This is a genomic window from Streptomyces sp. 2A115, from assembly GCF_052245575.1.
Taxonomy (GTDB): Bacteria; Actinomycetota; Actinomycetes; order Streptomycetales; family Streptomycetaceae; genus Streptomyces.
In genome coordinates this window covers 1-57671 of record NZ_JBQQCG010000072.1, presented here as the reverse complement: position 1 = coordinate 57671, position 57671 = coordinate 1, and the positions used below count along the sequence as shown (strand labels likewise).

At 69.7% G+C, this 57671-nt stretch carries 50 protein-coding genes and 1 pseudogene (1 of these 51 running past the window's edge); 28 read left to right on the top strand and 23 right to left on the bottom strand.

Annotation, left to right across the window (positions count from 1 at the left end):
• Together ACTWQR_RS41835 and meaB are read left to right on the top strand one after the other, a co-directional pair.
• Positions 1-7, top strand: the 3' end of a protein-coding gene (locus tag ACTWQR_RS41835) for an acetyl-CoA C-acetyltransferase (protein WP_443232502.1). The gene continues 1196 nt to the left of window position 1, outside the view; the window shows 7 of its 1203 coding nt (coding positions 1197-1203); the start codon falls outside the window, past its left edge; its stop codon occupies positions 5-7.
• A gap of 57 nt (positions 8-64) precedes the next feature.
• A complete protein-coding gene (meaB, locus tag ACTWQR_RS41830; protein ID WP_443232501.1) occupies positions 65-1021 on the top strand; it encodes a methylmalonyl Co-A mutase-associated GTPase MeaB in 957 nt (318 codons plus the stop codon).
• A 207-nt stretch (positions 1022-1228) separates the two neighbouring features.
• On the opposite strand, the gene ACTWQR_RS41825 is transcribed toward meaB, so the two are convergent.
• Positions 1229-1921, bottom strand: coding sequence for a PepSY domain-containing protein (locus ACTWQR_RS41825; protein ID WP_443232500.1), 693 nt, complete (start codon positions 1919-1921; stop codon positions 1229-1231).
• A gap of 172 nt (positions 1922-2093) precedes the next feature.
• Between ACTWQR_RS41825 and ACTWQR_RS41820 the strand changes: the two genes are divergently transcribed.
• Together ACTWQR_RS41820 and ACTWQR_RS41815 are read left to right on the top strand one after the other, a co-directional pair.
• Positions 2094-2762 carry a response regulator transcription factor gene (locus tag ACTWQR_RS41820; RefSeq protein ID WP_443232499.1) on the top strand — a complete coding sequence of 223 codons (669 nt, stop codon included), beginning with the start codon at positions 2094-2096 and terminating at the stop codon, positions 2760-2762.
• On the top strand, positions 2759-4213 hold the full coding sequence (locus tag ACTWQR_RS41815) for an ATP-binding protein (protein WP_443232498.1): 1455 nt from the start codon (positions 2759-2761) through the stop codon (positions 4211-4213). Before ACTWQR_RS41820 ends, ACTWQR_RS41815 begins: the two co-directional genes overlap by 4 nt.
• Positions 4214-4229: 16 nt before the next feature.
• Here ACTWQR_RS41815 and ACTWQR_RS41810 read toward each other — a convergent pair whose 3' ends face one another.
• From ACTWQR_RS41810 to ACTWQR_RS41795, 4 genes are all read right to left on the bottom strand, one after another.
• Entirely contained in the window at positions 4230-4706 is a 477-nt protein-coding gene (locus ACTWQR_RS41810; protein WP_443232497.1) for a MarR family winged helix-turn-helix transcriptional regulator, read from the bottom strand.
• A gap of 92 nt (positions 4707-4798) precedes the next feature.
• Positions 4799-5596, bottom strand: a complete 798-nt coding sequence (locus ACTWQR_RS41805; RefSeq protein ID WP_443232496.1) for an AIM24 family protein — start codon at positions 5594-5596, stop codon at positions 4799-4801.
• The gene (locus ACTWQR_RS41800) at positions 5593-6243 is read right to left on the bottom strand and encodes an AIM24 family protein (protein WP_443232495.1); all 651 of its coding nucleotides are present in this window, start codon (positions 6241-6243) and stop codon (positions 5593-5595) included. Before ACTWQR_RS41800 ends, ACTWQR_RS41805 begins: the two co-directional genes overlap by 4 nt.
• 1 nt (position 6244) lies before the next feature.
• Positions 6245-6877 carry an AIM24 family protein gene (locus tag ACTWQR_RS41795; RefSeq protein WP_443232508.1) on the bottom strand — a complete coding sequence of 211 codons (633 nt, stop codon included), beginning with the start codon at positions 6875-6877 and terminating at the stop codon, positions 6245-6247.
• A 287-nt stretch (positions 6878-7164) separates the two neighbouring features.
• Here ACTWQR_RS41795 and ACTWQR_RS41790 point away from each other — a divergent pair, with 287 nt between their 5' ends.
• The 4 genes from ACTWQR_RS41790 to ACTWQR_RS41775 all read left to right on the top strand — a co-directional run bounded on the left by ACTWQR_RS41790 (position 7165) and on the right by ACTWQR_RS41775 (position 12281).
• Positions 7165-7509 carry a DUF3817 domain-containing protein gene (locus ACTWQR_RS41790; RefSeq protein ID WP_443232494.1) on the top strand — a complete coding sequence of 115 codons (345 nt, stop codon included), beginning with the start codon at positions 7165-7167 and terminating at the stop codon, positions 7507-7509.
• Positions 7506-7799: an MTH1187 family thiamine-binding protein gene (locus tag ACTWQR_RS41785; RefSeq protein WP_443232493.1), complete on the top strand. Its 294-nt coding sequence runs from the start codon at positions 7506-7508 to the stop codon at positions 7797-7799. Before ACTWQR_RS41790 ends, ACTWQR_RS41785 begins: the two co-directional genes overlap by 4 nt.
• 501 nt (positions 7800-8300) lie before the next feature.
• On the top strand, positions 8301-10298 hold the full coding sequence (locus ACTWQR_RS41780; RefSeq protein WP_443232492.1) for a glycosyltransferase family 2 protein: 1998 nt from the start codon (positions 8301-8303) through the stop codon (positions 10296-10298).
• Positions 10299-10301: 3 nt separating this feature from the next.
• Positions 10302-12281, top strand: coding sequence for a galactose oxidase-like domain-containing protein (locus ACTWQR_RS41775; protein ID WP_443232491.1), 1980 nt, complete (start codon positions 10302-10304; stop codon positions 12279-12281).
• Between the two features lie 154 nt (positions 12282-12435).
• Here the strand turns inward: ACTWQR_RS41775 and ACTWQR_RS41770 are convergent, their stop codons facing one another.
• Together ACTWQR_RS41770 and ACTWQR_RS41765 are read right to left on the bottom strand one after the other, a co-directional pair.
• Entirely contained in the window at positions 12436-13452 is a 1017-nt protein-coding gene (locus ACTWQR_RS41770; RefSeq protein ID WP_443232490.1) for a glycoside hydrolase family 6 protein, read from the bottom strand.
• A gap of 177 nt (positions 13453-13629) precedes the next feature.
• The gene (locus ACTWQR_RS41765) at positions 13630-14613 is read right to left on the bottom strand and encodes a DUF5937 family protein (protein ID WP_443232489.1); all 984 of its coding nucleotides are present in this window, start codon (positions 14611-14613) and stop codon (positions 13630-13632) included.
• An 88-nt stretch (positions 14614-14701) separates the two neighbouring features.
• On the opposite strand from ACTWQR_RS41765, the gene ACTWQR_RS41760 reads away from it, so the two are divergent.
• From ACTWQR_RS41760 to ACTWQR_RS41745, 4 genes are all read left to right on the top strand, one after another.
• On the top strand, positions 14702-16081 hold the full coding sequence (locus ACTWQR_RS41760; RefSeq protein ID WP_443232488.1) for an MFS transporter: 1380 nt from the start codon (positions 14702-14704) through the stop codon (positions 16079-16081).
• Positions 16082-16137: 56 nt separating this feature from the next.
• The gene (locus ACTWQR_RS41755; protein ID WP_443232487.1) at positions 16138-16647 is read left to right on the top strand and encodes a MarR family winged helix-turn-helix transcriptional regulator; all 510 of its coding nucleotides are present in this window, start codon (positions 16138-16140) and stop codon (positions 16645-16647) included.
• Between the two features lie 103 nt (positions 16648-16750).
• On the top strand, positions 16751-17089 hold the full coding sequence (locus ACTWQR_RS41750) for a DUF3817 domain-containing protein (protein WP_443232486.1): 339 nt from the start codon (positions 16751-16753) through the stop codon (positions 17087-17089).
• 108 nt (positions 17090-17197) lie between these two features.
• The gene (locus ACTWQR_RS41745; protein WP_443232485.1) at positions 17198-18898 is read left to right on the top strand and encodes an acyl-CoA mutase large subunit family protein; all 1701 of its coding nucleotides are present in this window, start codon (positions 17198-17200) and stop codon (positions 18896-18898) included.
• 286 nt (positions 18899-19184) lie between these two features.
• Here the strand turns inward: ACTWQR_RS41745 and ACTWQR_RS41740 are convergent, their stop codons facing one another.
• A complete protein-coding gene (locus ACTWQR_RS41740; RefSeq protein ID WP_443232484.1) occupies positions 19185-19808 on the bottom strand; it encodes a TetR/AcrR family transcriptional regulator in 624 nt (207 codons plus the stop codon).
• Positions 19809-20030: 222 nt separating this feature from the next.
• On the opposite strand from ACTWQR_RS41740, the gene ACTWQR_RS41735 reads away from it, so the two are divergent.
• From ACTWQR_RS41735 to ACTWQR_RS41720, 4 genes are all read left to right on the top strand, one after another.
• Complete coding sequence (locus tag ACTWQR_RS41735; protein ID WP_443232483.1) at positions 20031-21017, top strand: tetratricopeptide repeat protein; 987 nt, start codon at positions 20031-20033, stop codon at positions 21015-21017.
• A gap of 622 nt (positions 21018-21639) precedes the next feature.
• Entirely contained in the window at positions 21640-22281 is a 642-nt protein-coding gene (locus ACTWQR_RS41730; protein WP_443232482.1) for a DUF6230 family protein, read from the top strand.
• A gap of 106 nt (positions 22282-22387) precedes the next feature.
• Positions 22388-22939 carry a DUF6114 domain-containing protein gene (locus ACTWQR_RS41725; protein WP_443232481.1) on the top strand — a complete coding sequence of 184 codons (552 nt, stop codon included), beginning with the start codon at positions 22388-22390 and terminating at the stop codon, positions 22937-22939.
• On the top strand, positions 22929-24269 hold the full coding sequence (locus ACTWQR_RS41720) for a hypothetical protein (RefSeq protein ID WP_443232480.1): 1341 nt from the start codon (positions 22929-22931) through the stop codon (positions 24267-24269). Before ACTWQR_RS41725 ends, ACTWQR_RS41720 begins: the two co-directional genes overlap by 11 nt.
• Before the next feature lie 105 nt (positions 24270-24374).
• Here the strand turns inward: ACTWQR_RS41720 and pyk are convergent, their stop codons facing one another.
• From pyk to pta, 3 genes are all read right to left on the bottom strand, one after another.
• Complete coding sequence (pyk, locus tag ACTWQR_RS41715; protein WP_443232479.1) at positions 24375-25793, bottom strand: pyruvate kinase; 1419 nt, start codon at positions 25791-25793, stop codon at positions 24375-24377.
• A gap of 73 nt (positions 25794-25866) precedes the next feature.
• Positions 25867-27153 (bottom strand): acetate kinase, encoded by a 1287-nt coding sequence (locus ACTWQR_RS41710; RefSeq protein ID WP_443232507.1) that lies wholly within the window; start codon positions 27151-27153, stop codon positions 25867-25869.
• Positions 27154-27191: 38 nt separating this feature from the next.
• Positions 27192-29306 carry a phosphate acetyltransferase gene (gene pta / locus ACTWQR_RS41705; RefSeq protein ID WP_443232478.1) on the bottom strand — a complete coding sequence of 705 codons (2115 nt, stop codon included), beginning with the start codon at positions 29304-29306 and terminating at the stop codon, positions 27192-27194.
• Between the two features lie 283 nt (positions 29307-29589).
• On the opposite strand from pta, the gene ACTWQR_RS41700 reads away from it, so the two are divergent.
• Positions 29590-30615 (top strand): ATP-dependent 6-phosphofructokinase, encoded by a 1026-nt coding sequence (locus ACTWQR_RS41700; protein WP_443232477.1) that lies wholly within the window; start codon positions 29590-29592, stop codon positions 30613-30615.
• A gap of 219 nt (positions 30616-30834) precedes the next feature.
• On the opposite strand, the gene ACTWQR_RS41695 is transcribed toward ACTWQR_RS41700, so the two are convergent.
• Positions 30835-31560, bottom strand: a complete 726-nt coding sequence (locus ACTWQR_RS41695) for a helix-turn-helix domain-containing protein (protein WP_443232476.1) — start codon at positions 31558-31560, stop codon at positions 30835-30837.
• A gap of 220 nt (positions 31561-31780) precedes the next feature.
• On the opposite strand from ACTWQR_RS41695, the gene ACTWQR_RS41690 reads away from it, so the two are divergent.
• Positions 31781-32227, top strand: coding sequence for a PPOX class F420-dependent oxidoreductase (locus ACTWQR_RS41690; protein WP_443232506.1), 447 nt, complete (start codon positions 31781-31783; stop codon positions 32225-32227).
• Positions 32228-32381: 154 nt separating this feature from the next.
• On the opposite strand, the gene ACTWQR_RS41685 is transcribed toward ACTWQR_RS41690, so the two are convergent.
• From ACTWQR_RS41685 to ACTWQR_RS41665, 5 genes are all read right to left on the bottom strand, one after another.
• A complete protein-coding gene (locus ACTWQR_RS41685) occupies positions 32382-32870 on the bottom strand; it encodes a hypothetical protein (RefSeq protein ID WP_443232475.1) in 489 nt (162 codons plus the stop codon).
• Between the two features lie 168 nt (positions 32871-33038).
• The gene (locus ACTWQR_RS41680) at positions 33039-33170 is read right to left on the bottom strand and encodes a hypothetical protein (protein WP_443232474.1); all 132 of its coding nucleotides are present in this window, start codon (positions 33168-33170) and stop codon (positions 33039-33041) included.
• A gap of 52 nt (positions 33171-33222) precedes the next feature.
• Entirely contained in the window at positions 33223-37971 is a 4749-nt protein-coding gene (locus ACTWQR_RS41675; RefSeq protein WP_443232473.1) for a cation-translocating P-type ATPase, read from the bottom strand.
• A gap of 228 nt (positions 37972-38199) precedes the next feature.
• Positions 38200-38391 carry a hypothetical protein gene (locus ACTWQR_RS41670; RefSeq protein WP_443232472.1) on the bottom strand — a complete coding sequence of 64 codons (192 nt, stop codon included), beginning with the start codon at positions 38389-38391 and terminating at the stop codon, positions 38200-38202.
• An 8-nt stretch (positions 38392-38399) separates the two neighbouring features.
• Positions 38400-39251 (bottom strand): helix-turn-helix domain-containing protein, encoded by an 852-nt coding sequence (locus ACTWQR_RS41665; protein ID WP_443232471.1) that lies wholly within the window; start codon positions 39249-39251, stop codon positions 38400-38402.
• A 278-nt stretch (positions 39252-39529) separates the two neighbouring features.
• Here ACTWQR_RS41665 and ACTWQR_RS41660 point away from each other — a divergent pair, with 278 nt between their 5' ends.
• Positions 39530-40030: an ATP-binding protein gene (locus tag ACTWQR_RS41660; protein WP_443232470.1), complete on the top strand. Its 501-nt coding sequence runs from the start codon at positions 39530-39532 to the stop codon at positions 40028-40030.
• Between the two features lie 408 nt (positions 40031-40438).
• Positions 40439-40750 (top strand): annotated as a pseudogene (locus tag ACTWQR_RS41655) (LysE family translocator); the annotation flags it as partial.
• A gap of 26 nt (positions 40751-40776) precedes the next feature.
• On the opposite strand, the gene ACTWQR_RS41650 reads toward ACTWQR_RS41655, so the two are convergent.
• Positions 40777-41736 carry an alpha/beta hydrolase family protein gene (locus tag ACTWQR_RS41650; protein WP_443232469.1) on the bottom strand — a complete coding sequence of 320 codons (960 nt, stop codon included), beginning with the start codon at positions 41734-41736 and terminating at the stop codon, positions 40777-40779.
• A 165-nt stretch (positions 41737-41901) separates the two neighbouring features.
• On the opposite strand from ACTWQR_RS41650, the gene ACTWQR_RS41645 reads away from it, so the two are divergent.
• On the top strand, positions 41902-42147 hold the full coding sequence (locus ACTWQR_RS41645; protein ID WP_443232509.1) for a hypothetical protein: 246 nt from the start codon (positions 41902-41904) through the stop codon (positions 42145-42147).
• A 77-nt stretch (positions 42148-42224) separates the two neighbouring features.
• On the opposite strand, the gene ACTWQR_RS41640 is transcribed toward ACTWQR_RS41645, so the two are convergent.
• From ACTWQR_RS41640 to ACTWQR_RS41620, 5 genes are all read right to left on the bottom strand, one after another.
• Complete coding sequence (locus ACTWQR_RS41640) at positions 42225-43094, bottom strand: carbohydrate ABC transporter permease (RefSeq protein WP_443232468.1); 870 nt, start codon at positions 43092-43094, stop codon at positions 42225-42227.
• Positions 43095-43102: 8 nt separating this feature from the next.
• Complete coding sequence (locus ACTWQR_RS41635) at positions 43103-44056, bottom strand: carbohydrate ABC transporter permease (protein ID WP_443232467.1); 954 nt, start codon at positions 44054-44056, stop codon at positions 43103-43105.
• Between the two features lie 61 nt (positions 44057-44117).
• Positions 44118-45485, bottom strand: a complete 1368-nt coding sequence (locus tag ACTWQR_RS41630; RefSeq protein ID WP_443232466.1) for an extracellular solute-binding protein — start codon at positions 45483-45485, stop codon at positions 44118-44120.
• Between the two features lie 379 nt (positions 45486-45864).
• Positions 45865-46560 (bottom strand): response regulator, encoded by a 696-nt coding sequence (locus ACTWQR_RS41625; RefSeq protein ID WP_443232465.1) that lies wholly within the window; start codon positions 46558-46560, stop codon positions 45865-45867.
• Positions 46557-48335, bottom strand: a complete 1779-nt coding sequence (locus ACTWQR_RS41620) for an ATP-binding protein (protein WP_443232464.1) — start codon at positions 48333-48335, stop codon at positions 46557-46559. Before ACTWQR_RS41620 ends, ACTWQR_RS41625 begins: the two co-directional genes overlap by 4 nt.
• Positions 48336-48475: 140 nt before the next feature.
• On the opposite strand from ACTWQR_RS41620, the gene ACTWQR_RS41615 reads away from it, so the two are divergent.
• From ACTWQR_RS41615 to ACTWQR_RS41585, 7 genes are all read left to right on the top strand, one after another.
• The gene (locus ACTWQR_RS41615; protein ID WP_443232463.1) at positions 48476-49879 is read left to right on the top strand and encodes a cation:dicarboxylate symporter family transporter; all 1404 of its coding nucleotides are present in this window, start codon (positions 48476-48478) and stop codon (positions 49877-49879) included.
• 510 nt (positions 49880-50389) lie between these two features.
• On the top strand, positions 50390-51271 hold the full coding sequence (locus tag ACTWQR_RS41610) for an NAD(P)-dependent oxidoreductase (RefSeq protein WP_443232462.1): 882 nt from the start codon (positions 50390-50392) through the stop codon (positions 51269-51271).
• Positions 51272-51387: 116 nt separating this feature from the next.
• Positions 51388-52950, top strand: a complete 1563-nt coding sequence (locus ACTWQR_RS41605) for an AAA family ATPase (RefSeq protein WP_443232461.1) — start codon at positions 51388-51390, stop codon at positions 52948-52950.
• A 42-nt stretch (positions 52951-52992) separates the two neighbouring features.
• A complete protein-coding gene (locus tag ACTWQR_RS41600; RefSeq protein ID WP_443232460.1) occupies positions 52993-53421 on the top strand; it encodes a MerR family transcriptional regulator in 429 nt (142 codons plus the stop codon).
• Positions 53418-53750: a thioredoxin family protein gene (locus ACTWQR_RS41595; RefSeq protein WP_443232459.1), complete on the top strand. Its 333-nt coding sequence runs from the start codon at positions 53418-53420 to the stop codon at positions 53748-53750. The genes ACTWQR_RS41600 and ACTWQR_RS41595 overlap by 4 nt, the downstream gene beginning before the upstream one ends.
• 133 nt (positions 53751-53883) lie before the next feature.
• Positions 53884-56205 (top strand): HelD family protein, encoded by a 2322-nt coding sequence (locus ACTWQR_RS41590; protein WP_443232505.1) that lies wholly within the window; start codon positions 53884-53886, stop codon positions 56203-56205.
• 53 nt (positions 56206-56258) lie between these two features.
• Positions 56259-57671, top strand: coding sequence for a cytochrome (locus ACTWQR_RS41585; protein ID WP_443232458.1), 1413 nt, complete (start codon positions 56259-56261; stop codon positions 57669-57671).

Below are 57671 nucleotides of genomic sequence, written 5' to 3'. Positions count from 1 at the left end.
GGCCTGACGGGGGTTCTTTGTCGCCTTGTCAGCTTGTCGCCGACCTCGACTGAACGGAGCTGTGATGCAGGACGTCTCCACGCTTGTGGCCCAAGCCAGGGAAGGCCGGCCGCGGGCCGTGGCACGGCTGATCTCCCTGGTGGAGGGGGCGTCCCCGCAGCTCCGTGAGGTCATGGCCGCGCTGGCGCCCCTCGCGGGGAACGCGTACGTCGTGGGGCTCACGGGGTCGCCTGGTGTCGGTAAGTCGACATCCACGTCGGCCCTCGTGAGTGCGTACCGGCGACAGGGGAAGCGGGTCGCGGTGCTCGCCGTCGACCCGTCCTCGCCGTTCTCGGGCGGGGCGCTGCTCGGGGATCGTGTGCGGATGTCCGAGCACGCGTCGGATCCCGGGGTGTACATCCGCTCGATGGCCACACGCGGGCATCTCGGCGGGCTCGCGTGGGCCGCGCCTCAGGCGATCCGGGTGCTGGACGCGGCGGGTTGTGACGTGATCCTGGTAGAGACGGTGGGCGTCGGGCAGTCCGAGGTCGAGATCGCCTCGCAGGCCGACACGTCCGTGGTGCTGCTCGCGCCGGGTATGGGTGACGGCATCCAGGCGGCGAAGGCGGGAATCCTGGAGATCGGCGACGTGTACGTCGTCAACAAGGCCGACCGGGACGGTGCGGACGCGACGGCTCGCGAGCTCAACCACATGCTGGGTCTCGGCGAGTCCCGTGGGCCCGGCGACTGGCGGCCGCCGATCGTGAAGACGGTCGCGGCGCGTGGCGAGGGCATCGACGAGGTCGTCGAGGCCCTCGAGAAGCACCGGGCGTGGATGGAGGAGCACGGGGTGCTCGCCGAACGGCGGCTCACCCGTGCCTCGCGAGAGGTCGAGACGATCGCCGTCACGGCGCTGCGGGAGCGGATCGGGGACCTGCACGGGGATCGGCGGCTGAGCCGCCTGGCCGAGCGGATCGTGGCGGGGGAGCTGGATCCTTACCGGGCGGCGGACGAACTGGTGGCCGGGCTCACGGAGGGCTGACCGCCGGCGGTCTCGCCCCCGCCGCGTGAGAGCTCGGGTGGTGCGGTTGGCTCAGTTTGGCTCGGTGGGTGCGGGTGGGCGGGGCCCGGTCGCTCCCCCCATCGCGGCGGAGCCGCAAATGTCACAGCCCCGCGCACCTGAAGCAAGGGGCGGGCGCAGGTAAGGGCACCCGGTGCCGGGTGCCCTTACCTGTGTGTGGGGGAAACGTCAGTCGTTCGAGCGGTCCGCCGTGACCTTGCCGGAGTCGAGGTTGACCCGCCAGTCGCTGCCGGTGCCGTCGGCGGCGGTGGTGTCGGCCTCCCAGGCCTGGTCCGTGCTCTCCTCGTCGAGGTCGACGGAGGTCACCGTGCCCTTGGCGGCGGCGGCCTTCGCGGCCTCGGCGGCGGTGACGGAGCTGCCCTTCAGAGCGGCCCGGATCTGCGCGGTCTCGGCGGCATCGTCACCGTCGTCGTCCCGGTCGACGTGGGAGCCCACGACCTTGCCGTTGGCGGGGTCGACCTGGACGCTGTGCCAGGCGCCGCCGTTGGTGAGGACGTCCACGTCCCACACGTGCTTCGTGCCCTCGTCGTCCAGGTCGGCCGAGACCGCCGTACCGCCCTTGTGCTTCAGCGCCGCCCCGATCGCGTCGGCGGCCGTGACCTTCGCGACCTTGGCGTCGGTCGCGTTCTCGGCCTTGTCCTCGGCGTCCTCGCCGGTGTCCCTCGCCGCTTTGTCGTCCGCGTCGTTGTCGTCCGTGTCGTTCACATCGTCGTCGTCGCGGCCGTTGTCGTCGTTCGACACCTGCACGCTGGACTTGTTCGCCGGCGCCGCTTCGTCACCCGAGACCGCGATGGCGGTCGCGGTGCCGCCGCCGATCAGGGCCGCGGCCGCGATGGTGGCGATGACGATGTTGCGCTTCATGGGATTCCTCCGGAATACGACTGGTCGCAACCAGTAACGGATGTTGTCGCCGGTTGCAGCTGGCTTGTGTGCCTCGTCTGCTGTCGACGGGAACCAATCTGGCCGACCGACGCTGAAGCCGACCTGAAGCCCCCTGAAGCTGTCTTCAGGTTCGGTTTGCCAAGCTGGACGCATGCGCCTGTTGATCGTGGAAGATGAGAAGCGGCTCGCGGTGTCGCTGGCCAAGGGGCTGACGGCCGAGGGCTATGCCGTGGACGTCGTCCACGACGGCGCCGAGGGTCTGCACCGGGCGAGCGAGGGGACGTACGACCTCGTGATCCTCGACATCATGCTGCCCGGCATGAACGGCTACCGCGTGTGCGGCGCCCTGCGCGCCGCGGGACACGACGTGCCGATCCTGATGCTCACCGCCAAGGACGGCGAGTACGACGAGGCCGAGGGCCTCGACACGGGCGCCGACGACTATCTGACCAAGCCGTTCTCGTACGTCGTCCTCGTCGCCCGGGTGAAGGCGCTGCTGCGGCGGCGCGGCCCGTCGGGCGGGGCCTCGCCCGTGCACGAGGTCGGGAACCTGAAGGTCGACACCGCCGCCCAGCGCGTTTTCCTCGCGGACGGCGAGATCGCCCTGACCGCCAAGGAGTTCTCCGTCCTTGAGCAGCTCGTCGTGCGGGCCGGGGAGGTCGTGTCGAAGGCCGACATCCTGGAGCACGTCTGGGACTTCGCGTACGAGGGTGACCCGAACATCGTCGAGGTCTACATCAGCACCCTGCGCCGCAAGCTCGGCTCCGAGCTCATCAAGACCGTACGCGGGGCCGGATACAGACTGGAGGCACGGGCATGAGGCGGCGTCTGGGATCGGTACGGGCCCGCGCCACGCTCGCCGCGACCCTCGTCGTCGCCATAGCCCTGGTCGCCGCGGGCGCCGCCGTGCTGCTCGCGCTGCGGTCCAGCCTCATCGACCAGGCCGACACCGAGGCCGACGCCGTGGCCCGCAACGCCGCCTCGGCGCTGGCGAACGGGTTCGCGTACAACGATCTCGACCTGCCGGACGGCGACGAGAACCCCGTCGAGGTCCTGGACCGGAAAGGGAAGGCCGTCGCCGTCGGCGAAGACGTCGAGGGCATGAGCGTGAGCGCCAGGGACTCGGCCCGGCTGAACTCCGTCGCCAACGACGACGCCGGCGACACGGACGAGGGGGTGGCGGACGAGGAGGACCCCCTCGGCGCCGGCGACATCGCCGACGAGACCTGGTACGGCCAGGGCACCGCGACCGTAGAGGGGGAGAAGGACGACTATCGGTTCGCCGGGGTCGACGTGGTCACGAAGGGGGGTGTCCCGCTCACGGTCTACGCGGGCGCTCCGCTCTCCGCCGAACACGACGCCGTCGGCACGGCGTTGACGACCATGCTGATCGGTCTGCCCCTGCTGCTGGTGACTGTCAGCGGGGTGACGTACTTCGTCACCAGGCGGGCCCTGCGCCCCGTGGAGGGGATCCGTGCCGAGATGGCCGCCATCACGGCCTCCGAGGACCTCTCGCGGCGCGTCCCCGAGCCCGCCACCCACGACGAGATCGCCCGCCTCGCCCGTACGACGAACGAGACGCTCGCCGCCCTGGAGTCCTCGGTCGAGCGGCAGCGCGCGTTCGTCGCCGACGCCTCCCACGAGCTGCGCAGCCCCATCGCCTCGCTGCGCACCCAGCTCGAAGTGGGCGCCGCACACCCGGAGTTGCTCGATGTCGAGGGGGCCGTCGAGGACACCGTACGACTCCAGCGGCTCGCCGCCGACCTGCTGATGCTCGCCCGCCTCGACGCGGGGGAGCGGCCGGCGGACGCGCGCTTCGATCTGGCGGCGTTCGTCCGCGAGGAGGTGGCCCAGCGGGGCGGGGACCGGATCGCCGCGTCCGTGACCGCGGAGCCCGTCGAAGTGACCGGTTCCCGTGGGCAGTTGGCGAGGGTGCTGGGCAACCTGCTGGACAACGCCCAGCGGCACACCCGGTCCAAGGTCACGGTGACCGTGCGGCGCGCGGGGGAGGGGGCGGTCGTCGAGGTCGCCGACGACGGCGCCGGTGTGCCCGACGGCGAGCGCGAGCGGGTCTTCGAGCGTTTCGTACGGCTGGACGAGGCCCGCACACGCGACGACGGCGGAGCCGGTCTCGGCCTCGCCATCGCCCGCGACGTGTCCGTACGGCACGGTGGATCGCTCACCGTCCGCGGAGCGCCGACAGGCGGAGCCCTGTTCGAACTCCGCCTGCCTCTGGCTCAGCCGATCCGTACTCAGCCGATCCGGTCGTAGTCGACCTGGTCGTCCGCTACGGACGCCCCCGCTGACCTCGCAGGTGCTCCGCGACCGGTGTCAGGGATTTGTGGAGCTCTTCCAGTGCCTCCGGCGGGAGGAGGTCGATGAAGTGCCGCCGCACAGACGCCACATGATGAGGCGCGACCTTCTTCATCGTCTCCATGCCGTGGTCCGTGAGCACGGCGTACAGCCCACGGCGGTCGGACTCGCAGTTCTCACGTCGTACCAGGTCCGCGTTCTCCATGCGCGTGATCTGGTGCGAGAGGCGGCTCTTGGACTGGAGGGTGGCGGATGCGAGGTCGCTCATCCGCATCCGTACGCCCTCCGACTCGGAGAGGTTCACCAGGATCTCGTAGTCGTTCATAGTCAGGCCGAACGGCTGGAGGTCCCTCTCGAGCTGATACGTCAACAGCCTGTTGACCTCCAGGTGGGTGCGCCAGGCGCACTGCTCCGCATCGGTCAGCCAGCGCGTGGCCGTCTCGGTCTCCATGAATGGATTCTACCTAAGAAGTTGAAAGGCGAACTAGTGAGGGTGGTGTGACGGCGTGCACACGTTCGACGTCACACTCCGCAGACTACCGCTCACAGCCCGAAGCGACGCTGGAGGTCTCCCAGCTGTCCGGGAAGACGCGGTGTGCCTGCCTGCTGTCCCGGGTGACCGGGTACCCCGCCGCCACCGGGTACGCCGGGCTCGTGCGGGACCGCGCCCGCGGACTGCTCGGCCATCAGTACCTCGGTGGACTGCAGCAATACCGTGCCGGCGCCCACGAACTCGAACTGGTGCTCCTCTCCGGAGGCCCCGCCAAGACCCGAAAGCGCACGTAGACCGCCCATCAGGCCTGTCATGTACGCGTGGTCGTAATGGTGGCACGGCGAGGGGCAGTCGGCCCAGCCGACCAGGGCCTGCGGGTCGACCCGGATCGGAGGTTCCATGAACACCACCGGACCGTTCGAAGCGGCCACGAACTTGCCCGTCCCGATCAGCGTCAGGAAGCCCGGCACGATCGACTGCTTCAGTGCGAGAGTTGGCTGAAAAGCGAGGAGGTTGCCCGAGCGAATGGTCAGGTTGCCCTCCTCCAGATCGTACGAATTCACATCGAAGGCCCGGTCGGCGAGGAGCATCTTGCCCGAGCCGGAGGCGACGACCCAGTCGCTCGCGTGCAACGGCGAATGAAACGACGTCCGCACGAGCCGGTCCAGCCGCCCGTGCCCGATGCCGTTGAACTCCATCGAGCCGTAATAGGCGATCATCTTGCCCTTCTGCAGGAACCACTCGCTCCCCTTGAGCTCCACGCAGAAGGTGTACGCGTTGACGTTGTCGTCGACGGGCAGCGTCAACGGGTCGTGGATCACGGGGCCGGTGCCCGGATAGGTGGTCACAGCTTCTCCTCCGAGGCCTGCACGTACACCGCTCCGTTGCCGCTCAGCTCCAGCTGGAACGCCTCGCCCGAGCCGCGGCCCACCAGGTCCCGCACGCCGAGCGCGGCGGACAGCTTGTTGCGTACGTCCCCGTGATGGGCGACGTACGCCTGCGGGTCGACGTGGACCGGCCGCTGCGGACTGATCGGCACCTCGATGACCCCGCCGTGCGCCATGACGGCCACAGCGCCATGCCCCTTGAGGGTCGTGGTGAACAGCCCCTGACCCGTCATCTGGCCCCGCACCATGCCCATGACCCCGCCCTGCGAGCCCATGAACATCGTGCCCTGTTCCAGCGTCCCGTCGAAGGCGAGCAGCCGGTCCGCCTCCACGAACAAGGTGTCGCCTGTGAGGTTGATCACCTGGATGTGGTGGCCGCCGTGCCCGAACAGCACCGTGCCGGAGCCCTCGACGGTCATGAGCGGAGCGGCCTCGCCCGCCGCCCGCCGCCCGATCATCGACATGACCCCGCCCTGGCCGCCCTGCATGTTGGGGGTGAACGAGACCTCGCCCTTGTAGGCGAGCATCGCGCCGCGCTGGCTGAACAGCCGCCGGCCCGGCATCACCGTGGCCTCGACCATCTTCGAGTTGACCTCACGGAAGGGCATGTCACACCTCCCCGGCGATCGTGTTGCGCTCGCTGGGCTGCACGTAGACGACCCCGTCGCCCTCGAAGCGGATCTGGAAGGCCTCACCGCCGCCTTCGCCCATGAACGTGCGGAACGTCACACCGGACTGGAAGGACTGCCGCAGATTGCCCTGGTGCGCGATGTACGCCCCCGGGTCGACGGTCAGCGGATACTGCGCACTCACCCGCAGCACCACCGCGGGACCGTCCGACATGATCGCGGCCTGGCCGTGACCCTCGATGGTCGTCGTGAATAACCCGTTGCCCTGTGAGGCCCCGCGGACCCCCGTGAAGGCCGTGCCCGTACGCAGCCCCGAGTCCGTCGCCAGCAGGTTGCTCGACTCGACGAAGAGCTTGTCGCCCTGGAGCCCTACCAGGTTGATCTCGCTGGCCCGGTCGGCGAACCAACAGGTCCCGTGCCCCTTCACCTCCATCAGGGTCATCTGCTCACCGGTGATCCGGCGCGTCACCATGCCGCGGATCCCCTCGCCGCCACCGCTGAGCTTCTTGAACGCCATCTGTCCGTCGTACGCCACCATCGAGCCGTTCTTCGCCTTCACGGCGTCGCCGGTCATGTCGACGGCCAGCACCTTGCTGCCTTGGAGTCGGAACATCGCCACGATGTGAAGGTAGCCGCCGGGCGCGGTCACCGACAGATCCTCCGGGATGATCCGACCCTGACCGCACCCCGAGACCCGCACCCGAAGACCCAGACCCCGGGCCGGGGCGGCCGGATCCCGGATGCTTCAATGGGAAACGCTTGTGCTCGCGTTCACAAAGCGTCGACTCAACTGTCGACTCAACTGTCGACTCAACCGTCGACCCGACTGTGGACCGCACGGCCGACCGCATGGCCGCCCCCCAACTCCACCCCCGAACTCCTCTCCACCGAAGGTGACTCGTGGACATCAAGACCGCCTCCGCCCTCCGCCGCCTCCGCCTGGTCTCCGCCCCCGAGGCCGTCTCGTTCCTGCTGCTGCTCGTGTCCTCGGTGCTGAAGCGGACCACGGACTTCAATGCGGTGCCGGTGATGGGCATGGTCCACGGAATCCTCTTCATCCTGTACGTGATCTTCTGGGCCGACGCCTGGAACCGCACCAAGTGGGGCCTGAAGACCGCGGCCCTCTACTTCATCCTCTCCGTGCTCCCGACCGGCGGCTTCTTCGCCGAGCGCAAGCTCAAGCGCGAGGCCGAGGACGCCGTCATCGCGTCGCGCGCCCGCAAGGAAGGGATCGTCAGCGCATGATCGTCGCCTTCTCCGTGACGCCGCTGGGCGTCGGCGAGGACGTAGGGGAGTACGTGGCCGACGCCGTCCGGGTCGTCCGCGAGTCCGGGCTGCCGAACCGCACCGACGCGATGTTCACGTCCATCGAGGGCGAGTGGGACGAGGTCATGGACGTCGTCAAGCGCGCCGTCGCCGTGGTGGAGGAGCGGACGCCGCGCGTCTCCCTCGTCCTCAAGGCGGACATCCGCCCCGGTGTGACGGACGGGCTGACGTCCAAGGTGGAGACGGTGGAGCGACACCTGGCCGACTGAGCCGATCGCGCCGCTGTCGAGAAAGCCCCGGTCTACTACAGCTTCGGGAGTCTCGCCCCCAGACCCCCCAGACCCCCAGGTCGGAAGGGGTTCTTGGGGTGGTGTGTTTGCTGCGGGTGGGTGGGGGTTGGTCGCGCAGTTCCCCGCGCCCCTAAAAGATGGGGTGGCTCAGGTCGGTTCTCACACTGCCGGACCTCGTGGGCTGAGCGCGCAGTTCCTCGCGCCCCTGAAAAACCTCAGCCCCCACCGGCCGGCACCCGGCCCTCGGCGTGAGGGGACGTGCCGGGATGTCCGAGCGCCACGCTTCCCGGCCGACCCGACTACCTCAGAGTGGCGCTCGGATGTCCCGGTGCGTCCCCGCCCCACATCCAATCCAGGGGCGCGGGGAACTGCGCGACCAGCCCCCACCCACCAGCACCCAAAAAACCACCCCCCGCCCAACCGCCGGAGGCAACCCGCCTGGACCCCCTCAGTTCGACACGCCACCCAAAAGCACCTTTTGTGAGGGTATCGGCAGTTCGACATCTGGAGGGCGCTGTGCGGCCGGAGGGCTACGACTACGACACCCACAGCCGACTGGCCGGACCGCTCACGGAGCCGTCCGGTACCGCGTACCGGGTGCAGTACACCAAGCTCCTCTCCCGAGAGCCGCACCGAATACGGGCCGTGCTCCTGATGACCTTCGCCCCGGTGCTCACCGGCCTGCTCCTCGTCTACCTGGTGTGGCCCACTCACTGGGTGGCCAGAGAGGGGGGCGCCCGCTGGCTGGTCGGTTTCGACGTCACGATGCTGATATCCATCGGGCTGATCGAGCTGTTCATGGTCGTCAACGTGGTGTCCATCGCCCACGCGACCATGGTCGCCAGGGACCCGATCCCCGTCACCCCGGAGCAGGGGACCAAGGTCGCCTTCCTGACCACCTACGTTCCGGGCAAAGAACCCCTCGCCATGGTCCGCGCCACCCTGGAGGGCGCGACCCGCGTCACCCACACGGGCCCCCTCGACGTCTGGCTCCTCGACGAAGGCAACGACGACCAGGTCAAGGCACTCTGCGCCGAACTCGGCGTACGGCACTTCACCCGCCACGGTGTCCCCGAGTGGAACCGGGCCAAGGGCGTCCACAAGGCCCGTACGAAACACGGCAACTACAACGCGTGGATCGCGATGCACGGCAGCGACTACGAGTTCTTCGCCTCCGTGGACACCGATCACGTCCCGCTCCCCGACTTCCTGGAACGGATGATGGGCTTCTTCCGGGACCCGGACGTCGCCTTCGTCGTCGGCCCCCAGGTGTACGGCAACTACACCGCCCCCGTCACCAAGGCCGCCGAGTCGCAGCAGTTCCTCTTCCACGCGCTGATCCAGCGCGCCGGCAACCGCTACCGCGCCCCCATGTTCGTCGGCACCAACAACGTCGTACGCACCGCCGCCGTGAAACAGGTCGGCGGCCTCTACGACTCCATCACCGAGGACATGGCGACCGGCTTCGAGCTCCACCGGCACAAGAACCCGAAGACCGGCCATCACTGGCAGTCCGTCTACACCCCGGACGTGTTGGCCGTCGGCGAGGGCCCCGCTTCCTGGACCGACTTCTTCACCCAGCAGATGCGCTGGTCACGCGGCACGTACGAGACGCTGTTCAAGCAGTACTGGAAGGCTCCGTTCACGATGCCCCCCGGGCGGCTCTTCTCGTACACCCTGATGCTCGTCTACTACCCGATGACGGCCGTCAACTGGCTGCTGGGCATCCTGAGCTGCTTCCTGTTCCTCTGGTTCGGGGCCTCCGGCACCCAGGTCGCCGCCTCCGTGTGGCTCATGCTCTACAGCGACGCCGCCGCGCTCCAGATCGGGCTCTACCTCTGGAACCGGCGACACAACGTCTCCCCGCACGAACCCGAGGGATCGGGCGGCATCGCCGGCATGGCGATGTCGGCCCTGTCCGCACCCATCTACCTCAAGTCCCTGGGCGCGGCCGTGATCCGCCGCCCCAGCCGCTTCGTCGTCACGCCGAAGGGCGGCGACACCAGCCCGGACCGGCTGCTGACGTTCCGTATCCACCTCTTCTGGGCGGCGGTCCTGACGACCTCGCTGGTCGCGTCGTTCGTGCTCGGTCACACGCACGCGGCCATGCGCACCTGGGCGGTTCTCGCCCTGGGCATCTCCCTCGCCCCGGTCGGGGTGTGGCTGGGCAGCAGCCTCAGGGAACGCGGGGCGGCCCCGCAGCGGATCGCCCCCGCCGCCCGGATCCCGGACAGCGAGCCGGCGCCCGAGCCGGCGCCCGAGCCGGCGCTCGCGGGCAGCACGAGCGGCACGAGCGGAACGAGCGGCACGGTCCCCAGCGGTCCGCTGCCCAGCGGGTCGCTTGCCACCGGTTCGCTCTCCACCGGTTCGCTCCCCAGCGGGACGGTCTCCGCCGGGACGGTCTCCAGCAGTACGACCGGGGCGGTCTCCAGCAGGACGACAGGGACGGTCTCCAGCAGGACGACAGGAGGTAACTAGGCCATGGCCTATCGGTCCTCGAAGACGCACCCGACGAAACTCTCGAAGAAGACCAAGAAGACGCTGTTCGGCATCGGCGGCATCGCGGTGCTCGCCGGACTCAACGCCCCGGCCGCGATCGGCTTCGCCTCGGAGAAGTACTACGAGTACAAGATCGCCCAGCCCGGCTACCAGGCGAAGTACGGCTCCTGGAAACGGCTCGACATCCCCAAGGAGTACCGCACCAACGCCATCCACGCGGCCCTCCTGCACACCGGCAAGGTGCTGATCGTCGCGGGGTCCGGCAACGAGCAGAAGAAGTTCGACGAGGGCTCCTTCGACACCGTCCTGTGGGACCCGAGGACCGACACGTTCAAGAAGATCCCCACCCCGGTCGACTTCTTCTGCGCCGGCCACGCCCAACTCCCCAGCGGCAGAATGCTCGTGGCCGGCGGCACCGCCCGCTACGAGCTGCTCGACGGCGAGGTCGAGCGGGCCGGCGGCGGCATGCGCGTGAAGAACGAGAACCCGGACAAGCCGATCGTCCTCAAGAAGGGCACCCGCTTCCGCTCGCCGTCCGGAGTCGAGTACGTCAGCCGCTTCGACGTCACCGTCCCCAAGGCCAAGCGCACACAGGAGATCACGTACAACAGGACGGGCGTCATGCAGCCCTGGAAGACGAAGGTCACCGCGAGCGAGGCCCGCGTCTTCGTCGAGGCCACCAAGGCCGGCCCGCGGTCGGTCACGGACAAGCAGGCCCAGTACGAGATCGTCGGCCTGAAGGGCGAGAAGGCGAAGAACACATACGGCCTGTCCGAGAAGATCACCATGGACAAGCAGGACTTCCAGGGGATCAGGGCCGCCTACGAGTTCGACCCGGCGGCGGAGAAGTACATCCCCGTCGACCCGATGGACAAGGCCCGCTGGTACCCGACCCTCGTCGGTCTGCAGGACGGCCGCGTCCTCGCCGTCTCCGGGCTCGACGACGTCGGCGTGATCGACCCCGGCGACAACGAGATCTACGACCCGAAGACCAAGAAATGGACGCCCGGCCCCAAGCGCTACTTCCCGACCTACCCAGCCCTGTTCCTCACCAAGGGCGGCAAACTCTTCTACCCCGCCTCGAACGCCGGTTACGGGCCCGCCGGACTCGGCCGCGAACCCGGCCTGTGGGACCTGAAGACCAACAAGTTCGACAAGGTGCCCGGACTGACGGACCAGGACGCGACAGAGACCTCCGCGTCCCTGCTGCTGCCCCCGGCACAGGACCAGAAGGTGATGATCCTGGGCGGCGGAGGCGTCGGTGAGTCCAAGAAGTCGACCTCGCGCACGGCCGTCATCGACCTCAAGAAGGACAACCCCGTCTTCAAGGACGGCCCCGACCTCCCCCAGGGCACCCGCTACCTGAACAGCGTGATCATGCCGGACGACTCGGTGTTCACGTCCAACGGTTCGGAGGACTACCGCGGGCGCAGCGCCAGCAACGTCCTCAAGGCGCAGTTCTACGACCCCAGGTCCAACTCCTTCCGCGCGGCCGCCTCGCCCAAGGTCGGCCGCAACTACCACTCCGAGGCGCTGCTGCTGCCCGACGGCCGGGTCGCCACCTTCGGCTCCGACCCGCTCTTCGACGACCAGCAGAACACCAAGCTCGGCCACTTCGAGCAGCGCATGGAGATCTTCACCCCGCCCGTCCTGCACAAGAACGGCAAGAACCGCCCGGTGCTCGGCGACGGCCCGCAGGAGATCGACGGCGAGGGCCGAGCGACCTTCGCCACCCGCCACCCGGACCGGGTCGTGAAGGCTCGCCTGATGCGCCCCAGCGCCGTTACGCACACGACGGACGTGGAGCAGCGGTCCATCGCACTCGGGCTCACCAAGACGAAGGACTCGGTGACCGTGGACGTACCGAAGGACCCGACGCTGGTGCCGCCCGGCTGGTACATGCTGTTCGTGACGGACACGGAGGGTACGCCGTCGGAGGCGAAGTGGATCCAGGTCAAGTGACGGCAGACAGCCAGCTGACGGCAGAACAGCTGACGGATGACGACTGGCAGCTGACGGGTGACCGGCTCTGAAAACCGCCAGTTGTCATCCGTCATCCGTCATCCGTCATCTGTCAGCGGCCACGAGCCGTGCCGCCCTCATCCCAAGTCCTTGTCTACGCCCTGGAGTTGCGCGCCAACCCCAACGCATAGTCCGCCCACCACTGTCCCGCCGCCGGGCCTCCCCTGCACTGCCCGTCCGACTCCCCGGGCCGCTTGATCCACAGGTACGCGTCCACGAGCGGGTCGCCGGTGTCCGTGGTGGGCGGCGTGCCGAGGGCCCGGCCAGGCGGGTTGCACCAGACCTGGGAGGGGTCGCCGTTCAGGGGGCCGTTGCCGTTGCGGCTGGTGTCGACGACGAAGTGCTTGCCGCCGAGGTCCTGCGAGAGCCGGCGGCCGTACTTCTTCGTGGTCTCGTCCGGCTGGAAGTTGGCCACGTTCAGGGCGAAGCCGTCGGCGTTCGCGATGCCGGCGCGCTTGAGACGCTCGACGAGCTTCCCCGACTCCAAGACCCACGCCGGGTTGCCCGCGTCCAGGTAGACCTTGGTGTGCGGCTGCCGCTTCAGCCGCACGATCGCCTCGGCGAGCAGCTGCTCGCGCTCCCCGTGGTACTCGCCCGGTGTGCAGCCGTCCACGATGTGCGCGACCGCGTCGGGCTCCAGGACGACCAGGGCCTTGCTGTCCCCGATGGCCTGCGCGAACCGCTCGATCCACTGCTGGTAGGCGTCCGCGTCGCGGGCCCCGCCCGCCGAGTGCTGCCCGCAGTCGCGGTGCGGGATGTTGTACGCCACGAACACGGCCGTACGCCCCTCCCGGGCCGCCGCCGTGGCCGCCGCCTCGATGTCCGGCTCGGGGTTGTCGCCCGCGGGCCACAGCGCGGCCGGACGGTCCGCGATGCGCTTCAGCAGCCGGGCTTCGTCCGCGCGGCCCTGCCGCTCCCACTGCTGGACCTGCCGGGCGGCGGGGCTCGCCGGATCGACCCAGAACGGGGAGCCGGCCGCCGGGCTCGCCTGTCCGGACGCCTCGCGGACGACGGGGGTGCTGGTGTCGACCTCGGGCGCGGACGAGCAGCCCGCCGCGAGTCCGAGCGCGGCGAGCACCGCGAAGGTACGGGTACGGGTCAGCCGGGACATCCTGCCCCCTTGGGCGAAGGTGACGGTCAGTGACGGTATCCGGCCATCGTTACATAACGGACTTAACCGGCACGGGTGCGACACTGTGGCGGCCGTGAGGGGCATGCAGAGAGGGCGGGAGCAGGAGAGAGGGGAAGGGGGAGAGGGGGCGGAGGGGAGGAGAGGCCTGGCGGTTCGTCAGCCGCCGCCCGACACCAGCGCGATGCCCAGCGGAGTCCGCTCGTACAGCACCTGGTGCCCGTATCGGCGTGAGACGAGCAGGCCCGCCCCGCGCAGCGCCGACAGGTGCGCGGACACGGACGAGGGCGCGAGGCTCAGGCGGTGGGCGAGCGCCGTCGTGGTGGCGGGTTCGTCGAGCGCGGCGAGTACGGTGGCCCGGCCGCGGCCCAGGATCCGTACGAGGGCTTCGGGCGTACGGTCGGACGGTTCGGCCCACAACTCGCCGATGCCCCGCGCCGGATAGGCCAGCGTCGGCTGCCACGGCGGGTCGAAGCCGCTCACCACGTCCGGCCAGGAGAAGACGCTCGGCATCAACACCAGGCCTTGGCCGCCGAGTTCGCGTATGTGCTCGCCCTTCCACTCGACCGTGAGTGTCCCCGCGTCCCACGTGAACCGCGGGTCCAGCTCGGGCAGCAGGCCGCCGAGGCCGACCTCGGCGAGACGGCGCGAGTGGAAGGAGACGTCGGCCTCCAGAAGGTCGCGCAGCCTCGGCCAGTCGGGCTCGATGAGCCTGTGCCAGGCCGTCTCCAACAGGTCGGCCAGCTCCCGGACCGCACGCGCCGGGTCCGCCAGGAGGGCGCGGCCGCGCGGCGACTCGGCGGCGCCCGGAGTGTCCGCGAGCGCCTCCGCCATGTCATCGAGCGCCGCCTCCGGGTCCGCCGCGCGCACCCTCGCGATCTCCTCCTCGAAGGTGGCCGCCGGACCGATCGGCGGCGGGCCGACCCAGTCCGGGGTGTGCCCCCGCTGAGGCATCAGCAGCCACAGCGAGGTGAGGTCCAGTTCGGCGGCCGCCGCGCCGATGCGGCGCAGCCAGCGCGGGTGATAGCCCTGCCGCTTGGGCCGATTGAGGGTGCGTACGGCTTCCTGCGTCTCCCACAGCGGCGAGATCGCGAAGCGGCAGCGGAGGAGATCGTCCTCGCCGAAGTGCATCCGGAACGGCACGACGCCCCTCTCACCCTTCCCGCGGTGAAGATTCGGCTGTCCCCGAAACTCTACGCCGAGCGCCACGCGCGCGTGCACGCTGCCGGACATGCCGGAAGAGAAGAAGGGCACAACGACGGTGCCCGTATCCGAAGAACAGGAACTACCGGAACCGGAAGGACCAGAACCACCGGAACTGGAAGGACCAGAGCCACCGGAACTGGAAGGACCAGAGCCACCGGAACTGGAACCAGAGCTACCCGAGCTGTCCGAAGAGCTGTCCGACGAACCGCGCGAAGCAGCCGTCGGCTACCGGCCCGTCTTCGCCGTACGAGAGTTCCGTGCCGTCTTCCTCGCGCACGCCCTCTCCCTGCTCGGCGTCGTCGTCAGCGAGATCGCGCTGACCGTGCTCGTGTACGGGCTGACGGGGTCGCCGCTGCTCAGCGCGCTGGCGTTCGCGCTGGGCTTTCTGCCCTACATCGCCGGCGGGACCCTGCTGGCCGGGGTCGCGGACCGGTTCCCGGCGCGGCGGGTGCTAGTCGTGTGCGACCTGGTGTGCGCCGGGTGCGCGGCGCTGATGGCGCTGCCGTCGACTCCGGTCGTCGCGCTGCTCGCGCTGCGGTGCGTCATCGCCGCCGTGTCGCCGGTGTTCAGCGGGACGCGGATGGCCACGCTGACCGAGATCCTCGGGGACGGCGACCTGTTCGTGCTCGGGCGCTCACTGTTGCGGATCGTGTCGCAGAGCGCCGTACTCGTGGGCTTCGGGCTCGGCGGCGTCCTGCTCACGTTCGTGTCGCCGCGCGGGGCGCTCGTCGTCACACTGGGCACCTTTCTCGCCTCGGCGCTGCTCCTGCGGTTCGGAACGCGGCGCAGGCCCGCGCGGGCCGGAGGCGGCTCGCTCGTGCGGTACTCGCTCTCCGGCACCCGTGAGGTCCTCGGCGACCGCCGGATCCGGGCGCTGCTGCTGCTTCTGTGGGCGCCGCCGATGTTCGTCGTCGCACCCGAGGCGCTGGCCGCCGCGTACGCGGACGAGATCGGGGTCGGCACGGCCGGGGTCGGGCTGCTGATGTGCGCGATGCCGGTCGGCACCATCGCGGGGGAGCTGTACGCCGGTGCCGCCCTGTCGCCCGCCGCCCGCTCCCGGATCGTGCTGCCCCTCGCCGCCGGCGGCCTGCTGCCGCTTCTCGTCTACCCGCTCCACCCGGGCCTCGGCTGGATCCTGCTCACCCTGCTCCTCGCCGGGTCGACGGGCGCGTACACCCTCGGCCTCGACCGCTGGTTCGTGGACGCCGTTCCCGAGGAGCTGCGCGGGCGGGCCATGACCGTGCACACGGCCGGACTGATGACGATCCAGGGGGTGGGCATGGCGCTGGCCGGGGCCGCCGCGGAGTTCTGGGCGGTCAGCACGGTCGTGGGCGGGGTCGGCGTGCTCGGAACCGTGTGCTGCGTACTCCTGGCGCTGGAGGTGCGGCGTACGGGAAGGGCCTGATACCGAAAGGCGAGACGGGGCTGACCACGATATGACCGGCCGGTAGGGTCTTTGCCGTGCCGAAGCCGCTCAGTCTTCCCTTCGATCCCATCGCCCGCGCCGACGAACTCTGGAAGCGGCGCTGGGGGTCCGTGCCGTCCATGAGCGCGATCACCTCCATCATGCGCGCGCACCAGATCCTGCTCGCGGAGGTCGACGCGGTCGTCAAGCCGTACGAGCTGACGTTCGCGCGTTACGAGGCCCTGGTGCTGCTCACCTTCTCCAAGTCCGGCGAGCTGCCGATGTCCAAGATCGGGGAGCGGCTCATGGTGCACCCGACGTCCGTGACGAACACCGTGGACCGGCTCGTACGGTCCGGGCTGGTCGACAAGCGCCCCAACCCCAACGACGGGCGCGGCACCCTCGCCTCCATCACCGACAAGGGCCGCGAGGTCTGCGACGCCGCCACCCGCGACCTGATGGCCATGGACTTCGGGCTCGGGGCGTACGACGCGGAGGAGTGCCGGGAGATCTTCGCGATGCTGCGGCCGCTGAGAGTGGCCGCGCACGACTTCGACGAGGAGTAGGGCCGGTCGTACGAGTTCGGGCTGGATCGACGCGTTCGGGCCGGGTCGTACCGGCTCGGGGGCGCCCGAAGATCGCCCCAAACCGGCGGTTACGCTCGTAGCCATGAAAAAGAGCGTGCTGACCCGCTACCGCGTCATGGCCTACGTCACCGGTGTACTGCTGATCCTGCTGGTCCTCGGGATGATCGGCAAGTACGTGCTCGACCTGGACGGCGCCGCGGACTTCACGCGTGTCGTCAGCGTCGCGCACGGGTGGCTGTACGTCGTCTACCTGGTCTTCGCCTTCGATCTGGGCTCCAAGGCCAAGTGGCCGATCCCCAAGCTGCTGTGGGTGCTGCTCGCGGGCACCGTCCCCACCGCCGCCTTCTTCGTGGAGCGCAAGGTCAGCCGCGAGCTGGAGGCCAAGGTCACGGACGGCTCGGCCGCGGTCGCCAAGGCGTGAAGCCTTAGGCAGCGCTTCTTGCTTTCTTAGCACCACATACCGCCACAGATGTGATCTGTGGCGGTCTGCCATCGACACTTACTAGGACGTCCTAGTAAATTTGAAGGTATGGACGCTGACGCCATCGAGGAAGGCCGCCAACGCTGGCAGGCACGCTACGACGCCTCACGCAAGCGTGAGGCCGACTTCACCACGCTCTCCGGGGATCCGGTGGAGCCGGTGTACGGACCGCGGCCCGGAGACACGTACGACGGGTTCGAGCGGATCGGCTGGCCAGGGGAGTACCCGTACACGCGGGGGCTCTACGCGACCGGCTACCGAGGGCGGACGTGGACCATCCGGCAGTTCGCCGGCTTCGGGAACGCCGAGCAGACCAACGAGCGCTACAAGTCGATCCTCGCCAACGGCGGGGGCGGGCTCTCCGTGGCCTTCGACATGCCCACGCTCATGGGGCGCGACTCCGACGACGGGCGCGCGCTCGGCGAGGTCGGGCACTGCGGGGTCGCGATCGACTCGGCGGCCGACATGGAGGTCCTGTTCAAGGGCATCCCGCTGGGCGATGTGACGACGTCCATGACGATCTCGGGGCCCGCGGTCCCGGTGTTCTGCATGTACATCGTCGCGGCCGAGCGGCAGGGCATCGACGCGGGCGTGCTGAACGGCACGCTCCAGACCGACATCTTCAAGGAGTACATCGCGCAGAAGGAGTGGCTCTTCCAGCCCGAGCCGCACCTTCGCCTCATCGGGGACCTGATGGAGCACTGCGCGACGAAGATCCCCGCGTACAAGCCGCTGTCCGTGTCCGGCTACCACATCCGCGAGGCGGGTTCGACGGCCGCGCAGGAACTGGCGTACACGCTGGCGGACGGTTTCGGGTACGTGGAGCTGGGTCTCTCGCGCGGGCTCGACGTGGATGTCTTCGCGCCGGGTCTGAGTTTCTTCTTCGACGCGCACCTCGACTTCTTCGAGGAGATCGCCAAGTTCCGTGCCGCGCGCAGGATCTGGGCGCGCTGGATGCGGGACGTGTACGGGGCGAAGTCCGAGAAGGCCCAGTGGCTGCGCTTCCACACGCAGACGGCGGGTGTCTCGCTGACGGCCCAGCAGCCCTACAACAACGTCGTCCGTACGGCCGTGGAGGCCCTGGCGGCGGTGCTCGGCGGTACCAATTCCCTGCACACCAACGCCCTCGACGAGACCCTCGCGCTCCCCTCCGAGCAGGCCGCGGAGATCGCCCTGCGCACCCAGCAGGTGCTGATGGAGGAGACGGGCGTCGCCAACGTGGCCGACCCGCTGGGCGGTTCCTGGTACGTCGAGCAGCTGACGGACCGGATCGAGGCGGACGCGGAGCGGATCTTCGACCAGATCAGGGAGCGGGGTCTGCGGGCCCACCCGGACGGGCAGCACCCCATCGGTCCGATCACCTCCGGCATCCTGCGCGGCATCGAGGACGGCTGGTTCACCGGCGAGATCGCCGAGTCCGCGTTCCAGTACCAGCAGTCACTGGAGAAGGGCGACAAGCGGGTCGTGGGGGTCAATGTCCATCACGGGTCGGTGACCGGGGACCTGGAGATCCTGCGGGTCAGCCATGAGGTGGAGCGGGAGCAGGTACGGGAGCTCGGTTCGCGCAAGGCGGGACGCGATGACGCGCGGGTGCGGGCCTCGTTGGACGCGATGCTCGCCGCCGCGCGGGACGGCTCCAACATGATCGAGCCGATGCTGGAGGCCGCTCGGGCCGAGGCCACGTTGGGGGAGATCTGCGGTGTGCTGCGGGACGAGTGGGGGGTTTACACGGAGCCGGCGGGGTTCTAGGGCCTGTGTGGGGTTGTGATCTGGATCAGGGAGCGGGGCGTGGTGCGTGCGATCGCAAGGCGCCGGGAGGCCCTCGCAGCGGAGCTACCAGGGCATTTCGGCAACGCGGCGAGCGTGCGTGCCACGCCCCGCGAGCCCAGATCACAACCCCACACAGGCCTGGGCGTGCGGCGGCGTTTCTGGATCACTGGGGCCTGATCGGTGGGGTGGATCAGTGGGCGGACAGCGCTGATTTCCGCGCATCGCTGACGGCCGTACGTGGTCTCCGTGCCATGAGGGAGCGGCCTCAGGAGGGTGAAGTCGCGATCAACCCGCTCAGCAGCAGCCGGGTGAAGTCGCGAGCCCAGTTCGCGTCGACGGGCTTCGAGCTCACCAGGGTGCGGTGCACCACCGCGCCGGCCACCACGTCGAAGATCAGGTCCGCGGCGCGGGCGGCCGCTTCGGGGTCGGGCTGCGGAGGGAGCTCGCCGCGGGCCGTCGCGCGGGCGCGGCCCGCCAGGACGAGCCGTTTCTGGCGGTCGACGATGGAGGTGCGGATGCGTTCGCGCAGTGGCTCGTCGCGGGTGCCCTCGGCCACCACCGCCATCAGCGCGGTCTTCGTCTCCGGGCGGCTCAGGATCGTCGCGAACTGCAGCACCACACCCTCTATGTCCGCGGCCAGGCTGCCCCGGTCGGGCAGCTCCAGTTCGTCGAAGAGTGCCGCCACCGCGTCCACCACGAGCTCGTTCTTGCCCGCCCAGCGGCGGTAGAGAGTCGTCTTCGCCACCCCGGCCCGCGTCGCCACGTCCCCCAACGTCAGCCTGGACCAGCCCAGTTCGACCAGGGCCGATCGTGTCGCCTCCAGGATCGCGGCGTCCGCCGCGGCGCTGCGTGGACGCCCGGTGCGCTGGCCGGAACTGCGACTCTGCATGTCAGCGACCATATCCGGCCGTTGTACGGAGTCGTGAGGGAGATCACCGGAGTACGGGTCCCGTGGGCATCGCAGGACAGTTACGCTACGACCCGTAGCGGAAGCGCGTTCGTGCGCGACGACCACGCGGGCGCCAGGTGGGGACCCGGCGCCGAGACACGTAGCGGACCCGGCTTTCACAACGCTTTTCACAGTGGGGCGCGGAGGGGGGAGGATAGACGCATGCAGCCACGGAACATGTCCATGAGCGGAGTCGTCGACCTCGCCGCGGTGAAGGCGGCCCAGGAGGCCAAGGCGAAGGCGGAGCAGGCGCGCGCCGAAGCGGCGAGGCGGGGTGAAGGAGGAGACGCCGGCTCCGGGGTGTCCTCAGCGAGCCTCGTCATCGATGTCGACGAAGCGGGTTTTGAGCAGGATGTCCTGCAGCGCTCCACCGAGGTGCCCGTCGTCATCGACTTCTGGGCCGAGTGGTGCGAGCCGTGCAAGCAGCTGAGCCCGCTCCTGGAGCGGCTCGCCGCCGAGTACAACGGCCGGTTCGTCCTCGCCAAGATCGATGTCGACGCGAATCAGATGCTGATGCAGCAGTTCGGGATCCAGGGGATTCCGGCCGTCTTCGCGGTGGTGGCCGGGCAGGCCCTGCCGCTCTTTCAGGGCGCCGCCCCCGAGGCGCAGATCCGGGGCACCCTGGATCAGCTCATCCAGGTCGCCGAGGAGCGCTTCGGTCTCACCGGCCTGACTGTCGACGCCGACGCGCAGCCGGGCGAGGCCCCGGCCGCTCCCGAGGTGCCGGCCGGTCCGTACGACGCGCTGCTCGAAGCCGCCGTACAGGCCCTGGACGCGGGCGACTTCGGCGGCGCGGTGCAGGCGTACAAGAACGTGCTGAGCGACGACCCGGGCAATACGGAGGCCAAACTGGGCCTCGCCCAGGCCGAGTTGCTCCACCGCGTGCAGGGCGCCGATCCGCAGCAGGTGCGCAAGGAGGCCGCCGACAAGCCCGGTGACGTACAGGCACAGATCGCGGCGGCCGACCTGGATCTGGTGGGCGGTCACGTCGAGGACGCCTTCGGGCGGCTTGTCGACACCGTGGCGCGTACGGCGGGTGACGACCGGGACGCGGCGCGCGTGCGGCTGCTGGAGCTGTTCGAGGTGGTGGGCGCGGACGACCCGCGCGTGACGGCGGCGCGTAGGGCGCTGGGCCGGGCCCTGTTCTGACCAGTCGCTAAACGCCCGGTGCCTGTGGTGCTGGAGTGAAAGATTTGGCGACAGAGCGACACTGCGGCCGCGTTTTACCAAATCTTGGTAAACGCGGCCGCTGTTACTTGGAGTAAGTCAGGGCTGGTGATCTGTCGGTTTCCGTCCAAAGTTCGATCACTTTGTCACCGCCCTTGGGGACACCCAGAGTTGCTGGCCGATACCGGCGGGTCGTTGTTCGGTTATCCGCCCGTTACTAGCCAGTAACGAACCCCCTTGCGGGGGACGCGAGAATGCACCACGATCGGCGACGCTCGGTCCATTCCCCCACCCCGACAGCCAATCGGGTCAAGGGATTTCCTGGGTCCCCACCGAGTAGGAGCCGGCGGCAGTGGCGCCGGTTCCTGGACAGGGGGGTCTCCGCCGTTCGGTGGAGCCTGTCCGGCAGGTTGTGCGTGATGTGCGTCAGGCGCGACCAGAGGTTGTCGCTCGGGGGTGATCGCCGGTGTTTCGGTCGCAGTACGTGCCTCCGAGTACCTGCGCTCTCCTTCCCGAGGACGTAGCACTTCTCCCATCCCTGCCCGGCTGAGCCGCCTTCTGGAGGCAGCCAGGGCCGGAGATGTACGTCCGAGAAGGAGGAAATATGGAGTCCCAGGTGCGTGGCGGGACCAGATGGAAGCGATTCGCGGTTGTCATGGTGCCCAGCGTGGCCGCGACCGCCGCGATAGGTGTCGCCCTGGCTCAGGGTGCTCTCGCCGCGTCGTTCAGTGTTTCCGGTCAGTCGTTCAAGGTGACGGTGGACCGGCTTGATGGTGTTGGCTTCTCGCAGTACGGAGCCATTGATTCGGGTTACACGCTCAAGGGCGAGAAGACGGCGCACCCGGTCGCGGTGTCGGCGTTCAAGTCCGCGACGCTCAAGAACATGTGTCAGTCCGTGGTCACCCCGGACATCCCGCTGCTCGGCTCCGTCAGCCTGACGCTGAAGGCGGGCGGCGGTGACACCCCGGTCAAGGCCGAGAACCTCTATATCGATGTCGAGGATCTCCAAGCCGACGCCGAGTTCAAGAACATCAACATCGGTGTGGCCGCCGGGGACCTGAAGGACGGTCCCGGTCCGGGCATCAAGGGCGGCAAGGAGCAGTCCAACCCGTACGGGTTCGCCCAGCAGGCCGAGACGGCCACGCTGACGGACGTGAAGCAGACGGCGTGGGCGACCACCGCCGGCACCTTCAAGCTCAGCGGCCTGAAGATGTCGCTTTCCAGGGGTGTCAAGGAGTGCTACTAGGCACTCCGTGGGTGGGTGAGGGGGCCTGTGCTGCCTCGCCCACCCGTCCCTTCTCGTAGTACGTGAACCACTCTCACAGCAACGCCGTTCCAGGGAGCTGTTTTCCATGAGCGCCGAGACTCCTGCCGAGACTCCCGCCGCACGCGGTCAATTCACCTACTGGCGGCTGCGGTTCCATGCCTGGCGGGGTGGCCGGCCGTTCTGGGCCGGCCTGTTCATCCTGCTCGGCGGATTCCCGATCGCGTACCTCCCGTACGCGAATCTCCAGATCGGGCATCTCACGCTGGCCATGGCGACGACCGCGGGTGCCGGTTCTCTCATCATCGGTGTGCTCCTGGGCGTTCTCGGAATCAGCCTCTGGTACCAGAAGCACATCCGGACCTTCGCCGGTGTCGCGTCGATCCTGCTGGGGCTGGTGTCGCTCCCGGTATCCAACTTCGGAGGCTTCTTCATCGGCTTCCTGTTCGCCCTGGTGGGCGGCGGCATGGCCGTGGCCTGGGTGCCGGGCGAGGAACCCGACGCGCGCCCGGCCGAGACGGACCGTACGGACAAGGGAGACGCTCCGGAGGCCGTAGCGGCCAACGGGGCGAACGAGCCGAACGATCTGTCAGGAACGAGCCCGACGAACGGGGCGAACGGGAGGCACAGTGCCGGCTGACGAGGTGCGACACGCGGGCTCCGCGGGTGAGACCCGTGAGAGAACCGGGCCGCGGCACGCAGCCCCCAAGAAGCCGTTGTTCACCAGGTTGCAAATGCCCGCGGGCAAGGCGATAGCCATCGCGTCGATGCCGACCGCGCTCATCATGGGCATGGGGTTCACATCGACGCTCGCCCGGGCCGACGACAAGCCACTGGCGAACAACCTGACCGTCGACGAGTACAAGGACTGCGTCGCCGCGATGGAGGACGCGGAGGAGGACAAGGACGCGTCGGCCTCGCCGTCGCCCTCCGCCTCCACGAGCGGTGCCGCGTCCGACGACAAGGAGGAGCAGGGCTCCTCGGGCGGCGACTCTTCCGGCTCTTCCGGCGACAACTCCGCGGGCAACGGCTCGTCGGGCAGCGGCTCTTCGTCGGATTCAGGTTCCGACGACAAGCCCGAACCGACGCCGTCCGCCTCCGAGTCCAAGGCGCCGGCCGAGAACGCCGAACCGACACCGTCACCAACGCCGTCCCCGTCGGAGTCCGAGTCGAAGAACCCGCTCGACCCGCTGGGTATCGGCGAGGCGATCAAGGACATCTTCACGCCCGACGAGGAGGAGACGGCGACCCCCACCCCGACTCCCTCCGCGTCGACCCCGGCGGCCGAGGAGCCCGCCGACAAGCCTGAGGACACGGCCAAGGAAACGGTCGAGGACACGGCCGACACGGCCGACAAGGCCAAGGACGTGACCGACGCGGCATCCGAGGCAGCCGAGGACACCACGGAGAAGGCGGAGGAGGCAGCCGACGAGGCCACCGCGTCCCCGTCGCCCAGCCCGTCCGCGAGCTCCACCACGGCCCCGGAGAACTGCCCGGCCGCCACCGACGACGAGGGCGGACTCGAGCAGGGCATCCCGGCCCTGGCCGACGAGCCCTGGCAGCTGGAGGCCAGCTCGCTGCTGCTCAAGGGCGCCGACTACCAGGGCATCGTCAAGGTGAAGACCGCCAACGGCACGGTCAAGGAGGTCCTGAAGTACGTGATCTCCGACGGCACCGACATCGGTGATCTGCACCAGATCGTCGACGACAAGGATGCCGGGGTGAAGTACCACGTGCAGGGGGCCAAGGGATCGACGTCCACCATCCGTGACGGTAAGACCGTCATGTACACGGAGAGCATCTCCGGCAACCTGCTCGGCCTGGTCCCGATCACGTTCGACCCCGAGCACCCACCGCCGCTGAACATCCCGCTGATCTACTTCACCAAGGTGAAGGTCGTTCAGGCCGCTCAGTTCGGCGGGACGCTGACCATCCCCGGGATGCGCCAGTACAGCACGCCGCTCGGATAGTCCCCCCCCTCGGATAGTCCCCCAAGGCTGTTCCGGGAGCCGCACAACGCTGAGGGCGCCCCCTGCTGCACGCAGGAGGCGCCCTCAGCGGCGTACGGGGGCGGATCAACCGCCCAGGTGGTGCACCCGGACCATGTTGGTGGTGCCGGCGACGCCGGGAGGCGAGCCGGCGGTGATGATCATGAGGTCGCCGTCGTTGAACCGGTTGAGCTTGGCGATCTCGGAGTCGACCAGACTCACCATCTCGTCGGTGCTGTTCACGAACGGCACCAGGTGGGACTCGACGCCCCAGCTCAGCGTCAGCTGGTTGCGCGTGCTCTCCTCCGTGGTGAAGGCCACGATCGGCTGGGCGGCGCGGTAGCGGGACAGCCGGCGGGCGGTGTCACCGGACTTGGTGAAGGCCACCAGGCCCTTGCCGCCCAGGAAGTCCGCGATCTCGCACGCGGCACGAGCCACCGAACCACCCTGCGTACGCGGCTTCTTGCCCGGCACGAGCGGCTGCAGGCCCTTGGAGAGCAGTTCCTCCTCGGCCGCGACGACGATCTTCGACATCGTCTTCACGGTCTCGATCGGGTACGCGCCCACGCTGGACTCGGCCGACAGCATGACCGCGTCCGCGCCGTCCAGGATCGCGTTGGCCACGTCGGACGCCTCGGCGCGCGTGGGACGGGAGTTGGTGATCATCGACTCCATCATCTGGGTCGCGACGATCACCGGCTTGGCGTTGCGCCGGCACAGCTCCACGAGGCGCTTCTGCACCATCGGGACCTTCTCGAGGGGGTACTCGACGGCGAGGTCGCCGCGCGCCACCATCACGCCGTCGAAGGCCGCGATCACGGCCTCCATGTTCGCCACCGCCTGCGGCTTCTCCACCTTGGCGATGACGGGGACCCGGCGGCCCTCCTCGTCCATGATCTTGTGCACGTCGTTCACGTCGTGGGCGTCGCGCACGAAGGACAGCGCCACCAGGTCGCAGCCCATCTTCAGGGCGAAGCGCAGATCGTCGATGTCCTTCTCGGACAGCGCCGGTACGTTCACGGCCGCGCCGGGCAGGTTGATGCCCTTGTGGTCCGAGATCACGCCGCCCTCGATGACGACCGTCTTGACCCGGGAGCCCTCGACCTCGGTGACGCGCAGCTCGACGTTGCCGTCGTTGATCAGGATCTGGTCGCCCATGGAGACGTCGCCGGGCAGACCCTTGTAGGTCGTGCCGCAGATCGACTTGTCGCCCGGGACGTCCTCGGTCGTGATGGTGAACTCGTCACCGCGCTCAAGCTCCACCGGACCCTCCGCGAAGGTCTCGAGGCGGATCTTCGGGCCCTGCAGGTCGGCGAGCACGCCGATGGCGCGGCCGGTCTCCTGGGCGGCGGCCCGGACACGGTCGTATCGCCCCTGGTGCTCGGCGTGCGAGCCGTGGCTGAAGTTGAAGCGGGCCACGTTCATGCCGGCCTCGATCAGCAGGAGAAGCTGTTCGTGGGAGTCGACGGCTGGGCCCAGAGTGCAGACGATTTTGGAACGGCGCATGGGGCGATCCTATCGGTTTGTTTCGCTACGGAATATTCCGTCTGGTGGAAGATACAAATGGGCGGGTACGCGCTCAGGCGTGGCCCTGGCCGGCGCCTCGGGCTTGCCCGTTCGTGTTCCCGTTCCCGTTGCTGTTCCTCACGAGTGCGTAGGTCTGGTTGGCGATCTCCAGTTCCTCGTCGGTCGGCACGACGGCCACCGCGACCCGCGCTCCCTCGGGCGAGACCAGGCGCGGCTCGTCGGACCGTACGGCGTTCCGCTCGCCGTCGACCGCCAGGCCCAGCGCGTCGAGGCCCGCGACCGCCGCCTCGCGCACCGGGGCCGCGTTCTCCCCGACTCCCGCCGTGAAGACGACCGCGTCCACCCGGCCGAGCACCGCGTAGTAGGCGCCGATGTACTTCTTCAGTCGGTGTATGTAGATGTCGAATGCGAGCTGCGCCGGTGCGGCGTCCTCGGCGCCTTCGTCGATCCGGCGGCGGATCTCCCGCATGTCGTTGTCGCCGCACAGGCCGATCAGGCCGCTCTTCTTGTTGAGCAGAGTGTCGATGTCGTCCGTGGACATCCCGCCAACACGCATCAAATGGAAGATGACCGCGGGATCCATGTCTCCGGAGCGCGTACCCATCACGAGCCCCTCCAAAGGCGTCAGTCCCATGGAGGTGTCCACGCACCGGCCGCCCCGCACGGCCGACGCCGACGCCCCGTTGCCGAGGTGCAGCACGATGACGTTCACGTCGTCCGGTGCCTTGCCGAGGAGACGGGCGGTCTCTCGGGACACGTACGCGTGCGAGGTGCCGTGGAAGCCGTAGCGCCGGATGCGGTGCTCGTCGGCGGTCTTCACGTCGATCGCGTAGCGGGCGGCGGACTCCGGCATCGTCGTGTGGAAGGCGGTGTCGAAGACGGCGACCTGGGGGAGGTCGGGGCGCAGGGCCTGGGCGGTGCGGATGCCGGTGAGGTTGGCCGGGTTGTGCAGGGGCGCCACGGGGATGAGGCGCTCGATCTCGTCGAGGACGGAGTCGTCGATGACCGTCGGGTCGGTGAAGGACTGCCCGCCGTGGACGACGCGGTGGCCGATCGCGGCCAGTTCGGGGGAGTCCAGGCCGAGCCCGTCCTTGGCCAGCTCCTCGGCGACGGCCTTCAGGGCGGCCTCGTGGTCGGCGATCCGGCCTGCCGTCTCCCGGGACTCGCCACCGTTCGCCGCCAACGGCGTGTGCTTCAGCCGGGAGCTCTCCTCGCCGATGCGCTCGACGAGGCCCACGGCCAGCCGGCTGCTGTCGCGCATGTCGAGCAGCTGGTACTTCACCGACGAGGAGCCGGAGTTGAGGACGAGGACGCGAGAAGGAAGGGGGGCCGAGCGCAGCCGGTCGGGTAGGGCGGCGGTGGGCGACGGGTGGGAACTCACTGGACGGAAGCCTTCTCGGTCGGGGCCTGGGGCGGAGTCGGAACGGAGGTCTGGGCCTGGATCGCCGTGATGGCGACCGTGTTGACGATGTCTCCGACCAACGCGCCGCGGGACAGGTCGTTGACCGGCTTGCGCAGCCCTTGGAGGACCGGCCCGACGGCGATCGCGCCGGCCGAACGCTGCACGGCCTTGTACGTGTTGTTGCCGGTGTTGAGGTCCGGGAAGATCAGCACGGACGCCTGCCCGGCGACCTCCGACCCCGGCAGCTTGGTGGCCGCGACGGACGGCTCGACAGCGGCGTCGTACTGGATCGGGCCCTCGATCCTCAGGTCGTCGCGGCGCGCGCGCACCAGCTCGGTGGCCGCGCGCACCTTGTCGACGTCCGCACCCGAACCCGACGTACCGGTCGAGTACGAGAGCATCGCGATCCGCGGCTCGACACCGAACTGCTCGGCCGTGGCGGCGGACTGGATGGCGATGTCGGCCAACTGCTCGGCGTTCGGGTCGGGGTTGACCGCGCAGTCGCCGTACACCAGGACCTTGTCGGCCAGGCACATGAAGAAGACCGAGCTGACGATCTTCGCGTCCGGCTTGGTCTTGATGATCTCGAAGGCCGGGCGGATGGTGGCCGCCGTGGAGTGCACGGACCCGGACACCATGCCGTCGGCGAGACCCTCCTGGACCATCAGGGTGCCGAAGTAGTTCACGTCCGACACGACGTCGTACGCGAGCTCGACGGATACGCCCTTGTGGGCCCGGAACTCGGCGTACTTCTCGGCGAAACGTTCGCGCAGCTCGGAGGTCCCCGGGTCGATCAGCTGGGCACCGTCGAGATCGATGCCCAGGTCGGCGGCCTTCTTGCGGATCAGGTCGACCGGGCCGAGCAGCGTGAGGTCGCAGACGCCGCGCCGCAGCAGCACCTCGGCGGCGTGCAGGACGCGGGCCTCGGTGCCTTCGGGCAGCACGACGCGACGCTTGTCGGAGCGGGCCTGCTCCAGGAGCTTGTGCTCGAACATCATCGGCGTGAGACGGCCGCTGCTGGGCGCCGAGACGCGCTTGCGCAGATCGCTCGTGTCCACGTGCCGCTCGAACAGACCCAGGGCCGTCTCCGCCTTGCGGGGCGTCGCGGCGTTCAACTTGCCTTCCATGCCGAACAGTTCGGACGCCGTGAGGAAGGAGGTGGATTCGACCGCCACCACCGGGGTGCCGGGGGCGAGGCGAGCGGCGAGCGTGAGGACCTCGTCGCTGGGGCGCTCGTTCAGGGTGAGCAGGACGCCCGCGATGGGCGGGGTGCCGGCGCTGTGCGCGGCGAGGGCGCCCACGACGAGGTCGGCGCGGTCCCCGGGGGTGACCACCAGGCAGCCCGGGGTCAGGGCGCCCAGGAAGTTCGGCAGCATGGCGCCGCCGAAGACGAAGTTCAGCGCGTCACGGGCGAGCCCCGAGTCGTCGCCGAGGAGCACCTTGCCGCCGAGCGCGCCGGTGATCTGGGCGACCGTCGGTGCGGACAGCGCGGGCTCGTCCGGCAGCACGTAACAGGGCACCGGCAGAAGGTTGTCGAGCCGCTCGTGTATCTCCGCGCGGTCGGCGGGCGCGACCCGGTTCACGACCATGGTGAGCACGTCGCAGCCGAGCCCGTCGTACGCGCGGAACGCGTTGCGGGTCTCCGCGAGCACCGACTCCGAGGTCTGATCGCGGCCGCCCACGACCGGGATCACGGAGGCGCCGAACTCATTCGCCAGCCGGGCGTTGAGCGCCAGCTCGTCCGGGAACTGCGTGTCGGCGTAGTCGGTGCCGAGGACGAGGACCACGTCGTAGTCGCGGGCCACCTTGTGGAAGCGGTCGACGAGCTGCGAGACCAGCTCGTCGCCCCCCTGCTCGGCCTGGAGCGCGGACGCCTCGTGGTAGTCCATGCCGTAGACCGTCGCCGGGTCCTGCACCAGCCGGTAGCGGGCCCGCAGTAGCTCGAAGAGTCGGTCGGGCCCGTCGTGGACGAGGGGGCGGAACACCCCCACCCGGTCGACCTGGCGGGTCAGGAGCTCCATGACCCCCAGCTCGATGACCTGGCGGCCGTCGCCCCGGTCGATCCCGGTCACGTACACGCTGCGCGTCACGCGGTGCTCTCCGTTTCCTCCGACATCGGATATCCGTATTCCTTCGACACCGGATATCCGTAAAAGGGCAGCCGTTATCGTTGGCGGTGCCCACTTGACAATACCTCCGGGCGTGGATAGGGCGCCCGTCACAGCGCCGGGGAAGCGTGTTCACGGAGGCCGGAAGCGGAGCCGGGAGGGCGACGACAGCGGGGCTGCGGAGGCGACGACAGCGGGCCGTGGTGGCCCGTGAAACAATCGGACTGGCTCTCACGTACCAACAGCGAGCAGGAGACACAGCACGATGCGTATCGGAGTTCTCACCGCAGGCGGCGACTGCCCTGGCCTGAACGCAGTGATCCGGTCGGTCGTGCACCGCGCCGTCACCCACTACGGCGACGAGGTCATCGGTTTCGAGGACGGTTACGCGGGACTGCTCGAAGGCCGCTACCGCTCCCTCGACCTGGACGACGTCAGTGGCATCCTCGCCCGCGGCGGCACCATCCTCGGCTCCTCCCGCCTCCAGCGCGACCGGCTCCGGGAGGCCTGCGAGAACGCGCAGGACATGGCCCGTGAGTTCGGCATCGACGTGCTGATCCCGATCGGCGGCGAGGGCACGCTGACGGCCGCCAAGATGCTGGCGGACGCGGGCCTGCCGGTGGTCGGCGTACCCAAGACGATCGACAACGACATCTCGTCCACGGACCGGACGTTCGGCTTCGACACCGCTGTGGGTGTCGCGACGGAGGCGATGGACCGCCTCAAGACCACGGCCGAGTCCCACCAGCGCGTGATGGTGGTCGAGGTCATGGGCCGCCACGCCGGCTGGATCGCCCTGGAGTCCGGCATGGCCGCCGGCGCCCACGGCATCTGCCTGCCCGAACGCCCCTTCGACCCGGCCGACCTGGTCAAGATGGTCGAGGAGCGTTTCTCCCGCGGTAAGAAGTTCGCCGTCATCTGCGTAGCCGAGGGCGCCCACCCCGCCGAGGGCTCCATGGACTACGGCCACGGCGAGATCGACCAGTTCGGCCACGAGCGGTTCCCGGGCATCGGCACGGCACTGGCGTACGAGCTGGAGCGCCGCCTCGGCAAGGAGGCCAAGCCGGTCATTCTCGGCCACATCCAGCGCGGCGGCACGCCGACGGCGTACGACCGCGTGCTGGCGACGCGGTTCGGATGGCATGCGGTGGAGGCCGCGCACCGGAGTGACTTCGGCAGGATGACGGCGCTGCGCGGCACGGATGTGGTGATGGTGCCGCTGGCGGAGGCGGTCACCGAGCTGAAGACGGTGCCGAAGGATCGGATGGACGAGGCGGAGTCGGTCTTCTAGGAGGTTCTGGAAGCAGCTGTCAGTGGGTGCCGGTGGGTGCCGGTAACTGAGTCGGCGGCTGAGCGGCCTTGGTCAAGTTCGGTGCGGTACCGCGCCCTGCAAGGGGCGCGGGGCTGTGACATATGCGGCTCCGCCGCGGGGCGTGACTAGCCCCCACCGGCCCGCGCACGCGGCGGAGGCGCATATCGACACGGCATCACCGTTCTTCCAGCGGAGCGCTCAGCTGCCGTTGCGCTGGACCTCCGACCAGAAGCGGTCGACGATCCGGTCCAGGAATTCCTGCCCCGCGTCGCCGGACCGGGCGGTGGCCGGACCGCCGCTCCAGCTGAGCGTGGCCACCATCTGCCCCTGGTACTCGGTGTGCAGCGCCCGCAGCACATGGCCCACGAGACGTCGGTGCAGCGGCAGCAGCTTGCCCATCGGACGGACGTACGCCTGCCAGCGCGTCGTCACCGCGCTGCGCAGCATCTCAGCCAGCTTCGTCTCGCGGCCGGTGACCGCGACCAGGTCCGGCAGCGAGAGGTCGAGCACCGCGGCGAGCGCAGAGGACTGCCGATCGTTGCCGCGCCATTCGCCGGCCTCCTCCATCCGTACGTACGCGAGGAGTTCCAGTCCCACGGCTCGCGCCACGTCCTCCGCGGCGAGGTTCCGCGCGATCCGGTGCTCGCGCAACGTCCGTGGGGCGCCGATGAGTTCACCGGGCGAGCACCACAACACGCCCGCGAGCGCGGTGAGTTCGGGGTTGCTCGGAGCGGCTGTTCCTCGTTCCCAGGCGGTGACCAGGTCGGGTGTCACGTAGGGCAGTCCGAAGGAGGTCCGCATGCCGTACGCGACGTGTTCGGGCCCCATGCCGAGCGCGTCGCGGAGTTTGCGGGCGGCCGGGGCGTTGAAGGGCGGCGGGGGCGGGGTGGATGGGTTGGGCTGATGGGCCGGCGGCTGGTGCACGCGCACAACGTATGGGTGCGGCGGCGCGGTGACTACGTTCTGTTCGGCCAGGATCACGGATTGTGGGAATCTACGGTTTCGGATGTCCGTCCGAGGCCTGTTCGGGGTCTGTTCGGGGTGGCTGAAGATCAGCTGGTGGGGGTTCGTCGCGGGGGTGAGGATGGCGGGCGAATGGCTCGTATGGGTGGGTCGGGAGAGTGGAGCGAAGGTGGCAAGCGCCTTGAGCAGTATCGATGGGCATATTCGTGAGCGGCTGCTGGCGCCGAACTTCTGGCATCTGGCGACCGTGGGCGCGGACGGGGCGCCGCAGGTTTCGCCCATGTGGGCGGACATCGAAGCGGACGTCGAAGGCGAGTACGTCATGGTCAACACGTCGATCGGCCGCGTGAAGGAGGAAAACACGCGGCGCAATCCGAACGTTTCCCTGTCGCACCACGACCCTGAGAACCCGTACGACCGGGTGGAGATCCGGGGACGGGTCGTGCGGTTCGTCGAGGGGGAAGCGGCGGAGCGGGCGATGGACCGGCTGGCGCGGAAGTACATCGGCGAGGACCGGTATCCGTGGCTGATTTCGGGCGAGCGGCGGGTGATGCTGCTGATCGAGCCGGCTCGGGTGCGGCATGTGGTGGGGGTGGAGCGGTTCCGGGCGGGGGTGCTCCCGGAGTGATGCCGGGGGCACGGGGCAGGGGCGCCGCGCTCGCCACCGTGGTGGAAAGCGAGGGAAGCACGCTCGGTACGTACGTGCTCATCGTGGCCGTGGGCCGGGGATCACATCGCGCGATGCTTCGTCCGGGCGTCGCGCGGCGAATGCGTCAGGTGTGTCAGGCCGTCGCTGCTTGCGCGGACCTGGCGGACTCCGTCGTCCGGGCGGAGGGCTCGGTGGCGGCCTGCGGGCGCTGCCCCGCCTCTCCCTCGGCGGCGCGCCTGCGTGCCGCCTCCTCGCGGGTGATCACTTCGGTGGCGGCGCCGATGGCGACCGCGATCGGCCACTCGACGGCTCCGGCCACGGCCATGCCGCCCAGGAGGCCGTAGTAGGCCAGCTTGCGGGGCGAGGGCAGCAGCGAAGTGGCTGCGCGGGCGCCGGCGCGGGCGCCCGTGAACATGTCGCCCGGGGTCACGTAGGGAATGGGAACCCGCGGGTGCGCGGTGTGCATGTGCACCACCTTGCCGCCCGTCGGCTTCTCCTGACCGCGCGCCTCTTCGTCGCGGCGCTCCGCGGTTGCCTGCTCAGGCGGTGTCTGCTCCGCCGGTCCGGTCGCGGGGGCGGCCTGTCCGGCTTCGGATCGGGTCGTCTCGGTTTGGGGCGTCAAGCCCTGGGTCGGTGGTTGATCTTGCGGGGACTGCTGCGTATTCGGGGAAGTCATCTCCGTCCTCCCATGCTGGGGAGCGTGAGGCCTTCCTCGTAGCGCCTTCCATCCCTGGACATCGATAAACGCACAAAAGCGACGAAATGGTAACTGCGGTGTGAGGTGGCCAGGTCAGGCGTGAGCGGCCACCGGACGCCCGCTGTCGGCGAACGCCTTCCAGAGCTGGATGGACAGGCGAATCAGAGCGGCCTCGAGCAGGGCGACCGCCACCTGGGTCAGAATCGTGGCGAGGATGTGCGGCATGGTCGGCCGCCTTTCGTGTGCGGAGCGTCGGGTACCGAACCTTTGTCCGCTTTCACAGCCTCTGGGAGGCGGCACCGGAATGGCCTGCGGGTGAACTTTCCCTTGCCAGTGCGGAGCGCCCCTCCGCCCGGGCCGCCGGCGCGACACCACCGGCGGCGCGCTGCACCACGGCGGGCAGCAGAACGGACCCGGCCGCCGACGTCAGAGCGATCGTCCAGCCAACGGGGCCCAGGGGCCGACTGCCGAAGAAGTGGCTGAGCCCCGGCACGGCCACCACCACGCCCAGCACCACCAGGGACCCCACCACGGCCGCGGCGACCACCGGATCGCGGCCCGCGTCGGCCATCGTCTGGAGCAGCTGGGAGGCCACGAGTGCGACCAGGGCGACGGTGTCGGCGCGGCCCCGGGTTCCGGTTGCCCGGGCGACCACCCAGGCGCCGGCGGCCGCCGCCGTGGTGACCGCGGCACGCAGCCGGATGTGGCGGATGAGGGCCGTACCCAGCGAGGCCTCGGGCCCCTCCGCCAGGAGCTTGTCGGGGTGGTCGGCCGGAGGCCGGGCGGCGATGGCCATGGCGGGCAGCATGTCCGTGAGCAGGTTGACCAGCAGGAGCTGGCGTGCGTTCAGCGCACTGCGCCCGGTGAGCAGACTGGTCGCCAGGGTGAAGACGATCTCCCCGAGGTTGCCGCCGAGCAGGATGCCCAGCGCCTTGCGCACCGAGGCCCACATGGCCCGCCCCTCGACGATGGCGTCCACGATGGTCTCGATGCGATCGTCGGTGACCACCACGTCGGCGGCCGACCGGGCCGCCGGGGTCGCCCGGGACCCGAGGGCGATGCCGACGTCGGCGATCCGGATGGCGGGGGCGTCGTTGGCGCCGTCGCCGGTGACGGCGACGATCCGGCCGGCCGCACGCAGGGCGGTGACGATACGGACCTTGTGCGCCGGGGTGACCCGGGCGAACACCGTGATGTCCGGCAGCGTTCCCGCGAGCGCGGCGTCGTCGAGGGAGTCCAGCTCCGTCCCGGTCATCAACCGCGGTTCCTCATCGGGCCGCAGCTCCCTGGCGATCGCGGAGGCAGTGCTCGGATGGTCCCCGGTGACCATCACGATCCGTACCCCGGCCCTGGCCAGCCGGTTCACGCTCTCGGCCGCCGTGGCCCGCACCGGGTCCGCGAGTCCCAGCAGGCCCAGCAGACACAACCCGTCGAGGCCCTCCTCGCTGAGATCCGCAAGGCCGGCGAGCGCGGCGCTGTCCTGCGGCGCGTCCGGCGGCAGGACGTGCTCGGCGACCGCGAGGACCCGCAGGCCCCGCCGGGCCAGCCGGTCGATCTCCGCCTCGGTCTCCTCCCGCAGCCGGTCGTCGAAGGGCTCGCTGCCGCCGTCCCGGCGGACCCGGTCGCAGCGGGCCAGTACGACCTCCGGTGCGCCCTTGACGACGATCCGCGCCTGGGAATCGGTGCGCCCCAGCACGGCGTGGTAGCCGCGCCCGGGCTCGAACGGAAGCTCCGCCAGCCGGTCCCAGGTATCTGACATGAGCCCGGCGGCCCGGGCGGGGGCGGCCCCGAGCAACTCGGCCCCGGCCGCGATGGCACGGTCGGTGGGGTGTGCGAGCGTCGCGGCCGCCTCCGTCGGACCCGCCAGGGCCGCCGTGGCGACGACCCGGCGCAACGCCGGGGTGAGCCGGTCGGGCGGACGGCGCTCCAGCCCGTCGGACACCTGCTGGAGGCTGATCCTGCCCTCGGTGAGCGTGCCGGTCTTGTCGAAGCACAGCACATCGGTGCGCCCCAGCGCCTCGATGGTGGAGGCACCGCGTACGAGGGTGTCCCGGGTGGACAGCCGACGGGCCGCGGCCAGCTCCGCGACCGTCGCGACGAAGGGCAGCCCCTCGGGCACCGCGGCGACGCACAGGCTGACCGCTGACCCCAGGGCGGCGCCCAGGGGCCGCCTGCGCAGCAGGTCGACAGCGAAGAGGGCGACTCCCGCGGCGACGGACAGTGGCAGGAACCAACGGCCCAGGGCCTTCAGCCGCCGCTCCACACCGCTCTCCGGCGGCCCTTCCAGGGGACCCACCTCCGCGGCGCTGCCCGCCTCGGTGGCGGTCCCGGTGGCGACGACCACGGCGAGTGCGTGACCGGCCGCCACCGTCGTCCCCTGGTAGAGCATGGAGGTGCGGTCCGCGACGGCCCGCGCCGCGGTCGGTGCGGCGGTCTTCACGACCGTCTGCGACTCGCCGGTGAGACTGGACTCGTCGGCCTCCAGGCCCGTCGCCCGCACCGCCCTGCAGTCGGCCGGGACCGCGTCACCGGCCCGCAACTCGACCACATCGCCGGGCACCAGGTGCTCGGCGGCCGCGTCGACCGCCTCGGCCCGGTCCGCGCGGCGCACCCGTACCCGTACCGAGGTCGCCTCGACCAGTCGCTCCGCCGCATGGTCGGCCTTCTGCTGCTGCACCCCGCCCACCAGCGCGTCCACGCCCAGGACCCCGCCGATGAGCATGGCGTCCAGCACGGAGCCGAGCGCCGCCGAGATGCCGCCGCCGATGGCGAGGATGGGCGTGAGCGGATTGGCCAACTCCTCCGCGAACCTGCCGATCAGCGTGACGGCACCGTCGTGCCGGTCACGGCCCTCGAACTGCCGGCGCCGGGCGGCCTCGGTCTCGTCCAGCCCGCGGGAGGAGGTGCCGAGCCGCGCCATCACCTGACGTACCGTCATGGAGTGCCACGGCGTACGCTCCACGGCCGCCGGAGCCGGGCGGCCGCGGAGCCGCCAGCCCGCCCAGAAGCCCGCCACGACCCCCGCGAGGGTCACCGCGTCGGTCACCAGACGGGCCCGTGCCCAGGCTCCCGGGCGGGGGACGAGGAGGGCGAGAGCCGAGCCGGCGAGGGCGCCGACGCCCTCCAGACGGGTGCACAGCACGCTGACCCGCCGGGCCTCCGGCAGAGCGGTCAGCAGCAGATGGACGACATCGGGCGGAGCGGCGACATCGGCGTCCCACGGCACATGGCGCGGACCGGTGACCACTCCGATGCCCAGATCCGCACGGGCCAGCGCGCGCCGGGTCCGTGCCGAGACCATGGCGACACCGTGGCCCTCCGCCTGGAGCGAGCGGACCAGCGCGGCCGTGCGGCGGTGCCCGGTCGGGACCGCCGCGGGAAGCCCGAACCTGCGGTGCAGCCCCGGAGGTCCGCCCACCAGCCGCACCTGGCCGCACTCACCCGCCGCGCGTACCAAGTGGTGGGCCAGCGCATGCAGTTGGGGGACCAGACCGGCCATGGCGACTGGCGTTCCCTCCCGCAGCACGAGCAGGACCTGCGCGCCCTCCTCGGCCCAGCGCGCCGCCGACGCGGACGTCTCCTCGGAGATCGGGGCGCCGCCCGGGGCGGTGTCCGCGCCGGTGAACGGCCGCAGCGCCCAGCCCGCCTGCTGCCGCGGCGGCCGCGCGGCTCCGCCGCCGCGCCGGCGCCGCCACGCCGACGGCCCGCCCGGCTCGATCAGCTCGTGGATCCGCGCGTGGATCTCGTCGTCGTCCGGGACCCCGCCGTCTGTGCCCTCCTCTGTGCCGTCCTCTGTGCCGTCCTGTCTGCGGTCCTCTCTGTCGTCCTCCGCCTCGCCCGGCCGTTCGCCGGACGGCCCCAGGCGCACCACGCTCTCGACCGTCCAGCCGCCGGTGGCCAGCACCCGGGCGTCGAGGACGACGGTGTCGATACGGTCGAGACGGCGCAGTACCTCCGGGCGCAGCACGAGCGACCCTCGGTCCGAAACGGTCCGCGATACCGAGGAGGCGAAGGACTCCCGGCCGAACCGCGGGCCTCTCGGTGTCCCGGCGGTCAGCAGCGCCAGCCCCCGGTCATGGCTGAGCGTGCCGACCGCGGTGAGCCCGTACGCCGCCAGGGACGCCGGCACCGCCACGTTGGCGTACCGCTCGCCGGGCCCCGGCGGCAGCGGTGCGGGCCGCTCGGGGGCGGACACCGCGTCATGGCGGTACGTCCCCTCGCGCGCGGCCAGCCCGCGCGCCCAGTTCCCCCACGTCCTGCGGCGGGCCTGCGCCTCCGCGTACCGTGCCCCGGCCAGCACGGCGCTCACCGTGGCACCCAGCGGCCGGAACGTCAGCGTCGTCACCAGGAGATTCGCCGCGGCCCAGCCACGCTCCGCCGTCGTCTCGCCGATCCGTCGGGCGATCCCCTCGCGCAGCCGAGGCGTTGCCTCCCCGAGCTGGATCGCCGAGAGCACCACCGGCGGCAGGCCACGAAGCCGCAGCAGGTTGCCGACCGACGCCACCCCGACCGCCACCATGCCCGCACCGAGCTGAACGGCCGCCTCGACCGGCGGCCCCGCCGTGCCGGGGAAGCCGACCGGCCGCGGCGTCCGCCGCGCACCGGCGCCGCCTGCACCCGGCTCGCTCTCGCCGTCAGCGCCCGTCTCCGGTGCGACGGCGTCCGTGGCGTCCGCGGCGTCCGCGGCGGAGACCAGGGCGACGACGCGCTCCAGGTCCGTCTCGGGCCCGCAGCCGACGTACACGCAGCCGAGCGTGCCGTTCACCTCGGCACGGCTCACCCCTGGCACCCCGCGCAGCGCGGCCTCCACCTCGCGTGCCGCACGAGCCGTCCCGGGCCCTCCCAGGCGCCGAACCTCGACCTGCACGCCGCCGGGGGTCCGCCAGAGCCGGGGGGTACGGGGTCGCAGCGCACCTCCGATCACCGGCAGCGCCGCCGGTACGGCGGTCAGCCACCCGACGGTGGAGCGAACCGTCCCGGACACGGACCGGGAGATTACGGACGGGGCGAGCATCGGCCAGATCACGCGGCCTCCACCTGGGCCAACGGGGGCGTGTTCGGCGTCCCGGAGGACACACCGCTCCCATCCAGTATGAGCACGCACCAGCAGCATCGTCCTGCGCAGGCGTGACGGGATCGTGCATCGGGTGCGGATGAGGCGCGGTAGCGCTGGGGTGCGGTGGCGCGGCCTGCCCCAACGGTTCGGGTTCTGGACGACCGCATCAACTCGCGATTCGCCGCCCTCTTAGAACACTTAGAGCAGGTGGTCGGCTTTTCCTGCCTTGATGTCGCGGATGAGGGTGCGGAGCGCTTCGCGGGTGTCGGTGAGGTAGGTGTCTTCCTGGCCGGCGATGGCGATGTAGGCGTTGTTGTTTGGGTCGGTGCCTATGCGGAAGCAGTTGGCGCCTTCGCCGCAGAAGGCGTCTTCCCAGGTGATGTCCGGCACGGGTGCTCCTAGAGGTCGTCGGCGAGCGTGCGGATGAAGTCGCGCGAGGCTTTGGGGGTGAGGGCAACGGACTGTGCGGCGTCGAGTTGGGCCCGGTACTTGTGCAGTTGGGTCTCCGTGTCGATGAACTCCGGGCCGTGGGTGCTGTCGAGCTCCACAGTGTCGAGCCGGGGGACGGTGGACTCGGCGTAGACGACGGACTGCCCGGCACCGGGGAAGCCGCCCGCCTTGAACGCGATGACCCGTACGGTCACGGTGTCGCGCTCGGACATGCGCAACAGGTGCTCCAGTTGCCGCCGGGCCACCGCCGGTCCGCCGAACTCCATGCGGAGGGCGGCCTCGTGGAGGATCACGTCGAGGGCTGGGGGCTCTGGCCGGTCGAGCACCTGCTGGCGGTCGATCCGTTGGGCCACCCGAGCCTCGACGTCTGCTGTGGGCAGGGGCGGGATCACGGCTTCGAAGACGGCTCGGGCGTGTTCCTCGGTCTGGAGCAGCCCCGGCAGGTGCACAGTGACGGCAATGCGCAGCCTCTTGGCGTGCCACTCCAGTTCGGCGATGTCCAAGAATGCGTCCCGGAGTTGGCCCCGGTAGGCCTCCCACCATCCCTTGTCGCGCCCAGCGGCCATGGCGGCGAGGCCCTCGATGAGATCCCGGTCCGCGCAGCCGTAGTTGCTCGCGAGGGTGCGTACGCGTTCGGGGCTGATGCCGGAGCGGCCCGACTCCATGTTGGGGACGTTCGTGCGGGGGACGTTCAGCAGGCTGGCGGCGTACTCCGTCGTCATCCCGGCCGCGACGCGCATCCTGCGCAACTCCGCGCCGAGCCGCCGTTGGCGCTCCGTCGGTGTGCTCCTCGGCGGCATGTGCCCTCTCCCGTTCGGCCGTTGACTGGGTCAGTCTGCCGCCGGGGTACGTGATCGGTCCACCGGGGAGTTCCATGAGGAGTAGTACATGTACTCCTCTCATGCTCTACAGTCGGTGACGAGTCGCTTACGGCCCGACGTTGCCGGAAGTGCATCGCGCGAGCCTGCCCAGGTTCTCCTTCCCTGGGAGGGGTGGGGTCGCGTCAGGGAGATAGGCCACCGGTCGGGTCGAGACGCCAGCCGTCCGCCAATTCACCGTGTACCCAAGGGAGTTCCTCATGCCCGCAACAGCTGTTTCGGCCTGTTCCGTCATCACCGACGTGACCGTGGAGAGTGCGTCACCGTCGCCCGACACCCTCGCGTACAGCCTCACGCTTCCCGCCGATCTGACCAGCCCTCGGATCGCGCGGGCGGCGACCCGGACGATCCTTCAGGTGCACGGGATGGAGGGCGTCACGGATGCTGCGGTGCAGGTGGTGGGTGAACTCGCCGCGTGTGCCTGCCGGTTCACGTCTGGGGCCGAGGTGTATCTGTCGCTGCGCTATCGGGAGGGAGCGTTGCGGGTGATCTTCTACGACGGGCATCCACGGCACACGCATCCTCGACTGGCGGCGGCTTGTGATGCGCGGCGGAGGGCGGCGTTGCGGGTGTTGGGGTGCGTGGTGCGGGCTTGTGAGGGGGAGTGGGGGTTCGGGGAGGCTCGGGAGCCTGGGGGCGGGACTCGGATGTGGGCGGTTCTGCCTTGGCGGGGGGCTCGGGACTATGTCCAGGTGGGGTGAGGCGCGGGCCGGGGCGCGAGCGTCGCCGTTGCCGCAGGGGCGGGGCCGTGGGTGTGGCGCGTGCCGAGCCCTTGATGCCGGGCTACCGGCCGTCGGCGTCGGGGCGTCGGTCGACCACCTTGGCGGTGAAGGGGCCGTTGAAAGTGCTGCCTCGGACGTCGAGGTGGTCTCCGCTGTACTAAGGGGCGTCCGTGGAGCCGCGAAAAGGACCCTCCCGGGGGCCGGTGTCGGTGTCGGCGTCGCGAGACTGGGCCGGCCTCGGGGTCAGCTCGCGGAGTACGGCCACCGCCGCCGCAGTCGCGTTCGCGGCGGCCCGGGGCTGGGAACCTCCGGCGTCCGCAACGGACTTGGCGGCGTTGGCCTTGTCGCTGATGCCTCGGATGATCACCGACGGGGGACACGGGCAGGGCGGCCCTGCGCACGCTGTGGGAAGGGTTCGCGGTCGGTGTGGCCAACCCGAAGACCATTGTGTTCTTCGCCGCGGTGCTGCCGCGGTTCGTGGACCGGGGCCAGGGGAACGTTGTGGCTCAGATGCTGCTGCTGGGTCTCGTCTTCAACGTCGTCGCGGTGGTCTCCGACAGTGTGTGGGGGCTGGTCGCGGCCACGGCGCGGGACTGGTTCGCCCGGTCGCCGCGGCGGCTCTCGGCGGTCGGTGGGGTCGGTGGACTCACGATGATCGGGCTTGGTGTGACTGTCGCGGCGACGGGGCGCAAGGAGTAGGCGCCGGTGCCGGCCGTGGGTGGGCCTTACTTGGATTCGACCCGTCCGAGCGGGTCGGGTCCGGCCGTCAGCGCGTCACGCGCCGCCTGCCAAGCGGAATCCCCGGGGTAGAGCTCGCTGCGGAGGTAGGCCCAGGTGAGCCGCTGGACTGCGGCTACTCGCTCGGGATTCTCGTCCGTGGTCTCGGCGACGTCGTATCCAGCGACCCCGCCGAGCCCGTGCTCCGCGTCGAACAGGGTGAGCAGGGACTTGGGGCCGGGGGAGAGGACGTACGGATCGGTGTGCCATTCCGGACCCCGAACCGTCAGATGGGCAGAGGCGTCCTTGTCGCCGGCGACCACGAGCGCGGGCGTCGTCATCTCGGAGAAGTCCATGGTCAAGAAGAAGGAGTAATTCTCGGCCACGAACTCGGTGACGGCATCGCCGCCTCTGCCGGGCGCGGCAAGCAGTACACCCGCCTTGATCCGGGGCTCGGTCAGATCCACTTCCGTTCCGTCGCGCGGATCGGTGAGCCGGGCGCCCAGCAGCAGGCTCGCGGTGTGCCCGCCCATCGAGTGCCCGGCTACGGCGACCTTGCTTCGGTCCAGGCGTCCGAGGAGCTGCGGGACGGCGGCCTCGATCACGTCGAGCTGGTCGAGGATGCGCTTCATGTCCTCGGCGCGTGATCGCCAGTGCAGAGGTGCCCCGGGGGTGTCGGGATCCAGGCTCAGCGTCCTCGAACTCAGATGGGTGGGCTGGATCACGACGAACCCGTGCGCCGCCCAGAAGTTGGCGAGGGGCGCGTAGCCGTTCAGTGAGGAGAGGTTGTTGGAGTAGCCGTGGCCGTGCGAGAGGAGGATGACCGGCAGGTCGCTCCCGGTCACGGGCGCGGAGACTCGCACTTCCAGGTCCACGGCTCGGTCCGGAGCCGACAGCACCAACGGACTGACCGAGAGCACGGGAGTGGGTGAGGTGAAGGTGTCGGCTGTGTAAGTCGATTCACTCATGATGCGTGTTTCCGTCCATTTTCCATTCGATGGCCTCTGCTGCCGGTCTCGTTCGGCCGGTGGCCGGTGGCCGGTGGCCGGTGGCCGACGGCCGGTGAGGCGGGCAGGAGTGATCGGCTTCAGCAACGCCGAAGCGGAACCTTGTTCCGATTAACATACGGAGCAGTGTTCCGCTTTGTCAACGGCCATCAGGAGGAGAGCGGTGTGCCCACACCGATGCGTGAGATCGCGGCCAGGGCGGGTGTCGGGGCGTTCGCCGCGGTGGGGGAGTCGGTGACCGCCTATGTTCGCCAACGGCGGCTGGAGGAGGCCCGGCTGGCACGAGCAGGATGGTCAGAGCAGGTGGTCGGCCTTTCCTGCCTTGATGTCTTGGATGAGGGCGCGGAGGGCTTCGCGGTGTCTGTGACGTAGGTGTCTTTTTGGTCGGCGATGGCGATGCGGTGGACTCGGCGTAGATGACGGACTGCCCGGCACCGGGGAAGTCGAGGTCACCCCTTAACCGCCCCACCCAAAGCAAACCCCCCACCCAACCGCCGCGCCACCAACACATACAACAGAATCACCGGCATCGAATAAATAATCGAGAACGCCGCCAACTGCCCATAAACCACCGTCCCCCGATTCCCGAAGAAGTCGTTAATGCTCACCGAAGCCGGCATCTGATCCGGACTCAGCAGCAGCATGAACGGCACAAAGAAGTTCCCCCACATCATCACGAACGAGAAGACGGTCACCACCGCCACCCCCGGCCCCATGAGCGGCAGCACAATCCGTAGCAGCGACTGGAAACTGGACGCCCCGTCCGTCCAGGCCGCCTCCTCCAACTCCTTCGGTACCCCGTCCATGAAGTTCTTCATCAGCCAGATGGCGAACGGCAGTTGGGACGCGGTGAAGAAGAAGATCGTGCCCTGCATCGTGTCGATCAGGTTCACCTGAACGAACAGCGCATACACCGGCACCATGATCGCCGTGATCGGCAGACTCGTCGCGAAGAGAATCGTCAGCAGGAACGGCCGGTTGAGGCGGGACCGGAACCGCGACAGCGGATACGCCGCCAGCGCCGCGCACACGACCGTCAGCAAGGTCGCCCCGCCGCACAGGATCAGACTGTTGAGCAGGGGCGTGAACGTGATGTCCGGCTTCAGGACCGCGTCGAAGTTGTCCAGGGTGACGCCGTCGGGGACTTTCACCTTCAGGTCGGCGTTCGGGTCCACCGACGAGAGGAGCACCCAGGCGAGGGGAAGGATGAACGTTGCCGCGACCACGAGAAGGCCCGCATCGGCGGCGTAACGACGGCTGCTGCGGCGGGACTTGAGCGTAGGGACCTTGGGGGCAGGGGCCTTGGTGATGGTGGCCATGATGGATGTCAGACCTCCGTCCGCAGCAGGCGCATGTAGACGACCGAGAACAGCGAACCGACCACCAGCAACAACAGCGCCACAGCCGTCCCGTACCCGATCATGCTCTTCTGGAAGGCCTGTTCGTACATGAAGAGCGGGAGGGTCTGGCTGCGGTTGCCGGGGCCGCCCCGCGTCATCACCCAGATCAGGCCGAACACCGACAGCGTTTGCAGCGTGTTGAGCATCAGGTTCGTACCGATGGACCGGCGGATCATCGGAAGCGTGATGTGCCACATACGACGCCAGCCACCCGCCCCGTCGACCTCCGCCGCCTCCGTGATCTCCTTCGGGATTTCATTCAGTGCCGCCGAGTACACCAGCATCGAGAAGGCCGTTCCTCGCCATACATTCGCGAACGACACCGCCAGGATCGGGAGCGTGAACAGCCAGTTCTGGGACGGGAGACGCAGCCAGTCCAGGATGGCGTTCAACGTGCCCTCGCGGCGGAAGAAGGCGTAGAGGAGGAAACCGGCTACCACCTCCGGGAGCACCCACGCCGTGATCACGATGCCCCCGACGACCGTACGGACCGGCTTTGACGCGCGCTGCATGAGCGACGCCAGCGCCAGGCCCAGGGTGTTCTGGCCGATGAGGGAACTCAGGACCGTGAAGACGAGCGTGAGCCACACAGCATTGAGGAACGCCTCGTCCTGGAAAGCGGTGCGGAAGTTGTCGAAGCCGATGAACGACGACTCGGCCTGACCCGTGAGCTGGAGGTCGGTGAAGGCGATGTACGCGCAGTACGCGATGGGGCCGACGAGGAAGAGGAGCAGGAGGACCAGGGCGGGTGAGACGGGAAGGGCGCGGGTGAGTGCGCGGAGGGTGGGGTGGTGTCGCGGCGTCGGGGGTCCGTGCTGTGGGGCGGTCGGGCCCGGCGCGGTCTTGACCACGCCGGGGCCGGGCGGGGACGCGGCGGTCATGAGTCGCTGATCATTTCTTGCTCATTCCCACGCACCCTCTCGCTCGCCTCTTTCACCTCGCTCACTTCTTGATCACCTGGTTGTCCGTGGCCGTCCTCAGTTCCTCGTCGTAGCGGCTCGCCGCCTCCTCGACCGAGCTGTCGCCCGTCGTCACGCCCTCCATGGCCTCCTGGATGGCCGTCGAGACCTTCGGGTAAGCGGGGTAGGCCGGCCGGTAGTGCGTGATGGAGACCAGGTCCGTGAAGAACTTGATGCCTGGCTGCGCCTTCACGTACTCCGGGTCCTCGGCCACGTCCGTCCGCACCGCGATACCGGAGTTGGCGATGTACCACTTCTGCGCGTTCGCCTTCGTCTGCATCGTCTTGATGAAGTCGAAGGCCAGGTCGGGGTTGGCCGCCTTGGAGGGGATCGACCAGGTCCAGCCGCCCGACATGCTCACCTTGCCGGGGGCCTGGCCCTTCTGCGTCGGCATGTACGCGAGGCCCAGCTTCTCCGACCACTCCGGCCATTCGTGGCCGGCGCCCTCCAGCCAGTCCTGCGGGAGCCAGGAGCCGTCGAGGTTGATGCCGAGCTTGCCCTCGGGGAGGAACTCGCCGCGGACCCTGGTTCCGATGTTGGGGTCGAGGGCATCCGAGACGTCGGGGCCGAGCTTCTCCTTGAAGACCGTTTCGACGAACTGGAGCGAGTCCCTGAAGGCCTGGCTTCCCGTGACCCACTTCTGGGACGCCGGGTCGTAGAGGGGGTTCTCGTTACCCCCGGTGGCCGTCCCGTACAGGAGCATTTCGAAGCCCTGCATGGCGGCGGCCTCACCCGCGGGTTTGCCCGTGTAGACGTTCAGGGGGATGACGTCCGGGACCTCTTCCTTGATGGTGCGGGCCGCTTCGAGGATGTCGTCCCAGGTCTTCGGCTGCCAGTCGGCGGGGAGTCCGGCCTTCGCGAAGATGCCCTTGTCGAACCAGAGACCGCGGGTGTCGGTGCCGTCCGGGACGCCGTACGTCTTCCCGTCCAGCCCCTGTGCCGCCGCCTTCGCCGAGTCGACGAACTGGTCCCAGTCCTCCCACTTTTCGAGGTACGGGTCCAGGGGCATGAGGTATCCGCTGGTGATGTCCGAATTGATGACGAACGTGTCCTCGTAGACCAGGTCCGGGGCGGTCTTGGGGGAGCGGAGCATCTGCTGGAGCTTCGTGTAGTACTCCGAGTCGGGGGCCTTGATCGGGACGAGCTTGACCTTCTTGCCCGGGTTCGCCTTCTCGAACTGCTTCTTCATGTCGGCCAGATAGGTGTCCGGGACCTTGATCGCGTTGTCCGTGGACTGTTTGAAGGAGACCTCGATGGTGTCAGGGTCGCTTCCGGAGTCGCTTCCGCAGGCGGAGAGCGTGGTAGCGGCGAGCAGAGTTGCGAGGAGAAGAGGAACGGCGGTGGGGCGCACGGGGCACGACCTCCTGCTGGCCGACGTCGTTGTGGCCGAGTTGTGGCTGCCCCGAGAACGTAAGAGTAGTGATCTAGTCAGGTCAATGACCCTGCACTGGCCGGGACTTGGGTAGCACTCGTGTGCTGCGGCTGCCACACAGTGGAAGGGGACACCGGAATGCCGGAACCGACGGAACCAGACGTCACCGTGGGGCAGTTGCTGCTCGCCGAATATCAGACCGTCAAGGACGAGCAGAAGGCGCGGATCGGGTTTCGCGACAGGGGCGTACGTCCGGGGCGATCTGGGGCCACGGCCGGCCGAGCTCGCGCGGGTCGACCGGGCGGCAGCCTTCGGCTGGGACGAGCCCGGCGAGCGGTATCTGCCAACAACCTTCCGCCTACGTCCCCTTCACCCACCGATACTGCAACTCCGGCCTCCCCACCTGCCCGTACTGCGGACTCCGACCGGCCCTCCCCGCGTCCACCAGATGCTCCAGATACCGTCGCGCCGTGATCCGGGAAATCCCCACCGCCGAGGCCACCCCCGTCGCTGTCAGCCCCTCCTCGCAGTCCCGCAACGCCCGGGTGACCCGCTCCAGCGTGGGCGCGCTCAGCCCTTTGGGCAGGGCCGCGGGGCCAGGAGCCCGGAGCGTGGCGAGTGCTCGGTCCACCTCGTCCTGGCCGCTGGCCTCGCCCACCGCCGCGTGGAACTCGGCGTAGCGGATCAGCCGGTCCCGCAACGTGGCGAAGGTGAACGGCTTCAGTACGTACTGCACCACTCCAAGCGACACCCCCTCCCGCACGACCGTGAGGTCCCGCGCCGAGGTGACCGCGATGACGTCCGCGTGATAGCCGGCGGCGCGCAGCGAGCGGGCCAGCTGCAAGCCGTGTACGTCCGGCAGGTGGAGGTCGAGCAGGAGCAGATCGACCGGCGTACGGTCCAGGGCCCGGCGGGCCTCGGCCCCGGTGTGTGCCTTGCCGACCGCGGTGAAGCCGGGCACCCGCCCCACGTACAGGACATGCGCGTCCGCCGCGACGGGATCGTCTTCGACGACCAGGACGCGGATGTCCTGGGATGGGGCAGGCGTGCTCATACGGTGCCTCCGTGCGGAGTCGGCTCTGACTCAGGCTCAGGCGCGAATCGCGGCTCGGGTGCGAATTCGGGCTCGGGCCCGGCGTGGACCTTAGTCCGCTCTCGCCCCGGCGTCCGCTCCAGCCCCGGTTCCAGTGCCGGCCCCGCGTGCGGCAGCGGCAGCCGTACCTCGAATGAAGCCCCGCCCCCCGCGGCCTCCGTCACGGTCAGCGTTCCGTTGTGGCGGGCGACGGCCTGCCGTACGAGGGCCAGGCCGAGCCCCCGGCCGCCGGGCCCGGACGGCTTCGTCGACCAGCCGCGCTGGAAGACGGCCTCCGTGTGGGCCGGGTCCACCCCGGCCCCGGTGTCGCTGACCCGCAGCACGAGCTCCCCGGAATCCGCCGAATCCGCCGAATCCGCGGAATCCGTCGAATCCGCGATCGCCGTCACCGTGACCCGGGCGCCCACCGAGCCCTGCGCCGCGTCCACGGCGTTGTCGATGAGATTGCCCAGGACCGTGACCAGATCACGGGAGGGGAGCGACTCCGGGAGCAGACCGTCGTCGATGCTGCTGTCCTCGGACACGACGAGTTCGACGCCACGCTCGTTCGCCTGGGCGGTCTTGCCGAGAAGCAGGGCGGCCAGCACCGGCTCGCTCACCGCCGCGACCACCTGGTCGGTCAGCGCCTGGGCCAGTTCCAGTTCGGCCGTGGCGAAGTCGACGGCCTCCTCGGCGCGGTCCAGCTCGATGAGTGAGACAACGGTGTGCAGGCGGTTCGCGGCCTCGTGGGCCTGCGAGCGGAGTGCTGTGGTGAAGCCGCGTTCCGAGTCCAACTCGCCCATCAGGGACTGGAGTTCGGTCACATCGCGCAGAGTCACGACCGTGCCCCGACGCTCGCCGCCCGACACCGGGGAGGTGTTCACGACGAGCACTCGTGAGTCGGTGAGATGCACCTCGTCCACGCGGGGCTCCCCGGAGAGCAGCGTCCCGGTCAGCAGGGTCGGCAGGCCGAGGTCCGCCACCGAGCGGCCCACCACGTCGCCGGTCACGCCGAGCAGTTCCCGACCGCCGTCGTTGATCAGCGCCACCCGGAACTGGCCGTCCAGCATCAGCAGACCCTCGCGCACGGCGTGCAGCGCGGCCTCGTGGTAGTCGTGCATCCGGCTGAGCTCGGCCGCGTTCATGCCGTGGGTGGAGCGGCGCAGCCGGGCGTTTATGACGTACGTACCGACGGCGCCCAGAGCCAGGGCGCCGGCCGCGACGCCGAACAGGGCCGTCACCTCTCCCCGGACGCGTTTACTTATCGCCTCGACCCTGATGCCCGCGCTGACCAGGCCGACGATGTTGCCGTTGTCGTATATGGGTGTGACGGCGCGCACGGACGCGCCGAGAGTGCCGGTGTACGTCTCGGTGAAGGTCTCGCCGAGGAGCGCGCGGTCCCTGTGGCCGAGGAATCGCTTGCCGATCAGGTCCTTGTTGGGGTGGGTCCAGCGGATGCCCTCCGGGTTCATGATCGTGACGAAGTCGACGTCCGTGTGGCGCAACACGTCGGTCGCGTACGGCTGGAGGGTCTTCGTCGGCTCGGCGGTCCGGATGGCCTCCCGTACGGAAGGGGCGTCCGCGACCGAGCGGGCCACTCCTACGGCCTGGCGGCCCGCCGCCTCCTCGGCCTGGCTGGTGTCGCCGACGTACGTGAAGAGGGCGTACCCCGCGACCAGGACCGCGACCAGCACGGCCTGCATGGCGAAGAGCTGGCCTGCCAGGCTGCGGGGGCGCGGGAGGCGGGGGGAGCGCATGCCCTCAGTCTGCCTCCACCGATAAGTGAGAACTAAATGAACGGAAGGGTGACCGCCCTCACAAGGCGGGAGATAGTCACCGCAACCCCGGACGTGAGCCGCACGCCGGTGATGCCGACGATGACGTCAAGGAGGCAGCCGTGGCCAGCACGCCCACAACTTCACCTGCCACGCCCGCCCGTAAACGGGACCGCACCCACTACCTCTACATTGCGGTGATCATCGCGGTGATGCTCGGCATCACCGTGGGACTGGTCGCCCCCGACTTCGCGGTCGAGCTGAAGCCCATCGGAACCGGCTTCGTGAACCTGATCAAGATGATGATCTCGCCGATCATCTTCTGCACGATCGTGCTGGGCATCGGCTCGGTACGGAAGGCCGCGAAGGTCGGCGCGGTGGGTGGCATCGCGCTCGGCTACTTCACGGTGATGTCGCTGGTCGCCCTCGGGATCGGTCTCGTCGTCGGCAACATCCTGGAGCCGGGTACGGGTCTGGCGGTGACCGACGCGGTCAAGGACGCGGGTCACGCGCAGGTCACCGAGGCCAAGAACACCGAGGAGTTCCTGCTCGGGATCATCCCGACGACGATCGTCTCCGCCTTCACCGGTGGTGAGGTCCTGCAGACGCTGCTCGTCGCACTGCTCGCCGGGTTCGCGCTCCAGGCCATGGGCTCGGCCGGCCAGCCGATCCTCCGGGGCGTCGAGCACATCCAGCGGCTGGTCTTCCGGATCCTCGCGATGGTGATGTGGGCGGCACCGATCGGTGCGTTCGGTGCGATCGCGGCGGTTACGGGTTCCGCTGGTGTGGACGCGCTGAAGAGCCTCGCCGTGCTGATGCTCGGCTTCTACGCCACCTGTTTCCTCTTCGTCGGCATCGTGCTCGGCGCGCTGCTGCGGATTGTCGCGGGCCTCAACATCCTCACGCTCTTCAAGTACCTGGGCCGTGAGTTCCTGCTGATCCTGTCCACCTCCTCCTCCGAGTCCGCCCTTCCGCGGCTCATCGCGAAGATGGAGCACCTGGGCGTGAGCAAGCCGGTGGTCGGCATCACTGTCCCGACCGGCTACTCCTTCAACCTCGACGGCACCATGATCTACATGACCATGGCCTCGCTGTTCATCGCCGACGCCATGGGTACGCCGATGTCGGTGGGCGAGCAGATTCCGCTGCTCCTCTTCCTGCTGGTCGCCTCCAAGGGCGCGGCGGGCGTCACGGGAGCGGGTCTCGCGACCCTGGCCGGTGGCCTGCAGTCGCACAAGCCCGCGCTGGTGGACGGCATCGGTCTGATCGTCGGCATCGACCGCTTCATGAGCGAGGCGCGCGCCCTGACGAACTTCGCCGGCAACGCCGTGGCGACCGTCCTGATCGGTACGTGGACCAAGGAGATCGACAAGGAGCGCGTCGACCAGGTGCTCGCGGGGCAGCTGCCCTTCGACGAGACGACGCTGCTGGACGACGACGGTCACGGCGGGCACGACGACGACGCGGCCACTCCGGCCGGCGACGTGCCGGGCCAGCCCGAGGACAAGGCCCTGGCGAAGGCCTGAGCGCTCCGCTGGAAGAGCGGTGATGCTGTGTCGATATGCGGCTCCGCCGCGTGCGCGGGCCGGTGGGGGCTGGTCGCCCCCCGCGGCGGAGCCGCATATGTCACAGCCCCGCGCCCCTTACGGGGCGCGGTACCGCCCCGAACCCAACCAGGGCCGCTTGGGCCCGAGCCCAGATTCGGCGGAGCCCAGCCCCGAGGGGCTGGGGTACTCCGCCGGGCCGAAGACTCCGGGCGGCTGGGCGCATCCCCCGTCGCTCCGCCGCCCGGTCCCCCGCTCAACCCCGGCCACCGGCCGGTGGCCCCGGCTCTCCCCGGCCGGGCCACCGGCCGGTGGCTTTCGCTGTGTGGCCTGGCTGCCACCCGCTCGGGATGGTGGGTCGGGCATGGGCGACTCTGATTGAGCTTCCGGTGACTCCCGGTGCCTTCGGGGTTCCTCGCTTACCTCTCGCTCAGTACCTGACCAAATAGTGGGTACTTGTGGCGAGTTGGGCGTCCGGACAGCATGGTCCGTATGACAAATGACCTTGAAAAGACGCCCGTTGCCGTCCTCGGTCTCGGCGCCATGGGCCACGCCCTCGCCGCCGCGTTCCTGAAGGCCGGACACCCCACCACCGTTTGGAACCGGTCCGCGGGCAAGGGCGACGAGCTGGTCGCCCAGGGCGCCGTCCGGGCGGCGACCGCGGGTGAGGCCGTGCGGGCGGCCGAGCTGGTCGTCGTGTGCGTGGTCGACTACGACGCGGCCCAGGCGGTCCTCGAATCCGCCGCCGACGAGCTGCCCGGCCGGGTGCTGGTCAACCTCACCTCCGACACCCCGGAGCGTTCCCGTACCACCGCCGCCTGGGCGAACGAGCGCGGCATCGACTATCTCGACGGCTCGATCATGGTGCCGGTCCCGATGATCGGACAGCCCGAGGCGCTGGTCTTCTACAGCGGGCCCCGGGCCGCCTACGACAAGTACGAGACGGCGCTGAAGGCATTGGGCGGGAAGCCGGCGCACCTCGGCGAGGACCAAGGACGGGCCGCCGTCTACGACCTGGCGCTGCTCGACTACTTCTACGGGTCGATCTCCGGTCTGGTGCACGCGTTCGCGCTCGCCGGGGCCGACGGGGTGCGCGCGGTGGATCTCGCCCCCTATCTCGACACCATCACCTCCTTCATGCCGTCCCTCGCGGCCGGCGCGGCGCGGGACGTCGACGCGGGCAGCTACCCGGGTGACGCCGCCAACCTCGGCATGATGGGAACCGCCGTGGGCCACATCCTGGAGTGGGGCGAACACCGAGGCCTCGACGTGAGCATGATGCGCTCCATCAAGGAGGTCTACGACAAGGCCGTCGCCCGCGGTCACGCCGCCGACGGCTGGGTGAGCACGATCGAGGTCGTACGGGGTGGATGAACCGCGCGTACGCCAAGGGACCCTTTGAGGACACTTTGGCGCAAATCCTTTGACGTGCCCCTGAATTCGGCCCCACGCTGAGAGACCACAGCGGGCCGGAACGCACGGGGGCAGGCATGGGCGGCGGGGTCGAGATCATCAGCGACGAGGAGTACGAGGACCGGGCGGCGGCCGCGAGCGCGGGGTCACCGCTCTCGCTCGACCGGGTGAGCGAGCTCTTCTACGAGTTCCTCGAAGCGGTCGCCCGGCCCAAGCGTGGGGCCGGCGACGGCCGCAATCTCGCCGAGCGTATGCGGGCGCACCTGGGCTCCGCGCCCGGGGACCAGCCGGTGGTCAAGGCCGCGTACGCCGCGTACGACCTGCCCAACGTCCATCTGGCGGTGGAGCGTTGGTTCGAGGCGGCCGAAGGGCGCTCGTACGAGTTGATCGGCATGCGGGGGTCCTCCGATCACGGCGATCTGACGCTCGGCGACATCCTCGAGTCCGCCGACCGCTACAACCGGTTCGTGGTCGGCGCCGTCGACTACGCGCAGCTGCCCGTCTCTCCCGACGACGAACTCGCCTGCGTCTCCTTCGGGTTCTACCTCGGGCGGGAGGGCGAGGAACGGTTCGCGGTGCTGCTGCGGGGCCCGGCGGACGAGTACGGGCGCAACAAGGTCGAGGTCGAAGTCCTCGCCCGGGAAAAGGAGTTCGCGGACCGGGTGCTCGCCGAGTTCGACGCGCTGGTCCGCGAGCACAACATCTTCCGCGGGCAGATCCTGTCCTTCGAGGGCTCCGAGTTCGGCGACGGCCTCGGACCGTTCCGCTTCCACCGCAGGCCCGCGCTCACCCGTGACGACATCGTGCTGCCGTCGGGGCTGCTCGAGCGGGTGGAGCGGCAGGTCGTCGGCGTGGCGCGGCGCCGCGAACGCCTCCGCGCGGCCGGCCAGCACCTGCGCCGCGGCCTCCTCCTGTACGGGCCGCCGGGCACCGGCAAGACCCACACCATCCGCTATCTCCTCTCCCACCTCCCCGAGTTCACGGTCGTCGTCCTGGCCGGCACGAGCATCGGCGCCATCGGCCCGGCCTGCGCGCTCGCCCGGATGCTCCAGCCCGCGCTCGTCATCCTGGAGGACTGCGACCTGATCGCCGAGGCCCGCGACTACGGCGGCGGCGAACAGCCCCTGCTCTTCCAGGTGCTGAACGAGATGGACGGCCTCGGCGACGACGCGGACGTGGCCTTCCTCCTCACCACCAACCGAGCCGACCTCCTCGAACCGGCCCTCGTCCAGCGCCCCGGCCGCGTCGACCTGGCGGTCGAGATCCCGCTCCCCGACGCGGAGGGCCGCGCCCGCCTCCTGGGGTTGTACGGCTCCCGGCTCGACCTCGGCAAGGACCTCATCGACGAGCTGGTCGCCCGCACGGACGGCACGACGGCCTCCTTCACCAAGGAACTCGTACGACGGGCCGTGCTCCTCTCCGCGGAACGGGAGGCGGAGCTGACGGAGGCCCAGGACGTACGGGCGGCGGTGGACGAGCTGCTCTCCGACCGCGACCGGCTGACGCGGCGGCTGCTCGGGGTGCGGGATCCCGAGGAGGGCGATGCGGAGGGGCTGCCGGACGTGGACGTGGACGTGGACGAGGGCATGGACATGGAGGTGTACGTGGACATGGACGGGGAGGGCTCTTCCCGCCCGTGACACGTTGCCTTGACGTCAGGGTCAAGGATTACCGTCGTACGCATGCGAATCGGCGAGCTGGCGGCGCGGACCGGAACCACCACGCGGACTCTCAGGTACTACGAGTCGCGGGGGCTGTTGCCCGCGCGGCGTGGGAGCAACGGGTACCGGACGTACGACGAGGACGATCTGAAGCTGCTGCGGCAGATCAGGACGTTGCAGGACTTCGGGTTCGAGCTGGAGGAGACGCGGCCCTTCGTGGAGTGTCTGCGGGCCGGGCACCCGGAGGGTGACTCGTGCCCCGCCTCGCTCGCCGTGTACCGGCGCAAGCTGGGCGAACTCGACGCGCTGATCGGCGAGTTGCAGGCCGTACGGGCGCAGGTCGGCGAGCAGTTGACGCGGGCGGAGCTGGCGCGGGACGAGCTGGCGGCCGGGGCGGAGGTTCCGGGCGGCCCGGAACCCGTATGCGAACTGGGAGGGTGGACGCGGTGATCAAAGCGGCAGGCGTGGCGGAAGTGACTGACGAGAGCTTCGAGGCGGATGTGATCGGGGCTGAGCTGCCGGTGCTGGTGGAGTTCACGGCCGACTGGTGCCCGCCGTGCCGGCAGATCGCGCCGGTGCTGAGCGCGATCGCCGCCGAGGAGGGCGAGCGGCTCAAGGTGGTGCAACTGGACGTGGACACGAATCCGCTGACCACGAACGTGTACGGAGTGTTGTCGATGCCCACGCTCATGGTGTTCCGTGACGGGGAGCCGGTGAAGTCCATGGTGGGCGCCCGGTCGAAGCGACGGCTGCTGCAGGAACTCGTCGACGTGCTGTAACCCCGTCGGGTGGGTCCATTGACCAACAAGAAATCCCCCGCAGGTAATTGCCTGCGGGGGATTTCTTTGCGTATATTGAATGGTTCACGACTTCACGGAATTAAGTCGCGGAGAAGTTCAGTAGGCACAGTATATCCGGCCGGGAGCGGAATTGTCAAACAGGGGATCGCACACAGAATTCACCGACGATGAATTGCGGCACGAGCAGGAATTCATCGACGAGCTGTACGCACGCGTGGACGCCCTGCGCGGAGACACGGAGGCATCCGTCGTGGACGCGCTCGGTCAGGGCAACACGCCCATGCAGGCCCGGCTCGAACGGGACGTCCTCGTCGCCGAGCGATCGGGCCTGCTCGCCGCGCTGAACGCGGTGGACGGCTCGCTCTGCTTCGGCCGTATCGACCTGACCACCGGACTCACCCACCACATCGGCCGTATCGGCATCCGCGCCGACGACACCGAGCACACCCCGATACTGATCGACTGGCGGGCTCCCGTCGCCCGCCCCTTCTACCTCGCCACCGGTCACACCCCGATGGGTCTGCGCCGTCGTCGGCACATCACCACCGAGGGACGCGACGTCACGGCCCTGCACGACGAGATCCTCGACCTGAGGGACCAGCAGCGGACGGGACACGAGGACCACACCGGCGACGCCGTCCTGCTCGCCGCCCTCAACTCCGCGCGCACCGGCCGCATGAGCGACATCGTGCAGACCATCCAGGCCGAGCAGGACCGCATCATCCGCGCGCCCCACCGCGGGGTACTGGTGGTGGAGGGCGGCCCGGGCACGGGCAAGACGGCCGTCGCCCTGCACCGGGCGGCCTATCTCCTCTACGAACACCGGGAACTGCTCGCCAAGCGGGCCGTCCTGATCGTCGGCCCGAACCCGGCGTTCCTCGGCTACATCGGCGAGGTCCTGCCCTCGCTCGGCGAGACCGGCGTGCTGCTCGCGACCGTCGGCGAGCTGTATCCCGGCGTCAAGGCGACCGCCGTCGACACCCCCGCGGCCGCCGCCGTGAAGGGCCGCGCCGACATGGCCGACGTCCTCGCCGCCGTCGTACGCGACCGCCAGGTACTGCCCGACCCGGTGATCGCCATCGAGCAGGACCGGGACATCCTGATGCTCGACGCCGATCTCGTACGCGTCGCCCACGAGCGCACGCGTGACACGAAGCTGCCGCACAACGTGGCCCGCGAGCACTTCGAGGGCCACATCCTCAACACGCTCACCGACATGCTGGCCGAGCGGATCGGCACGGATCCCTTCGACGGTACGAACCTGCTCGACCCCAGCGACATCACCCAGATCCGCGAGGACCTGGCCGAGAACCCCGAAGTCTGGTCGGCCATCGACCAGTTGTGGCCGCGCGTCACCCCTCGCCGGCTCGTCGCGGACTTCCTCGCCGAGCCCGACGGCTACGTCTCCGAGGCCGACGCGGACGCCATCCGCCGCCCGGTGACGCGCGCCTGGACCACCGCCGACGTCCCCCTCCTGGACGAGGCCGCCGAACTCCTCGGCGTGGACGACCGGGTGGCCAGGGCGGCCGCCGAGAGGGAACGCAGCCATCAGGTCGCGTACGCGCAGGGCGTGCTGGACGTCTCGTACGCCTCCCGTACCTACGAGTTCGAGGACAAGGACGAGGAGGACGCGGAGGTCCTCTCCGCGCACGACATCATCGACGCCGAGCGGATGGCCGAGCGCCACGAGGAGGACGACCACCGCAGTGCCGCCGAACGGGCCGCCGCCGACCGCACCTGGGCGTTCGGCCACATCATCGTCGACGAGGCGCAGGAACTGTCGCCGATGGCCTGGCGGCTGCTGATGCGGCGCAGCCCCACGCGGTCGATGACGCTCGTCGGCGACCCCGCGCAGACCGCCGACGCGGCGGGCGTCGGCTCCTGGTCCGACATCCTCCAGCCCTACGTCGAGGACCGCTGGGAGCACACCCGCCTCGCGGTCAACTACCGCACCCCGTCAGAGATCATGGATCTCGCGGCAGCCGTCCCGCGCGCCGAGAACCCGTACTTCCAGCCGCCCAGCTCCGTCCGTTCGACCGGCGTACGCCCCCTCGTGCGCGAGACGGCCGACCTGCCCGGCACCGTGGCGAAGGCCGCGGCGGAGCTGGCCCCCGCCGAGGGGCGGCTCGCGGTGATCGCGCCGCGCGACCTGCACGAGGCGCTGGCCGCGCGGCTGGACGGCGTCACGGCGGGCGAGGAGCCCGACCTGACCCGTTCGGTCGTGCTCCTCGACCCCCGCCAGTCGAAGGGGCTGGAGTTCGACGCGGTCCTCGTGGTCGAGCCGTCCCGGTACGGCACGAGTGACCTCTACGTCGCGCTGACGCGGGCCACGCAGGCTCTGGGGATCGTGCACACGGAGGAGTTGCCGAAGGCGTTGACGGAGGCGCTACAGGAGGTAACCACCACAACCTCCGCAGATATCACCAAGTCGTAACAGTTGGAGTCATGGTCACAGCTTGTGCATGTCTCATGCGGTAAGCGTGTTCGATGGAACCAGACTCGTTCGGCGCGGTCCCGGCCGGCAGCCCCCCGCTCGAAGCGCTCGCCGTCGAGCCCCTGCTGACGTCGGAGTTCGACGCCGATCCGGGCAGTGTGTACGGGCGGCTGCGACGTACGTACGGTCCGGTGGCGCCGATCGGTCTGCTGGGCGTGCCGGTGTGGCTGGTTCTCGACTACCGCGAGGTCCTGGAGGTGCTGCGCAACGAGAGTCAGTGGCGGCGGGACATCCGGTACTGGAGGGCACGGGCGGAGGGGCGGCTGCCGCCCGAGTGGCCCCTGCTCGCCGGATACGAGGTCCGGCAGACGATGTTCATGGACGACGAGGAGCACCGGGCCGCCCGGCAGACCTACCACAGCGCTCTCCGGCCGTTCCAGGACTCGCAGACGCCGCAGGGGTGGGAGCTCAGGTCGGCCGTCGTGGCGTACGCGGACGAGCTCATCGCCATGCTGGCCGCGGAGTCCGGTACCACCGGGTACGCCGATCTGGCCGCGCAGTACACCCGGCCGCTGCTCCTGATGGTCACCACCCGGCTGTTCGGCTGTCCCGTCGAGCTCGGGGACGAACTGGTCATGGACCTGTGGCGGATGCTGGACGGCGGGGCGGACGCCGGGCCCGCGACGGGCCGCGCCCTGGCGGCGATGACCCGTCTCGCCGCCCACCGGCGGGCCCGGCCCGGCGATGACCTCACCTCCTACATGTTGCTGGCCGACCCGGGCCTTTCCGACGAACAGCTCGGGCGTGAGCTGTTCATGAACGCCGTCTATCTCACCGACATCACCGGCAACATGGTCTGCAACACCTTGTTGGAAGTGCTGCGCGGCAACGCCACCGTCCGGCGGAGCCTGTCGGCCGGGCTGATCGGCGAGACCGTCAACCGGGCCGCCCTCGCCAACACGCCCGTGGCCAACATGTGCTTCCGTTTCGCCGCGCGGGATGTCCGGCTCGGCAACTTCTGGATCCGGGCGGGCGATGTCGTCTCCCCTTCCTCCGCCGCGGCCCACCAGGACCTCATGGCCATCGGGGCACCGCATCTCGTCGACTCCACCGTCAGTACGCGGGCGCATCTCGGGTGGGGCGCCGGGCCGCACCAATGCCCCAGCGCCGCCCGTGAGCTGGCCGGCACCATCGTGACCACGGCCGTGGGCCGCGTCTTCGAACACTTCAGCAAGGTCGAACTCACCCTGCCGGCCGACCAGTTGCCCTGGCGGTCGGGTCCGGTGGTCCGAGGGCTGCGGCTGCTGCCGGTCCGCTATGAGCTCAGCGGAAACGGTCCGGCGCGTCGGCCTGTGCCTGTGCGTGGGGGTGTAGTGGCTGAAGCCTCGCGTGCGCCCGACGGTCAGATGCGGGGGTTGTTGGGTGCGTTGCGGAAGTTGATGTTCGGGGGGCGGAAGGGGGATTGA

Bases quoted from the DNA above. Each gene is read 5' to 3' on its own strand.
- ACTWQR_RS41810 (WP_443232497.1), bottom strand. From the start codon at position 4,706: ATGGAGACCGAGACGGCCACGCGCTGGCTGACCGATGCGGAGCAGTGC.
- ACTWQR_RS41680 (WP_443232474.1), bottom strand. From the start codon at position 33,170: ATGCCGCACATCCTCGCCACGATTCTGACCCAGGTGGCGGTCGCCCTG.
- ACTWQR_RS41610 (WP_443232462.1), top strand. From the start codon at position 50,390: ATGACAAATGACCTTGAAAAGACGCCCGTTGCCGTCCTCGGTCTCGGC.
- meaB (WP_443232501.1), top strand. From the start codon at position 65: ATGCAGGACGTCTCCACGCTTGTGGCCCAAGCCAGGGAAGGCCGGCCG.
- ACTWQR_RS41700 (WP_443232477.1), top strand. From the start codon at position 29,590: ATGCGTATCGGAGTTCTCACCGCAGGCGGCGACTGCCCTGGCCTGAAC.
- ACTWQR_RS41775 (WP_443232491.1), top strand. From the start codon at position 10,302: ATGGCCTATCGGTCCTCGAAGACGCACCCGACGAAACTCTCGAAGAAG.
- ACTWQR_RS41785 (WP_443232493.1), top strand. From the start codon at position 7,506: ATGATCGTCGCCTTCTCCGTGACGCCGCTGGGCGTCGGCGAGGACGTA.
- ACTWQR_RS41730 (WP_443232482.1), top strand. From the start codon at position 21,640: ATGGAGTCCCAGGTGCGTGGCGGGACCAGATGGAAGCGATTCGCGGTT.
- ACTWQR_RS41815 (WP_443232498.1), top strand. From the start codon at position 2,759: ATGAGGCGGCGTCTGGGATCGGTACGGGCCCGCGCCACGCTCGCCGCG.
- pyk (WP_443232479.1), bottom strand. From the start codon at position 25,793: ATGCGCCGTTCCAAAATCGTCTGCACTCTGGGCCCAGCCGTCGACTCC.
- ACTWQR_RS41800 (WP_443232495.1), bottom strand. From the start codon at position 6,243: ATGCCCTTCCGTGAGGTCAACTCGAAGATGGTCGAGGCCACGGTGATG.
- ACTWQR_RS41650 (WP_443232469.1), bottom strand. From the start codon at position 41,736: ATGAGTGAATCGACTTACACAGCCGACACCTTCACCTCACCCACTCCC.
- ACTWQR_RS41625 (WP_443232465.1), bottom strand. From the start codon at position 46,560: ATGAGCACGCCTGCCCCATCCCAGGACATCCGCGTCCTGGTCGTCGAA.
- ACTWQR_RS41600 (WP_443232460.1), top strand. From the start codon at position 52,993: ATGCGAATCGGCGAGCTGGCGGCGCGGACCGGAACCACCACGCGGACT.
- ACTWQR_RS41760 (WP_443232488.1), top strand. From the start codon at position 14,702: ATGCCGGAAGAGAAGAAGGGCACAACGACGGTGCCCGTATCCGAAGAA.
- ACTWQR_RS41740 (WP_443232484.1), bottom strand. From the start codon at position 19,808: ATGCAGAGTCGCAGTTCCGGCCAGCGCACCGGGCGTCCACGCAGCGCC.
- ACTWQR_RS41745 (WP_443232485.1), top strand. From the start codon at position 17,198: ATGGACGCTGACGCCATCGAGGAAGGCCGCCAACGCTGGCAGGCACGC.
- ACTWQR_RS41660 (WP_443232470.1), top strand. From the start codon at position 39,530: ATGCCCGCAACAGCTGTTTCGGCCTGTTCCGTCATCACCGACGTGACC.
- ACTWQR_RS41635 (WP_443232467.1), bottom strand. From the start codon at position 44,056: ATGACCGCCGCGTCCCCGCCCGGCCCCGGCGTGGTCAAGACCGCGCCG.
- ACTWQR_RS41605 (WP_443232461.1), top strand. From the start codon at position 51,388: ATGGGCGGCGGGGTCGAGATCATCAGCGACGAGGAGTACGAGGACCGG.
- ACTWQR_RS41795 (WP_443232508.1), bottom strand. From the start codon at position 6,877: ATGTTCCGACTCCAAGGCAGCAAGGTGCTGGCCGTCGACATGACCGGC.
- ACTWQR_RS41665 (WP_443232471.1), bottom strand. From the start codon at position 39,251: ATGCCGCCGAGGAGCACACCGACGGAGCGCCAACGGCGGCTCGGCGCG.
- ACTWQR_RS41640 (WP_443232468.1), bottom strand. From the start codon at position 43,094: ATGGCCACCATCACCAAGGCCCCTGCCCCCAAGGTCCCTACGCTCAAG.
- ACTWQR_RS41825 (WP_443232500.1), bottom strand. From the start codon at position 1,921: ATGAAGCGCAACATCGTCATCGCCACCATCGCGGCCGCGGCCCTGATC.
- ACTWQR_RS41585 (WP_443232458.1), top strand. From the start codon at position 56,259: ATGGAACCAGACTCGTTCGGCGCGGTCCCGGCCGGCAGCCCCCCGCTC.
- ACTWQR_RS41735 (WP_443232483.1), top strand. From the start codon at position 20,031: ATGCAGCCACGGAACATGTCCATGAGCGGAGTCGTCGACCTCGCCGCG.
- ACTWQR_RS41620 (WP_443232464.1), bottom strand. From the start codon at position 48,335: ATGCGCTCCCCCCGCCTCCCGCGCCCCCGCAGCCTGGCAGGCCAGCTC.
- ACTWQR_RS41820 (WP_443232499.1), top strand. From the start codon at position 2,094: ATGCGCCTGTTGATCGTGGAAGATGAGAAGCGGCTCGCGGTGTCGCTG.
- ACTWQR_RS41750 (WP_443232486.1), top strand. From the start codon at position 16,751: ATGAAAAAGAGCGTGCTGACCCGCTACCGCGTCATGGCCTACGTCACC.
- ACTWQR_RS41770 (WP_443232490.1), bottom strand. From the start codon at position 13,452: ATGTCCCGGCTGACCCGTACCCGTACCTTCGCGGTGCTCGCCGCGCTC.
- ACTWQR_RS41725 (WP_443232481.1), top strand. From the start codon at position 22,388: ATGAGCGCCGAGACTCCTGCCGAGACTCCCGCCGCACGCGGTCAATTC.